This is a genomic window from Paenibacillus sp. FSL K6-2859, from assembly GCF_038008265.1.
GTDB lineage: Bacteria > Bacillota > Bacilli > Paenibacillales > Paenibacillaceae > Paenibacillus_AQ > Paenibacillus_AQ nitricinens.
In genome coordinates this window covers 5,012,538-5,070,208 of record NZ_JBBOYU010000001.1, presented here as the reverse complement: position 1 = coordinate 5,070,208, position 57,671 = coordinate 5,012,538, and the positions used below count along the sequence as shown (strand labels likewise).

Genomic DNA, 57,671 nt, shown 5'->3' with positions numbered 1-57,671 from the left:
GGCAACAGCAGACGTTTACCCGCCTTGCAATAATTCTCTTTTTTATAGAATGGATAAGAGGTGCTGTCCTAATCACGTTCTTACCCACTTATATATTGACGAGCTGGGGGCTTACAACGTCAGTAGTTGGCATTGCGGTCTCCGTACACTATTTAACGGACAGCTTGATCAAAAGCTTCATTGGCTATCTCTTGGATAGATATCCTGGGCGCACCGTGCTTCATGGAGGGTTCTTTCTAGGATTCGTAGGTCTGTTAATGATGGTGACAACGCATAGTCCGTGGATGCTTATTGTAGCCTCTGCTTGCTTGGGGGCTGGATTCTCACCGATCTGGATCCTATGTATGAGCCAGGTATCAGAGGAAAAACGAGCACAACAGATGGGTACGTTGTACGTATACTGGATGGCAGGTCTAGGTCTGGGTCCCGTAATGATGAATTTATTAATGGGTGGTGGACTGTCACTGTCCCTTGCGGTCATTGGATTATTTTTTGTAGCGGGCTGGATCATGGTAGGTCTTGTGAAGATGAACAAGGTCTCGGTGCAGCGTGTGAATATATCCGTAGGCGAGCAGTTTGTATCTCTATGGAACAAAGTGAAGAAAGGGGGATTTCTCGTCCCTGGCATGCTGCTGCAGACTACAGCGGGCGGGATACTGGTCCCTTTTCTAACCAGCTTTGCTATTTCGCATTTAGGTCTGTCCCATTCTCAGCTGTCGATCGTGTTATTTATGGGAGGAGCAGGTGTAGTTCTATTTCTTGTGCCCATGGGAAAATGGTTTGATCAAGTTGGAGGTAAATGGTTCCTTGTGATTGGGTTCGGCGTATTTGCGGTTGCCTTGTTCGGCTTAACTTCTATTAATTCCTTCTCCGCCGCCATTGGACTCTCGCTTCTGCTGGGATGTGCTTATGCTGCTTTACTTCCCTCTTGGAATGCTTTAATGGCCAGTTACATTCCCGAAGATTCCGTAGGGATCAGCTGGGGCTTATTGTTTTCTATAGAAGGTTTAGGGGTGGTTATTGGTCCGCTAATTGGAGGCTGGCTGGGAAGCTCAGGGAATCAATTGCTGCCATTTCAAGTCAGTGCCTGTTTGTTTGGATTGATTAGTGTTGTCTACTTACTATCCCCTGCCCGATTATTTATTCACAGAAACAGAGTAATCGAGAAGCTTCCAAATGTATCGTAGTTAAGATTTATTTAATAGACTCTTCACAACGAATTTAGGAATTGCACCTAAGCTTAATATGCAAGACTAAATAAGTAATGAAGGGAAGGAAAAAGAATGAAGAAGAAATGGTTACTCACAGGAGGGGCAGCAGGGATTAGCGGGGTTATCATGCTGGCTACTGGACTGACGGCGTTTGCGGGAACCTCTGGGTATGAGGATTATAAAGCGGCACTTAAGAATACTGCAGAGAACATGCAGAGTATTACCGTACAAGCTGATGCGATACTTAAAGATAACGGCAGTGTTCTTAGTCAGGCACAAGGAAGCTTGAAAGCAAACTTGGCGAATGAAGCCGTTAGTGGGGCTGTAAAGATTAGCGGGTCACAAGGTTCCCATGTACTTAGCCTCTATAGTCAGCCTGACGGACAGGTCTGGAAGAGTGATGCTTCCGATATCTATTACGTAAAGCAGGATATAAAGGATAAGAAGGATCAGGAATCAGGAACAGAACCCAAGGAAGCCGTTTGGTTAAGTAGCCAAGAAGAGACAATCATGGATGCTTTGATCGGTAATTTGAAGAATGAGTTCACATCTACCACCGATAAAGACGGTGCCAAGCATATCTCGCTGCAGCTTGATAATGCGCAAATTCCGGCAGTGATGCAGGCTTTAGCCCCAGTTCTGTTCAAGAATCTTTCAGAAGAGAAGGATCATGAGTCCGGTAAAGACACTGCTGTAGATTCGAAAGATCCAGAAGATCTTATTCAGCAGAACCTGTTTGATTTTCAAGCCATTGATATGACGAACGGCGTACAGATTCAAAGCATCCGTCTGAATGCGGATATCACTCCAGCCAATGCGCTTCAGCACCAACAGTTAGATCTTACGTTTGTGGGTCAGGATGAGCAAGGAGCTTCCCATACGTTGGCTGCTAGTCTGGATGTTCAACTCTCTGCATTCAATGCGACTACGACAGAGTCTATTGACCTGACAGGTAAACAAGTGCAGCAGGTGAAAGAGGATCATGAACACGGACATCATGATTAACGTTGTTGTGATTAAATAAGTGTGGAACAACTAAAAAGTCTGCAAATAGAAAGTCTCTATGATGTGAATGGTCATAGAGACTTTCTTTGTTTAAGGGTTGTTTTAGCATATACTAGTGCTAGGCAAGCCCCACAATTTGGAGGTGTTTGAATGAAAACTTTAGTTAACGAAAGTGACAACTGAAATGACTTATGAAGAAATCAGCGAACTTATTAGTAATTAATCAATTTAACTTCTACTGAACTCCCCCGACTTCCGGTGCTGCCAACTCATGAATACCAAAGATAATGCAATGATCGTGAGCATAATCCCAAGGACTTGAAATCCCTCAAAGTTAAATTTTTCTCCCATAATTATCCCTATCAACAAGGAAGATAGGATGGTTCCCAGATATCTTGATGTGTTAAATAAGCCCGATGCTACACCGATGATTTCTTTTGGAGAACTTTGGAACAAAGCGGCTTGCAGACCTACATTGTTCAACCCATTGCTAATCCCGAAGGCAGCCAATGCCACACATACACTGATAACCGGTGAAGTCTGATTTAATGTGACAAGCCACACCGATCCCAATGTCATTAGTATTGCGGATACCAGCAATGCTGGCCTGGGGCCAGATCTATCGATCCAGCGTCCTGCTATTGGAGCAGTAATCAACGAGCATAATCCTAGCGTTAGCATGAGAATCCCGGTTTGGAACTCACTGACATGCCGTACCATTAGCAAATAAGATGGAATCCCGAAAAAGAGGGAGTAAAAAAGTACGTTAACGAGCATAAATTCAATATTAACCAAAGTCATCGCCGGATATTTGGCAAAGGTACGCAAAGGAATAAAGGGTGACTCCGCTTTTAACTCATGCCGGACGAATACTCCTAACAAAGCGATTCCTGTTAGTAGGGCAATAACATTTACTAATGCGACATGCCCGGATGATTTGGCTGAGAGCAATCCAACAAGTAAGGCGATCAGTCCCATCGTGAAGAGCAGGATTCCTGTCACATCCATCAAATTAAACCAATTTCGAAAGGATATCCCGCGGGTAACGGTTGTTGACGGTTCGTCCTTAGGGATATTTCTCCAAGATAAAAGAAAGCTCGCCACGACGAATGGAATATTGACGAAAAAGATAGCGGGCCAGTCCCACCAGTGAATGATGACCCCGCCAATAAAGGGTCCAATGGCTGCCGCTCCGGACAGGAATATGGACAAAACAGACAGCGCTGTCGCTTGTTTCTCCGTAATATGAATACGTACAATGGCCATTCCAACGGCTACCATCATGCTTGTTCCAATGGCTTGCACAATCCGGAACACGATGAGCCACCCGAAATTCGGGGATATTGGAGCTAATAAGCCTGCAATGAAGGATACGACAAGGCCAGTAAGAAATATCTTCCTCCGGCCGAATAAATCGCTGGCTTTTCCCATAACAGGTTGAGCGACACTACTTGCAATGTAGAAAGAAAAAATGATCCAGGAAACACCTGTATAGTCAAGCTGGAATACATTTTGCAGCCTTGGAATAGCAACAGAAACCATTGAAGAATTTAAAGGATTCAATAATATCCCCAAACCCACTGAAATCATTAACCACCTGCTGCGAACACTCATTATGAAGCCTCCCATTACTTATTAATTTCATCGTACTTGAATTCGTTTATTCATTCCAACGCATTTCATGTTATGATCTCATTGATTTGAAGGAATGAATGGAGGCATGAAATGGAACTTCTGCAATTGCAATATTTTCTCGCAGTAGCTCGTTTGGAGCATATGACTGAAGCTGCACGAAATCTACATGTTACTCAATCATCCCTAAGTAGAACGATTCAACGTTTGGAAGAGGATCTTGGGGTCCCTTTGTTCGATCGGGTAGGGAGAAAGCTGCGATTGAATGAGTTCGGCAGACGATTCCTTCGCCGTGCTGAAAGAGCTTTATTTGAATTGGAGCAGGGAAAGCAGGAGCTTAGTGATTTATCTCACCCGGAACATAACACGCTTGAATTAGCGGTGACCACCGCGAGCACATTACCCAATATCCTTCGCGAGTTTCGAAAAAAGAGACCTGATATTCAATTTCATGTGCAGATGCTGACCACGCAGGAAATGATCACACTTTTGGATAGAGGAGAGGTGGATTTCTGTTTGTCCTCACCACCTATAGAAGGGGACGATATCGAATGCCAAATCGTATTTATCGATCCAATCCTTGTAGCCGTTCCAAAGGGGCATCGGTTGGCTAATCGAAGTAGCATATCCTTGATAGAGCTGAGAGATGAATGGTTCGTCGGGGTTAAGAGTGGTTATGGAACTCGGGATTTAATAGACTCTGTGTGCCAATCGGTTGGATTTGTGCCTAAATATGTATATGAGGGGGATGAACCTGCAAGGCTTAGTGCGCTTGTGGAAGCTGAAATTGGCTTAGCCTTCATTCCGAGTACGGCAAGGAATTCACGGGAAGATATCAAATATCTCCAAGTTGAGAATCATGAATTGGAAAGAGAGATTGCTTTGATTTGGCACAAGAGCCGGTATATTTCGCAAGCTGCTCTGGAATTTCGTGAGGTAGTTGTAGAATATTTCGGAGCGATATCTAAAGAGCATTAAGATAATTGAGGATGGGTATCGAGAGGTATTGAACTGGATACATAAGAACAATTGCATCCAGCTCAAGGACACATGTTCTAAAGATATATTTTATAATGAGGATGTAGAAGAATCTGGTAGTGTTTAGTTATCTGATGTTGGTTCTTCCATAAACCATGAGATATGGGTGCATCTCTTACAAATAAGGATTGCAGCGTTTTTGTTTGCCCAGTCAAATCCTAGAAATGATGCTCCGCTTGTGTTAAGCAGTTTATAATCCAGATCAAAGGTATCGTTTTGACAACAAGGACAGGTTATTCGCGCGCCAGCAGCACTGTATCTCATTTTTAAAACCTCCTGTGAATTTGTATAGTTCTTTAACGCATCTGAGGTTATTAAGGTTTCATGTACTCGAACTTACTAGTCAATTTGGGGTGAAATTATGAACAGCTGGGAAACAGCTTTGTCAAAGGTATGTGAGCTTTATTTTTCATCGGAAGTGAATTCGAAATTAGAATGGATCTTGGTTGGCTCGGTGGGTTCGGTTTTACAGGGCTGTGAAATGACTCCGGGAGACGTTGATATTTATACTAAAAATAAAGAAGGGATTGCACAATTTGCAGTACTTCTGAAGGAATATTCCCTGATAGACAAATGTGAACTTCCTCATGGGGAGAACTGGTTATCCTCTTTAGAAGAACCTGCATACACTCAGACCTTTTCTTCGGGCTTTTCGTGGACAAAGGGAAGTTGGATTATCAATGGATTCAAAGTGGAAGTCGTTCATATCTCCAACTCAGCGGGAATTCCTGATTCTATGGATGGTGATGGGATATGGGAAGGTGGGCGATTCATTTGGAACCATTGTAAGAATGTAACTATCGGACGGTACACTATTCCTACGGTTCCTCTAGAAATACAACTGGAATCTAATTTAAGACGACAACGGTCCGACAGGACACAAGCGATTATTACTGCATTGCAAAAATATGGCTACGATCAAGAACTAATCGAAAAAGCTCTATCAAAGAAACACTTACCTTATTTTTATTCTCAAATGAATGGAGCTAAGTGATTTATTAATAAAAAAGGAATATACTGGTATAATATGGTTGGTAATCATGGGAAGGGGTTGATTTCTATGTCAGACTTTTTTAATCCAGGACCTAGTTCGAATACGACGGACCCTGGTGGTCATAAAGCAAACCATGATGTCAATGCGCAGAAATATCATACACAAGGCGTTCCTGGATTTTGGAGCGAAGTGACCAATCTTTTAATTGTGGTGGCAATCATTGCAGTTATTTTCTTACTCATATGGATCTTTTAATGGTGTTGTAATGAAAAAAGGACAGCCCTCATTCAACTTGAGGGCTGTCCTTATCATTATTGAGTGGAGTATCCTCCATCGATGACTTTTTCCGAACCTGTAATACCGATGGACATTAAAAAGATGACTCCTGATGAATACAGAAGTCATCGGATTGCTCCTTAATTAGGTGTCCCCTTTTCCAAATAGCTGGTGTCGCCAACTTTTCCTACCGTAAACTTGCCGTTCTCCCATTCGACGATCGTCACGCTGGAATTCGGCAAACCACCTTTGCTCATATCCCAAGCTTTAGGGTCAAGCCCCATGACCAAATCCAAGATGGTGATGCCGTGGGAAACGACAAGGATATTCTTTTTCGACCCTTGATTATCGGCAATGATCTGGTCTACTGCCGCTTTCGTCCGGGCGAAAACCTGAGCCATGTTTTCTCCGTTCACCGAGGTGTAATCAAGTTTCTGGAACGAAGCAACGTTTGTATGCTTCATAATATCTGCTTGATAAGCGCCTTCCAAGTCACCGAAGTTCATTTCTCTCAACCGCTTATCCGTTTTCAGAATCATGTTTCGGCCTTCCAAAATGGTATCGGCCGTATCTACCGCACGTCCGCTCGAGCTGCTGTATGCTGCGCTGAACGGAATGTCATGCAAGCCTCGTGCCAGGTCCTCGGCAACCTCGATACCTTCTTCCGTAAGCGGAGCATCCGAGGAGCCCTGCATCCGTTTTTGTACGTTAAACAGCGTTTCGCCGTGACGAACGAAGTAGAACGTGAGCTTGTTTTGGCCGTTTTCCGCATAGCTCTGATCGCCGACTTTTTGCACCGTGTATTTGCCGTCTTTCCACTGAATCTTCGTTACGCTGGAATTCGGCAAGCCGCCCTTGCTCATATCCCAGGCTTTCGGGTCGAGACCCATGACCAAATCGAGAATGGTGATGCCATGCGAAATAACAAGCACATTCCCGCCTTTTGTTTTATTTGCTTCAACAATTTGATCCAGCGATGCTTTAGCCCGCTCGAACACGCCTTGCATATTCTCGCCGTTCACCGAGGTGTAATCGAGTTTCTGGAACGAAGCAACATTTGTATGCTTCATAACATCTGCTTGATAAGCACCTTCCAAGTCACCGAAATTGATTTCTCTCAACCGCTTGTCTTTGATCAGCTTGAGATTGCGGCCTTCAAGAACAATATCGGCCGTGTCGCTTGCCCGTTCGCTCGTACTGCTGTACGCAGCAACGAACGGAATGTTCTTCAAGCCTCTGCCTAGATTCTCGGCTACTTCAATTCCTTTCTCTGTTAGAGGAGAGTCGGAGAACCCTTGCATACGTTCTTGTACATTGAATATCGTTTCTCCATGCCGTACCAGATAGAAAGTAATCCCTTGATCTTGATCTTCCTTATTAGCAGTATTATCTGCACTTGCACCAACATTGCCTACACTAAATGAACTTAAAACGAAGAAAGCCATCATGACAGTAAAAAACTTAGATAAACTCTTGTTCATATACATATCCCCTTTACTATCTATTTTGAAAGCGTTAACATTGTAATTATATCGAGGGTCTTAAATTCAAAATATCCATTTTTTAAGCAAAATTAAGGCTTATTTTTTCATGTTTCGTTTGAATGTGAGATGTACTTATATATCCAAATTAAAAAAAGCTATTATATAAAAATGAATTTGCGGAGTATAATGCTATTTAGCGTTTTGACCAAAGAAACGGATGAAGAGAGGTGAACGGTGGCTTTGGATTACATTTATGAAAGCATTCAAATGAACAATGATTTGCCAATTAATATATTTCTTCATAATGCGCAATTTGTGGAGGACCACTGGCATGACAGCATTGAGTTACTGTTCGTTCTCAAAGGGAAAGTCGATGTCTATATTGAAAAGAAAAGATTTACTCTACAAGAAGAGGATGTCTTGATCATCAACAGCAATGAAATTCATTCCATTCAATCCCATGAGAATAATTTGGTGCTTGCCTTGCAGATTCCCATTTCATTCATTAAAACTGAATTTGCCGATATCGATCAAGTTAGGTTCCTATGCAAATCCTTTCTATATGGAGAGGAAGAGCAAGAGAAATTTAATGAAATCCGCTCTTTATTAGCCGAAATGATGTGGGTATATAACAAAGAAAATTATAGCTATGAGCTCAAAATAAAGTCGTTACTATTCCAGCTAATTTACGTACTGCTTTGGAAATTCAGAGAGAGTCGCGAAGATAATAGTAGTCGAATTGGTTCCAAGTACACAGAGCGTATGTTAAGTATCGTGAACTACATCCAAGGCAACTATATGAAATCACTTAGTTTGTTCGATATTGCGGAGCAGGAACACTTATCGGTTCCATATTTGTCTAGTTTTTTTCAGAAAAGTATGGGGAAGTCCTTTAGTCAATATGTCAATCAGCTTCGATTGAAGCATGCTGTCAGAGATATTACTTACACGGATCATTCCATTACTCAAATTGCTATGGACCATGGATTTCCGAGTTTGAAATCTTTTCACAAGGTGTTTAAGGAGGTTTATAAAATAACACCGATTCAATACCGTAAGGATTTGCAAAGGTATGAGGAGCATGAGAACCTGTCTTCAAATGATTATGCAACTTACTTGGATTTTGATCGTGAGAATGCGTATGAGGCTTTATTCAAGTATTTGCCTTCACCTGATCAGCAAACAGCCGATAAGACGCTTGATAAAGGTGTAGTCTCAAAAGAAATTAGGGTGCATCTCTCCGGTAAGAGTACGGTGATTAAACCTTATTGGCGAAAAATATGTACGATAAGCAAGGCGAAGGAAATTTTAATGAGTGAAGTGCAAACGCATTTAAAGTTGATTCAGGAAAAGGTCCAGTTTAGTCATATTAGGTTTCATGGGATATTTGATGATGAGATGATGGTTTATCGTGAGGATGCACAAGGCAATCCGATTTTTAATTTCTTCTATGTCGGACAATTAATAGATTTCATACGAAGCATTGGAATTCGCCCTTACATTGAGCTTGGCTTCATGCCTAAAGATTTAGCGAGTAGTGAGTCTTCTTTCTTCTATAAGAAGAGTAATCTGAGTAAACCCAAGGACATAGGGAAGTGGAGAAAGCTCGTGGAGCAATTACTTTTGTTCTGCAAAAACCGTTATGGCGAAGAAGAGATGAAGCATTGGTATTTTGCTTGCTGGAATGAACCTGATTTGCAAGTTTTTTGGCCAGATGCGTTCGAAGATTATGGCGAAATGTATATTCAGACTTATCAAGCTGTTAAAGCTAGCTGCTCTAAATTCCAAATGGGGGGGCCAGATCTTTTTTCAGAAACGGTATATCAAGAGTCTTGGTTAGATCATTATTTAGATTTCTGTATCACAAATCATTGTATTCCCGATGTTATTTCGTTCCACAGTTATCCAGTACGAGAGCAGCGAGTAGTAGATAAACCAATATCTTGGATACATTTAAGTAACGATAATTATTTGAATGAAACGATTCATTTGTTAAAAGATAAACTGAAAGCAAAGCTCTCACAAGTGCCTGATGTTCAAGTAACGGAATGGAATTCAACACCATTTCACCGCGATTTGACGAACGATACCTGTTATAAAGCAGCCTATATTGTGAAGAATGTACTAGAGAATTTAGATGAACTGCAGAGCTTAGCTTACTGGTCCTTGACGGACTTACTGGAGGAGCTGCCACCAGCAGAGGAACCCTTTCATGGTGGATTGGGCTTAGTAACGAGCAATGGAATTCTAAAGCCAGGTTATTATGCTTATGAGCTGTTAGGCAAGCTTGGTGATCGCCTAATGGAGCTTGGCGCTGGATATTGTCTCACAAAATCGTCGCAAGGCTATCAATTGATGGTTTACCATTATTGTCATTTTGATCGATTGTATGGTACGTCTGATTCACTAGGAATTGACGCTTTGAATCGATATCACGTCTTCAGAGACACGAATAATTTAGAGATGAGTTTTGTGATCCAAGGAATACCAAGTGGTGTATACAAGCTTCGTCAAACTACGATAAATCGGGATCACGGCAGCGCTTATGATACATGGCTTGAGATGGGTGCACCAAGTTCACTTGATGCAGAGGAAGTGGCCTATTTGAATCGTAAGGCTGTACCCAATCAAGTGAGGAAGACGATTGATATCCAAAGTTCGCTCGATATTAAATGTAAATTAAACCCTCATGAAGTTCGATTATATGAACTATGGCCTGTGTATGATGTATAGTGCTTTTAAATGAAATCTTAATAGGTTTAAAAGACTATATAAATCAATACACTCAAAAAGGGCTGATCCAAATCCATTTCATGGATTTGGATCAGCCCTTTTTTATGATTTTATTGAAAGCGCTTAATTTACTAATGATAAAAATCATGAAATTTGGTCTATTTTTGATTAAGAAACGGAAAGTGGAATGGATGAAAATTGTCTATAATCACAAATGTAAGGGGTTACATTATGGTTGGTCGAAGCTTCCTTACTATGAAATTTACAGGGGGTACGTGTATGAATAAACAAGTTTCATGGAAAGAAAGAATCAGTTATGGTCTAGGAGATACGGCTTCTAATCTTATTTTCCAGACGGTTACCTTATATTTAATGTTTTACTACACGGATGTATATGGGTTGAATGTCGCAGCTGTAGGAACCTTATTCCTTTTAGCGAGAATTATTGATGCGTTCGACGGACCGGTATTTGGAGTCTTAATTGACCGCACGACTTCGAAATATGGGAAATCCAGACCCTGGTTTCTTTGGTTATCGATTCCGTTCGCGGCAATTGCAATTCTTGCGTTTCTGTCTCCGGATTTCGGGGATACAGGAAAATTGGCTTACGCGTATATTACCTATATTCTACTGAATGTCTTATACGCAGGTATTAACTTGCCCCTCACTTCGATTTTGCCAAGCATGTCAAGTGATTCACAGGAAAGAACGGTAGTGTCATCGGTTCGTATGATTCTGGCGCAAGTAGGAGCTATATTTGTCAGTATTGCGACACTACCTCTTGTTGATGTATTAGGAAAAGGCGATCAAAAACAGGGTTTTATGTTAACGATGATGATCTATGCTGGTGTAGCAGTCGTATTTTTCTTGATTACATTTAAAAATGTAAGGGAACGTGTTCAAGTTGAAGGCAATCGTCCCGTCCCTTTTAAAGAAGGAGTAAAGGCAATTAAAGGGAACACACCTTGGTGGATCCTTTTGGCTACTGGCCTGTTCGTATTTATCGGAGTTACAGCAAAGGGTCCTGCTACTATTTATTACTTTAAATATAACCTAGGTAGAGAAGACTTAATTCCGCTTGTTAATGGCCTTAACGTTCTAATGTTACTTGCGATTATACTAGTTCCTTATTTTAGTAAGAAATTAGGTAAACGGAATGTGGTCTTTACGGGGATGATCATTGGTATTGTGGGGCAAATCATTGTCTATCTAGGTGCACAGATGATGTCTGTTCCGCTTGCATTAACGGGTGTCATAATCAGTAATTTTGGTGGGGGCTTTGCATTTGGTCTACTGTTCGCGATGATTGCTGACACGATTGATTATGGAGAATGGAAATCAGGAGTAAGGGCACCAGGCTTACTATCTGCCGCAAGCAGTTTTGGTGCTAAGTTCGGAATGGGGCTTGGGGGTGCGATTGCAGCTTGGGTTCTAGCGTTAGGGAAATATGTACCGAATCAAGCGCAAGCGCCATCGGCTTTGCTAGCAATTGAATTTAATTTTGTATGGTTACCCTTAATTGCGAATGTCATTGTTATTCTATTATTCCTGTTTTATAAGTTAGATAAAGATGAGCCCCAAATGATTAGTGACTTGAAAGCTCGTAGAGGCCCCGGAATTGGAGCCTAAATAAGAATTATATAATTAAAACTAAGAATTTAACTTGGGAGATGAAGGACATCATGGAAAAATATCTATATGAAAATCTGTTGGCAGAACTAGAGAGACGGACAGAGGTTAAGAATGTCAAAGGTCTAGACATGATGATTAAAAAGCTTCCAGATTCAGATGCTGAGGGAGAAATGGACGCTCGTGTTTTGCAGACAACCATCGAAAGTGCTGAAAAGATGGCTGCGATGGGCAAGCCACCTGAGGGAGAGTTTGATTTAATGGCAATGGTTCAGGGGATGCGTGCAATGATGGGCTCGCCGAATACAGATGTAACAACAACGGATATTCTTACAGAATCGAAAGATATAGAAGGTTCAGAGGGTTCTATCCCAGTTCGGATCTATTCTCCAGCTGAAGGCTCGAAGGTCCCGGCGGTAGTCTTCTTTCACGGTGGTGGTTTCCTGGGAGGTACTTTGGATGTAGTGGAGAATCCGTGTAAAGCAATTGCTGAGAAAGCAAATGCAGTTGTTGTTTCGGTGGATTACCGCCTTGCACCTGAGCATCCGTTTCCTGCAGGATTAAACGATTGCTTTGATGCTGTTCGCTGGGTATATGAGCATGCGGCAGAACTGAATATAAATCCGAATCAAATCGCAGTATGTGGCGATAGCGCAGGTGGGAACTTATCAACGGTATGCGCGATGAAGGATAGAGATCTAGGAACAGGTATGATTAAATTCCAGGCTTTGCTTTATCCGACGGTGAACATGGCTGGGGCAGCAACGGATGATTTCGAATGGAATATCGAAGAGTACACGATTAACAATCATCATGAGCTGATCAAGGGACTACTAATGGGTATGGGGGATATGACGACTATGCTGGACAATATTTATTTACAAGGCAAAATTCCTGCAACAAGCGCCTATACTTCTCCCTTATTAGTAGAGGATTTAAGCGGTATGCCTGACACGTTAATTATTACTGCACAGTATGATTATTTGACACTTGAGTGTGAAGCCTACGCTAGAAAACTACAACGTGCAGGCGTTAATACACAGTATATCCGATATAATGGAATGGACCACGCGTTCATGGATAAAATCGGCGTTTACCCACAAGCAGAGGATTGTATGAATGAAATTGCTAGAGGAATTAAGCGCATTTTCGGATAATAACGTGCATGGTAATATAAAAGATCGCTCTCCTTATCTTGTCTAATCAGCAAGATGAAAGAGGGCGATTTTTATTAAAATTTCACCACTTTCTTATTATTAATACACAGCTTTTTTAGTATGTCATTCTGATGTTATACAGTAGGCAGGGGAATTCGTCTGGAAGCTACAAACCCTTGTTTTTACAGAGAAATTTGAATGTTCAGCAAGCCCTAGGTTTAGTTTTTTTCATGAAGAAAATAAGACTCCAGACACATCTCAAGAGCTGTGTCTCTTTGTCGTACTTGTATAAACAAGCGCTTTCCCAAATCTCATCCCCCAGACGGAGAAAGTATCCATCTGGAGCCAGTTATCTAAATTTAGATTCTAAAATAAAATGAATTTAACAATGGAATCACTCTTTAAAAATCGTACGGGAGAGGATGGTTATAAGGTGGAGAAAATTATAGAGGTACAGGGGATTAGCAAGGTCTATGCGAAAAGAAAGACGAAAGAGAAAATACATGCCGTTCGTAATGTTTCTTTTCATGTAAATCGTGGTGAGGTTCTCGGTTTATTGGGCCCCAATGGGGCTGGGAAAACATCAACAATAAAGATGCTTTGTGGTTTGTTAGAATCGGATGGGGGTTCTATTTCCATTAATGGTTTAGATATATGCAAGAAGAGACTGAAAGCGCTAGAGCATATTAGTGCTGTATTAGAGGGAAACCGGAATTTATATTGGCGTCTTACCGTACGGGAAAATTTAGAATATTTTGCAGGTAACCGGGGGTACTCTCGGAAGCAAATAGTCGATCAAACAGAGAAATTATTAGGGCAATTCAATCTTAAAGAAAAGGAGAATGAGCTGGTTAATGGATTATCCCGGGGGATGCAGCAAAAGCTGGCAATCGCTGTGGCGTTATTAGCTAATACGGATGTCATCTTGCTGGATGAGCCAACGCTCGGTTTGGATGTTGAGGTTAGTTATGAATTACGTAATATTCTAAAAACGATAGTAAGGGAAGAAAGACGTACGATCATTATTAGCTCACATGATATGCCCGTCGTTCAGGAGCTGTGTGACCGTGCCATTATCATTAATAAAGGTGAAGTTGTGATTGATGACAGGGTGGAGAATTTACTTAAGTTATTTGAAACAAGGGCATATTCCATTAAGCTGGGTGAGCAATTAAGCCTAGAACAGGAGAATAAACTGTTGAGTATATTCCCTTTAAGTACTTATAAAGCAAGCTCTCATGAAACGATTGTGGAAGTGAACTTAGAGCATGGGCAGGATATCTACGAGTTGTTTGATCTCCTGAAAGAGGAAGGAACCATGGTGGAAAGTATTGATCGTATTACGATTGATTTTGAACAAGTGTTTATTCAGATTGTGAAAGGAGGTAGAACTCATGAAATGGCTCCATTTATTTAATGCGAATTTTCGTAAGGAATATATTGAGATGAAACGTTATCTACCGAACACGATTGCGTTAGTAGCCACTTTTTATATTATATTTCTGGCTGCATTTTTTGGAATTATGTTCATAGGAGATCCGGCCAGCTTTGATACGAATGTTCAATACTCCATTGTAAGTGTGGTCTTTTGGAGCTTAACGATGATGACGATGAATTTTATTGGTTATTCGGTAATCACAGAAGCGACGCGTGGAACGTTAGAACAGTTATATATGTCTCCCTTGGGCGTGTGGAAAATCATGCTCACGCGGATCATCAGTCAATTGGGCTTACAGTCTGTTATTATGATCCTTTTACTCTTTGGTGCGATGCTGACCTCCGGGCAGTGGTTGAGCTTAAATCCTATGACTACGATCCCAATCATTATAGTTACGATGATAAGTATGGTGGGGGTCAGCTTTATGATTGCTGGTTTGGCTGTTATCGTGAAACAAATTCAAGCATTTTTACAGATTTTCCAATTCGTTTTGATGGGACTTGTATTTGTTCCGATATCTGTCGCACCATTTCTGGCGTTTGCTCCATTCGTCAAAGGCGTGAATATGGTAAGAACAGTGATGATAGAGAATCTTACGCTAACGGAGTTGCCCTTATCAGATTATGGCGTATTACTATTAAATTCGCTAGTGTATTTGATTTTAGGGCTCTTTGTGTTTGATCGGTGCGAGAAAATAGCCATGAAGAAAGGTCTTCTCGGGCAATATTAGCCTACACAAACGTTTATTCTTTAGGTATAGCTAATACTTATAACCTGCCATAACTCATTGGTGTAACGGTATAGGCCATCGGATATGCTATATTAATTTTAATAATTTTTTACGAGGAGATTAATATATGAGCACTCAAACCGAACCTAAACAACGAACCGTTACTCCATTTCGATATGATATTGTTGGCAGCTTCCTGCGCCCTCAAGCGTTGAAAGAGGCTAGATCAAAATTCAAAAACGGCGAAATTACCGCTGAGCAGCTGAAGGAAATTGAAAATAAAGAAATCGTTAAGCTAGTGCAGAAGCAAAAAGAGGTAGGCCTTCAAGCTGTAACTGACGGCGAATTCCGCCGTTCTTGGTGGCACCTCGATTTCTTCTGGGGATTTGATGGTGTAGAGCGGACTATTATTGATCAAGGCTACCAGTTTAACGGCGCGCAGTCGAGACCAGAAACAGCCCGATTGACCGGGAAAATAAGCTACAGCAGCCACCCTTTTGTAGCGCATTATGAATTCTTAAAAGGCGCTGCAGGCGAGGGCGTTGTTGCGCGTCAATCGATTCCTGCAGCTGCGCAATTCCTGTTTGAGCTGGATCGGGCAGAAAATAAGGAAAGCACGAATGAATTATACCCGAATCGTGAAGAGCTAATTTCGGATATTGCCAAAGCATACAAAGCGTCAATTCTTGCCTTTTATGCAGCGGGCTGCCGCAGCATTCAAATCGACGATTGCACGTGGGGAGCTCTGTGCGACGAACAGTTTATAGCATTTATGAATCAGGTTGGTGTGAATGTAGCTGAATATGCGAACGAGCTTGCGAAGTTGAACGAAGAAGTAGTATCCGGTCTGCCGGAAGATCTGGTTGTAACGACACATGTATGCCGAGGCAATTATGTTTCTACTTATGCTGGAGTAGGCGGAGGTTATGAACCTATCGCGCAAACACTTCTGAACATCAATAACTACTCAGGTTACTATCTGGAGTTTGATACGGAACGGGCGGGCGATTTCAAACCTTTGCGCTTCCTAAAAGACAATCAACAGGTCGTGCTTGGTCTGTTCTCTTCCAAATTTGGTGAGCTGGAGAGCAAGGAAGATATCCTGAAGCGTATTGAAGAAGCAAAGCAATATGTTGATCTGGACCGGATTTGCCTGAGCCCGCAATGCGGATTCGCTTCTACGGAAGAAGGTAACCACCTGACAGAGGAGCAGCAATGGCGCAAGCTTGCGTATATTAAAGAGATTGCGGAAGAGATCTGGAATTAAGGATAAGTAAAAAGTTAAAAAAACACCTTAAACCGCACGGATATTCATCCGACTCGGCTTAAGGTTTATTTTGATTTAAAGCGAGTGCATCGATATACTTGGCTAGTTCTATCTATACCAGTGACTAGATTAGGGAAAATCTCCCTAATAAAAGCCGATCATTCCTCTAAATGAATCGAATCAGGGAATTCCTCCCTAAAAATCGGGGGATAACTAAATTCACGACCAAATCAGTTGAATTATAGGGAGGAATTCCCTAATCTATAAAACGCAAAGTACAAAAAAGGGAGCTCTCGTTAAGAGGCTCCCTTTTTTGTACTTATATTATTTTGTATAGTTATCGAAGTAACCTTGAATATAAATCATTGGTGTTCCTTTGTCTCCACTACCAGAAGTCAAATCAGATAATGAACCAATCAGGTCCGTTAATCTACGAGGTGTAGTCCCTTGGGCTTCCATCGCACCAACCAGATCCTCATTTTTATTCTGGATATATTTAGAAATGGCTTGTTTCAGCTCTTCACCACGAAGATGAGAGAAGTTGTTATCGGCCAAATATTTCAATTTCACCTCATTTGGCGTTCCATCAAGTCCTGCAGTATAGGCAGGGGATACAACTGGATCTGCCAGTTCCCATATTTTACCGACCGGATCTTTGAATGCACCATCGCCATAGACCATTACTTCTACAGTTTTACCTGTAATTTCTTTAATTTTTGCTTGGATACCATCTACGATAGGTTGGCAGTTATTAGGGAATAGCTTTACGCTTTCTTCTGTTGCTTTATTAGAGCCAAGCAGACCATAAGCTTCGTTAAAGCCGCTGCCATCGATGGATTGTGTAAGAACATCATCCAGACCAAATACTTTTTCAGCACCATTGCTCATGAGAATTCGTTTGGTTCTGAACCGTGTGTGAATATCACAAGTTAATACATTTTTTGTGTAGCTTAAAATGGTTTTCGGATTGTTGGAGAAGATGACTTCACAAGCCACACCTTCAGCTTCAATTAAGCTTTTATAATATTCGATATAGTCAACACCTGTGAATGGGTGCTTTATATAGCCGAAATGTTCACGGAACTGAGCCTCAGTTAACACATCCGTCCATGGATTGACACCCTTAGCATCTAATTCGTCGATGTCTACAAGATGGTTGCCTACTTCATCCGATGGATAGCTTAACATTAAGACTACTTTTTGTGCCCCTTTGGCAATTCCACGCAAGCAGTTAGCAAACCGGTTACGGCTAAGAATAGGGAAAATAACACCCACAGTCTCTTCACCGAATTTTGCTTTAATATCAGCAGCAATATTATCAATGGTCGCATAGTTTCCTTGTGCCCGAGCCACAATGGATTCTGTTACGGTTACAATGTCGCGATCCTCTATCTTAAAACCCTCGACTGTTGCAGCATTCAATACGGTCTGAACTACGATTTCTTCTATGTTATCCCCATTGTTAATGATGGGTCCGCGAAGTCCGCGCACCACTGTTCCAACTACTCTTTCCAATACAATCTCTCCTCTTATAAGGGTATACTCTCTATATAAGTAATGGTTTTTATCCTATATTACTATACCCTTTTAAGCGATATAAGTGAAATTAATGTTTGTGATATCTAATATAAAAAGGATTTATAGAAGGAGCGCCGTATGAACAAAATGGATCGATTGTTAGCTATAGTGCTTGAACTGCAGCGAAATAAAATGTTACGGGCGGAGGATTTGGCGGCTACGTTTGAAACGAGTGTGAGAACTATCTATCGGGATATTCAGGCACTGAGTGAAGCGGGCGTATCCATAATAGGAGCGCCAGGGCAGGGCTACTCCTTAATCGAGGGGTATTTCCTGCCACCCGTTAGTTTCACGCTGGACGAAGCAGTGACATTGCTTATCGGGACTGACTTTATCGAGCAGTGGTTTGATGCCCACTATAGCAATAAGGCTAGAAGCTCTAAAGCAAAGATAGAAGCTATCCTTCCAGAAGCCATCCGCAGTGAAGCGTCACAGATCCGCAAAAGTTTTCGTTTATTTGCATCCGCAGCAGATATAGCACCAATACAAGAAAAGGCATGTCTGGAAGCCATTCGTCGAGCGATATTGGAGGAGAGGAAAATAAGATTTCGTTATTCCAAAAGAATCGCCGAAGCCGATGGGAACCGTCAAAGTATTCGTACGGTTGCTCCTTACGGACTTGTGCTTCATCAAGGATCATGGGTACTCGTCGCTTGGTGTGAATTGCGTCAAGGCATCCGTCATTTCCGGTTATCCCGAATGAGGGAGCTTATAGATCTGGAAGATAAATTCATACTGCCAGCGGATTTCCAATTGGAGGTATACCAACCTCCTGATGATCGCAACGTTCATGTGCTTATCTTAGTCCATTCGGACATAGCCGATAGGGTAAGGGAATCGAACAATTTCTATATTGAAACTATAGAGGAGCATGCGGAAGGCTTACTGGTTACTTTTCGAGTTCGAGAGCCAGCGGAATTGCTGCAATGGGTGCTGGGCTGGGGAGGCGGCATGGTTGTGCTAGAGCCGGAATCTTTTCGCCATCAAGTTAGAAACGAGCTGGAAATAATGTTAAAACGCTACTGACATAACGCTGTCAGTAGCGTTTTTGTATACTTGGATAATTAATGACTAGAGGAGCTGAAATATGATGATTACAACTAAAGAAGCCTTACAACGTTTTGAAGAAACTGCGACATACTATATTCATGCATTAGAGCGATTCAATCTGGAACAGCTGAAGCAAAAGCCAAGTGAAAACGAGTGGTCCATCGGACAGATGGTTCAACATCTCATTAACTCGGCACTGTATATGCAGCTCCGTAATATTGATCAATGTCTGGCGCCAAGCCAAGATCCCTTAATATCTCATGTAGGGAAAACCGAGGATGGTGCGGCTATATTTGCACAAGGAAGCTTTCCACCCATTCGTATTCAGGTTCCGCCTTCTGCCCAATATACACCGGAGCAGCCGGAGAGCAAAGAACAATTAATTCAAGGGTTACAATCAGTCATCCAAAGAATGAGAGAGGTCGAACCGTCTCTTGAAAAAGCGTCCAAACTTAATACCGTATCTCATCCGCGATTCGGTGGACTATGCGCGGAGGAATGGTTCCTGCTTATTGAAATGCACTATCGTCATCATCTTCTGCAGCTGGAGCGATTAAACAAGGAATTGTTTCGGAAAGTGATGTAAACCAAAAAAAGAGGCCTTTGCTGATCTACAGCAATGGCCTTTCGTCGTAAAAGAAATGATCTTTAATTTCCTGAGCCAAGCGTCGCTTGAACATAATCTTTATATTCACTCGGATTAACACCAAAATGCTTCTTGAAAAGTCTGGTGAAATAAAATTGATCATGTATACCGATTTGCGTGGAAATCTCTTTGACATAAGGGTTGCCCTTTAGAATTAACTCTGCGGCCTTCTCCATTTTTACGGTATTAATGTAATGAATGATACTTTGGCCGACTTCTTCTTTAAAGATTCGGGATAGATAGTTCTCACTTAAGTTGACCTGCTTGGCAATCAGAGATAAGGTCAGCTTTTTCTGATAATTTGCATTGATGTAATCAATGGTTTGTTTAACATCCCTATTATGGGTAGTCACAATCTGTTGTTTTTGATGGGTGAATAATTGAAATAAAAGCTCCATCTGCGTTAGAATCTCAGCACTTCGCTTACTATTTGCAATATTCTCAATAGTTGTTTTCAAAAGCTTTGGATCTTCAACGATAATGTGAGCATCGCATAATGGAAGATAGTGCAGACAATTGACGATGAATGTTTTGGCTTCAGCCGGCTTTATTTGTTTCGATCTGCAGGTCTCAAGGAAATTATGAATGGCTTGATTAACGGCTTCAACGCCGGAGCGTTTCCAGGCCTGTATTAAATTTGTAGAGAACTCATGAACGTTTTCGAAATCGAGCGTATCATTTAAATGGACAATCTCGGGATCAATAATCGTTATATCGTTGTAAAATTGGATTTCCAAGGATTCTTTACATCGCTCTAGCATTACTTTCGCCTCAGCGTATCCTCTAATGGGCTGGGAATAAACAATGGTAGGGGTAATGGAAATATACATTTTGATCAACTGGATGACTCTATGGATAAAGTCGGTACGGATAATTTGCTGATTATCTAAGGTATCAGTGGAGATTAGCAGCAACAATGCATTCGATTCAAGCTGAATAATTTCGAATTGATCTACGGTTTCCAGGATATCTAAGATGATGTTTTCAATGAAGGATACCGAAAGTTGATTTTTCCGTTCGCTAGGGCTGGCGCTATTTTGCTCAAAGGTAATGTAGAACAAATAGCAGCTATTTTCACTAAAAGCGAGTGTTATAGAATCTTGCTGTTCAAGCTGGTTCATATCATAATAGGGGTCGGTAAAATAATCTTTTAAAATCGCATTTTTTACACTCTTTAAATTGTGTTGCAATAGCTGAGATTGTGTCTCTAGCTGCTGCTTGGACTGAAGCTGTTCTTGAATTAGGTGCGTGGATTTCTCCAGCAACTGGATGAGGTCCGCAGTCTTCATACTAATCTTAAGCATGTAATCTACAGCGCCAAGAACTAATGCTTCGCGAACCAACTCATACTCCCCGTGGTTACTTGCCACCAGGATTTTTCCTGCAAACCCTCTGTTATTCAGTTCTTTTATCAGCTGCAAACCATCCATATTAGGCATTTTGAGATCTGTAATGATGATATGGGGATTAAATTTCTCGACAAGGGTTAAAGCTTCAATTCCGTCAGAGGCTGTAGCACAGATCATATATCCAAGCTCTTCCCACGGAATCATGGTTCTGAGCGCGACTTTTACAATAGGTTCATCATCCACCAGCATTACATTATACATTGGATACACTAGTATCACCCCTTATCTTCTTCGTAGGTTTGTTTGGGGATCATCAGGCGGCAACAGGTGCCTTGACCCACTAAGCTTGTGATGAATAGTCCGTAGCTCTCACCATATTGAAGCTTAATGCGATCGGCTACATTAGAAATTCCGATACCGGACAGGGTATCAGCCTTTTCCGATTTTTTCGTGTCAAAGCCTTTTCCGTTATCAATGATTTCTATAACAAGTGTGTATTCATTTTTTGCGTAAACCTTAATGCGAATAAGAACCTTTCCTCCAATATCCGTAACCCCATGGATGATAGCGTTCTCAGCGATCGGCTGCAGAATAAGTTTAGGGATCAGACTATCTAAGACCGATTCATCTAGATCATATTCAACGTCAAATCGATCAGCATAACGTATTTTTTGAATGGCAAAGTAATTGTCCAGATTATTAAGCTCCTGTTTGATGGTTATTTCCTCATCTTGATCGATGATGGTACTTCGCAGTAATTCTGCGAGAGAGGAGATACCATCACTTAGCACCGGAACCTGGTTAATCATTGCGAGCCATCGCAAGGAATTTAGAGTGTTGAATAAAAAATGAGGGTTAATCTGTGATTGTAGCATTTGTAATTCAAGCGAACGCTGCCTCTTTTGATCTTTCTGTTGATCCTCTATCAGTTGCTCAATCCGACTGACCATACTATTAATCCTATTAGCCAGAACACCCATCTCATCGTTACTGTGATCTTCTATACGATTGGATAAATTGCCATAAAAAATTTGATTACAGAAGACAATAATTTGTTTGATAGGCTTCAGGATACTTTTATACAAGACGATGATAATTAGGATACAAAGGACTACAATGATGCTGACAACGATAAGGAGTCCCGTGGTGATTTTACTTGTCTCAGAATTAATATAAGAGAAGGGAACCGTAGAAATCATGTACCAGCCTAATTGATTATTATTGATATAGGAGATCTGATGCATTTTGCCATTGACTAAGCCTTGAAAGGAATGGTTCTTCTGAGCTTCTTGTTCCTTGATTTGCTTAAACAGTTGACCTTTATCATAGGCTGCTCCAAGTGTTGTACCCTTTAGGTTGGAGGACATCACTATTCCTTCTCTATTCATGATAAGCAGATTAGAACCAGTTCCTAAGTCCACACTGGAAAGAATGACTTTTGAGAATAACTCCCCGCCGATAAAAACAAACACATAACCTAATGGAACGCCAATGTCTTCTTGATCAAAAATTTTACGCCCCAGGACAATCGTATGGGAAGCACGATAGCTTTTTACATAATTAAGACTGTCATAAGGGGCATTCAGATCTACCTGTTTCATGATTTCCCCATACTTTGGATTGGGAATGCCATCATAGCCTAATTCATAAATAGGCTCGTTCTTGGAATCTATGATCCGAACGTTCTGAACATATCCCGGATAAATGGTTCTGTACACATTATCCATAGCGTGGTTAATGGTAGCATTGCTAGGAGCGGGTTCATTAGGTGCTGCCGTTAAACGCTCCTGAATAATAGGATTGGTAGAAACAGATCCGGCAAGATATTGATAGTTATTAAGCTCGCTTAACATCGTTCGATTGAGCAGTGTCAAAGCCTGAAAGGTAGATTTACTTAATTTATTGTTAATGGATTTGGAGTAGATAGTATAGGAATAGAAACCTATAAAGATGATGGGAATCACGGAAACGATTAAGAAGATAACGGTTAAGCGATTTTGAATTTTAATTTTTCTTATGATTTGTGGGGGACTAGGAAAATACCGCTTCCCTTTGTTATGACTCAGGTGGATGACCTCCCATTCGATATCCTTTACTTACAAGTTAACATAAAAAGAAGAATGGAATATATATGCATGGGCGAAAAGCAAGAATAATCTATGGAATCGTTAGTATTATCCATTCCTTTAACTGCTAAGTTTACAAGTCATGTGAGTCTGATGAATAAGTATATCTGAAACCTGAATGATAGATGGATAAAATAATACATAGGTACGTTTGTATTGTAAATGTAAATTAAACGTAAACACTTCTATACTTAAGTTATCAGATAAAGCGTTTTCAATATTGAATCTGTGATTGGATTGATAGCAAGAACATCTTAAGGAGGGCGTTTATGAGAAAGACGATGAGTACGTTATTAGCGGTTACGCTGCTAGGTGTAGGGTTGGTTGGCTGTGGGAATAGCACGAATAAACCTGCTGCCTCAAATGATTCGAATGCAACAAAAGCTACAAGTACCGCGCAAGCCACAAGTACAACGAACGCTGAGAATACTTCTAAAGAGGATGCTAAGAAGGAATTTGATAACAAGGAACTGAGTATTGCTGTATTCCAAGGAGGATATGGCGCCGATTATTGGAATGAAATTGTCAGCAAATTCGAGAGTACTTATCCAGGGGTAAAAGTGAATATGACGATCAACCCTAAGGTTGGTGAAGTGATCAGACCACAGATTGTGGCCGGTAATCCTCCTGACTTCCTATCTGTTACGGACACAGAGCAAAGTGGGATTATGTTGTCCCTCATTAAAGAAAAAGGACTCCTAGATATCAGTGATGTATTCGAAAGCAAAGCATTAGATAAAGATGAGACGCTAAAGGATATGATTCTTCCAGGAATGCTGGACAGCACAAGATTTCAGCCGTATCAAGACGGGAAGATCTATCTGGCACCTTTTAACGCTGGACCGATGGGCTTGATTTACAACAAAACATTGTTCGCGGAAAAAGGCTGGAGTGTTCCTGAGACTTGGGATGAGTTCTTTGCTTTAGGCGATGAGCTGAAAAAAGAAGAGAACTTCTTGGTCAATGCAGATGGAACGAAAACGAAAAGAGCGTTGTTCACTTACCAAGGCATCTATCCGGACTATTTGGAAGAAATCCTGTATCCTGCCATTGCTAGTGCGGGTGGTAAAGAAACGTTAGATAAAGTATTTGCTTACGAGGAAGGATCATTTAAGAACGACACGATCAAAAAAGTATTGGATATTTTCTACAAAATATCTAAAGACGGATATCTGATGGATGGTACGGTTGCCCTGAATCATACCCAATCGCAGACCGATATGATGATGGGGAAAGCGTTGTTTATCGTAAACGGCAACTGGATGGAAAATGAAATGAAGGATTCGCCTAGAGAGAATGGCTTTGAATTTGGGATGACCACTGTGCCTGTATTTAATAAAGGGGATCAGAAGTACGTGCTTTCCAGCTATGAGCAATTCTCCATTCCAGCAAAAGCTAAAAATCCAGAGCTGGCTAAAGAATTCTTGAAGTTCCTGTATACGGATGAGTCCGTTAAATTATTCGCGGAAAAAGCTAATGGTGCGTATGCACTTAACGGTGCGAAGGAGCTGTCGAAGCCATACTTGACCAAAGGTGTATATGACATGTTTGAGGCTTATAATGGTTCCATTTCAATTCTGCAAGGCTGGCAATCCTTACCGAAGGGCTCCAAGGTTAGTGTAGTCACTGAAATGTTCAAAAATACGATGACGCCAGTCATGACAGGTCAAATGACCACTGACCAATGGATGGATAATGTTGAAAAAGCTTTTGCACAGATTCGTAAAGAGAAAGCAGCTAGTAAATAATTTATAGCATCTCATGCCAATGCATCCTGTTAAGAATGGATAAGGACATTTATGAACAGGATGCATTTTGCATGAAGAGGAGTGAGAAAGATGTCTGAGATGCAACTAACGGAAGTAGCTCCTAGAAACAGAAAAATAAAGACTAAGTCAACGAAAACTAAAAATCCGAAGCTATTCATAGCCGTATGTACCATTCCAGCGCTACTGTTGACTCTCGTATTTATGATCATTCCAACCTTTCGGGCATTCTTTATGTCTTTTACGGATGCAACCGGGATGAGTGATGAGAACAAGTTTATCTTTCTGGATAACTATAAATATATGTTCCAAGATGAGATGTTCCTCAAAGCGCTTAGTAATACGTTCAAGCTGATGCTGGTCGTGCCGGTGGTTACCTTAGCCTTTGGCTTAGTGCTTGCTTTTCTATTGACGCAGACGAAGCTGAAAGAGCGCGGCTTTTACCGGACAGTATTCTTTTTCCCCAGCATTATCTCTTTGACGGTAGTCGGGATCATATGGTCCTTTGTATTTCATCCGAACATGGGGATCTTGAACAATATTCTCTCAAGTATTGGGCTGGATCAACTGACTATGACTTGGCTTGGGGATAGCAGAACTGCATTATGGTGCGTAGCGGTCACTCTGATCTGGCAGGCGGTTGGTTACTATATGGTGATGTATATCGCTGCTATTGATGGGATTTCTGCGGATGTGTTCGAATCGGCGACCATTGATGGTGCGGGGTATTTCCGGAAGCTTATCAGCATTACGATCCCACTGTTAAAAGAAATCATTGGTATAACCTTCGTGCTGTCCCTGGCGGGTACGATCAATTTAAGCTTTATAGTTGTAACTATCATGACTGGCGGTGGGCCGGCAGGTGGTACTACTGTGTTACTCCATTACATGTACACGCAAGGTTTCCAAAATGCGAACTTTGGATATGCCATGGCGATCGCAATCTTTACGCTTGCTTTTGCCTTTGCCCTTTCTTTTCTGTCCAGACTACTTACAAATCGAGCAGAAGGGTAGGGGAGAAGGGTGAATAGTAATCAACAGAGTCTTATAAAAATGAACATTATCAATTGGATCACTCGGCTGTTTCTGATTGTGGCTACCATTGTTTTGTTATATCCGTTTGTATGGAATCTTTTAGCCTCATTTAAGAGCAACACGGAATTTTTAACCGATCCTTTTGCCTTTCCACAAGCCTTACACTTGGATAATTATGTACGTGCTTTTCAGAAATCTAAGATGGGAAGTTATTTCCTGAATTCTATCTTTCTAGTGGTGCTTTCAACTGCGATTCTAGTTATTTTTGTGGTCCCTATAGCTTATGTATTAACAAGATTTAAGTTTTGGGGTTCCAAAATGATTCTTAATATTTATATGGCCTGTATCTTTCTTCAAGCTTCTTATATTATGGTCCCTTTATTTATTCAAGTGAATTCTTTCGGGATGCTGGACAATCGCGGGATGCTCGGTTTGATCTATGCTGTCCTTCAGTTTCCCTTTGCGATCTTTGTGTTGAGTGGATTTCTACGATCTGTCCCTAGAGATTATGAAGAAGCCGCTAAGATTGACGGTTGCGGGAATACAGGGGTACTCGTCAGAATCATTGCGCCACTGGCTAAGCCAGGAATTGTAACGGTCTGTATGCTGGCAGCGATGGGCTTTTGGAATGAGTATCCACTGGCATTAGTTCTAATTCAGACGGATAGCAAAAAAACATTACCGGTGGGCTTAGCCAATCTGTTTGAGGTTCAAAGGTATGCTACAGATTGGAGCGCACTATTTGCCGCATTGATCTTGGTACTCATTCCAACGATTCTCCTATATGTGGTAGGACAAAAACAATTGCTCCAAGGCATAAGCGCTGGCGGAATTAAGGGCTGAACAACAAAGTCATGGAGGGAATTTGTGTGGATAAAGGAAGATTTACACTACCTGGTGAAACAGGAATGGAAGAGGTCATAGCTGATCTTGTAGAGAGATGGGGCGTAGATGCTGTACGTGACAGTGATGGCACGAGTCTATCGCAGGACATTCTTGATATGGGTCTGCAAATCTATTCAACGCTATGTCTGGTGCGTGAGGACAACGAGTGGGCAAAGCAGCATCCACAGTATAGACAGCAGATTTATCTGATGTCTGCACCATTGATTGTGACATCGAAGGTAAACACCATCGATATTATGGCAGATTTTTTTGCAGATCAATTTGTTCCTAACATAGATGTAGATATTAAAAAATATTGGCAGGTTGTAAACCGGACCACAGGAGAAATAGTACCTTCGGCACATTGGAGTTACGCAGAGGGGATCGTCACGCTTGAGCAGGCGGAACAGTTTCACAAATATACCGTCAGTTTCTTGGCCAATCAGATTTGGGAACCGGTCTCTATGTACAATCACATCACGAATAACTGGACGGAAGAGCATCGCTTACCACTGGATGTTCGTTATCCCGAGGCTCAAGAGCAGGTATTGAAGGTGCTGAAAGATTGGCTAGCAAAGCATCCGAAGACTGATATCGTTCGTTTTACTACCTTCTTTTATAATTTCGACTTGATTTTTAATAAGGAAGGTAAGGAGAAGCAAGTTAATTGGTTTGGCTATCTAAGCTGCGTAAGTCCATTAGCATTAGATCAGTTTGAACAAGCCTATGGATATCGTCTGACTGCGGAAGATTTTGTGGATCAGGGACGATATAACACACCGTTTAAGAATCCGACGCCAAGGTATTTGGACTGGATGGAATTTAATCAGAAATTCATTGCAGGTTATGCCAAACAATGTGTTGATATGGTACATGATTTTGGTAAGAAAGCGATTATGTTCTTTGGGGATCACTGGGCAGGCACAGAGCCTTATGGTAAATATTTTTCCGAGATTGGGCTAGATGCGGTGGTTGGGGCTGCCGGAGATGGGGTTACGACCCGTATGATCGCGGATATTCCGATTAAGGATACTGAAGCCCGTTTCTATCCTTACTTTTTCCCAGATGTATTCTTTGAAGGTGGAGATCCTGTTGGGGAGTCCATGCCGATCTGGATAAAATGTCGCCGGGCACTTATGCGTAAATCGGTTGGAAGAATGGGGTATGGCGGATATCTAAGTCTGGCGTACCAATTCCCTAATTTCATTGATCATGTGACGGAGATCGCGGCTCAGTTTAAAGGCATTCATGCAAATGCTGAAGGGACTCAGCCATATAAAGCTTCGTTTAAAGTGGCGATTCTTAATACTTGGGGCTACATCCGTTCTTGGCAAACACATCAGGTGGCTCACTCTTTATGGAATCAAAGATGTTATTCCTACATAGGGGCACTGGAATCGCTCGCAGGACTGCCTTTCGACATTGAATTTATAAGCTTTGATGATATTCGGCAACACGGGATTGATCCTAGTATCGGTGTGATTATTAATGCAGGTGATGTTCATACTTCTTGGAGCGGTGACGATCACTGGAGCGACCCGAAAGTGGTGGCAACGCTTCGCGAATGGGTGCATCAAGGCGGCGGCTTTATTGGAATTGGTGATCCAACTGCTTATGAGCATCAAGGGGTTCTCTTTCAACTGGCAGATATTTTAGGTGTTCAAAAGGAAATGGGTTTTACAGCAAGCGTTAATAAGCCTAAGGTAACGCCAGTAAAGGAGCATTTCATTACGGAAGATTTGGAAGGCGACATCGATTATGGTGAAGGGATGACCATGATCTATCAAGCAGAGACTGGCGCTGAAATATTGGATGTGCAGGACAAAAGCTGCAATCTTGCTGTGAATTCAGTTGGGGACGGTCGAGGCGTTTATATTGCAGGGCTGCCGTATAGTATCCAGAATACTAGATTATTGAGCCGGGCGATCTTTTGGGCTGCACATCAAGAGGATCAATTGTATTCTTGGTTCTCAGTGAATCCGAATGTAGAGTGTCATGCCTACCCTGAGACTGGGCGCTTTTGTGCAGTGAATAACACAGCGGAGACCCAGAAGACGACGATCCTGATGGAGAATGATATGAGACTGGAGCTGGAATTGAACCGAATGGAAAGTGTGTGGCTGGATATGAATTCTATGAGGGCATACATTTAAGGAGTCCGTCGTAGCTACGGAGAATATTTGGACTTCCGGCCGCTGTTGTCTCCAAATTTCCTGAATTGTACCGCTTCGATAGAGTAATTGAGGAATTTCTCCCTGAAATTCCGGGATTTTTGGTCATTAGACTACTAATCAGGGAAAACCTCCCTAAAGTTTAGCTGATTCGATAGCAATTAAAGGGATCCCCCTTATTATTAGGGAGTTTTTCCCTAATTAGTTTAGAGCCGCCCCCTTCTTCAATTTTTCAGGGAAGGGGGCTTTTGCTTTTTAAGCATAAGCATGAATCCATCAACCGCAATGTTTTTGGCGAGTTCTTCTTACTTGGATTGAGATGTTCTGGGGTTTCCGTATCTAGAGAATCCGGGACAACTTACGATACGCCCGCGGAGAAATCCCCTCATTCGCCGTGAATACCCTGCTGAAATAATGGATATCGGGATAACCGACCTGATCGCCCACCCGTTCAATCGGCCAATCCGTTTCCCGCAGCAGCTTACGCGCTTCCCTATGCCGGATCGAGCGGAGGTATTCCCCGGGGGGCATACCTGCGACCTCACGAAAGAGCTTGGCAAAGTGGTCCTCATGCATATTCATGGATGTGGCCATGGATTTATTGGTCCAGCGTTCTGCTAACCGCTCTTCTATCTCATCGATTAATGCTCTGAGCCGCTCGGTGTGAACCGAAGATTTAGCAGCATCCCGGGAGTTTTGCGTTCGAAGCAGCGAAGTCAGAATGCCGAGTAGTAGCCCTCTACAGACCCACTCATAGCCAGCAGGCCGCATGGTGAATTCATGAACGAGTTGTTCCATGGCATGAACACATTCGGGAGGCGGAGAGTAGATCGGTTCTTGTGACAATGGCATGAAAGGAGCGGTCACGGCTTCAAAGGCGAATTTATCGTCCATTACCTCTTCCTCATTAACTACCATATCTTCCTCATGTGTAATAATGGATTCCCCAAAGAAATCAAAATGGATACCAATAAGCTTGGTATCAGAATCCGACAGGATCGCATTCTGATGATATACCCCAGCTGAGAGAAAGATTAGCTGCCCAGCGTTCAGTACATATTCCACCGTATCCATCTTTGTTAATAATTTGCCCTGGCGAACATAGAGTAACTCGTAGTCATATAGCCTTCTTCTTGGAAAGGTGCAAGGAGGAAGGGTCTGCAATTGTGCATAGTGAATTCCGGGTGACCAATCACGAGAGGGCACCTGTTTTCTAAGTGGATAAGAGGGATCTTTGTCAGACATGGCACTGCCTCCTTGATGTTTAATAGAACATATCGGAATAATGCAAAAAGTCTCTTTTTTTCCTAAATAAATTGAACTTTGAATCTATTATAATATAAATAAATAAAGGATAGAAGTACATCTAAGTCTAGGGAGCCAAAAACGGAAAACAACAAATTTGAGGAGGGCTCAAATGAAAAAGGGAATAAACATCTGGTCGTTTCGCGAAGGAACAGAAATTAAAGAATGTGTACGTCTAGCCAAAGCTGCTGGATTTGAAGGGATCGAGCTGTCCTTGAACGAGTCAGGTGAGCTTGGTCTGCAAACCACTGAGAAGGAGGCGCGTATTCTTCGTGATTCCATTCATGAAACAGGTCTAGAGATCGCAGGATTGGCAACAGGGCTATATTGGTCTTATGCGATGACTAGTGAATCTGAAGCGAATCGAACCAAGGCAATCGACGTATGCAAAAAGCAACTGGAGCTGGCGGCTGCGCTTGGTGTAGATACGATTCTTGTCATCCCTGGCGCTGTTGGTGTGGATTTCATCGAGGGCTGTGAGGTTGTTGATTATGAAAAAGCTTATGATAGAGCACTGGAAGCGATTAGTCATTTAGCCAAGGATGCTGAGCAAGCGGGCGTTTCTATTGGTCTCGAAAATGTGTGGAATAAATTCTTGCTGTCTCCGCTTGAATTACGTACTTTTATTGATACGGTCGGTTCCAGTTATGTAGGTTCCTATCTTGATGTTGGGAATATCGTGCATTCCGGTTATCCAGAGCAATGGATACGGATTCTAGGCCATAGAATCAAGAAGGTGCATTTCAAGGACTACCGTCGGACGGCTGGTGGGCTTCACGGATTTGTTGATCTGCTCGCCGGGGATGTGGATTATCCAGCAGTTATGAAAGCGCTTGAAGATATTGGATACAACAATTATGTTACCGGTGAAATGATACCGTCATACACACATTATACGGAGCAAATTATTTTCAATACTTCTGCAGCTATGGATGCCATTCTCGGACGTACCACTTTCAAAGCTTTAGCGGGGGAGGCTTCACTATGTTAAGAATAGGTTTGATTGGTTTTGGATTTATGGGCCGGATGCATTTTGATAATTATGTTCGCTTAACGGAAGAGGGACATCCCATCGCCCTGAAAGCTATCTGTGATTTGCGAATTGAGGAATTAAAAGACGGTAAGGCGGACGGCAATATGAGTACCGCTCGGGAAGTGTATGATTTAACAGCTTACAGTCTCTATGATGATCTGGAGAAAATGATAGCGAATGAGGAACTGGATATGATCGATATTGCAGTTCCTACTTACCTGCATGCTGAAATGGCTTGTTCGCTGCTGGAACGAGGATATCATGTCTTTTGTGAGAAGCCGATGGCTAGAACTTCAGTAGAAGCGCAGAAAATGGTAGAAGCAGCGGAGCGCAGTGGAAAGAAATTGATGATCGGACAGTGCCTTCGTTTTTGGCCAGGGTATGAGTATTTGAAAGAAGTTGTGGAAACTGAGCAATTTGGTAAAGTGACGGAAGGGTATTTCTACCGTGGTTCAGGGGCTCCTAAAGAGTGGTTTCTGGATGAGAAGCTAAGCGGTGGATGCATTGTGGATATGCATATTCACGATACGGATATGATTAACTATCTGTTCGGCAGACCGGACAAAGTATCGACCTTAGGACGGAACGTTCTGCCGGGAAGTGGCTATGACATAGCGTCTACACACTATTTTTATAAGGACGCAAAAGTGATCAATGCTCAGGTGGACTGGACGCTGGAGGGCGACTTTGGTTTCTACATGGGGTACAGGGTTAACTTCGAGCGAGGAAATGTTGTATTTGATGGTAGTGAAGTCAAGGTGAATCCTAATAATGGAGCAGGCTTTATGGTGGAGCTTTCGCCGGATGCGGGTTACTATAGAGAGCTGGTCTATTTCCTGAATGCGATTATTCAAGATAAGCCTATTGTCATTTGTACGCCGGAAAGTGCAGCCGAATCTTTGGAAATCATAGAGGCGGAAGTACAGTCAGCGAATGCCGAAGGGGAATGGATTATACTTAACTAGCAGGATATAGAGTAAGCATAGGCGTGACTGAAGGAAAGATCATTGTAGATGATTTCTCCAGTCACGTCTTTTTGGCATGCATTCTCGCCTAACCTTTATTGCGCTGGAATTTTGTATTGTCCCTAGCATAGTGTGATACAGAGCCGTCATATCTTCTAAGCCGTACTTGTTTATCGGAGAACTGTTCAACAATTCCTGAGGCTACCTCAGAATACATACCATCAGGATCAAGCTGCAGGGCAGTGATATAAGTTTGGGATAAAGCGGCTATAAAAAAATCAATGTTTTTATTAAGTGTATGTGGCATGGTATTCCCTCCGGTGATATCTTCAACATTATGAATATAAATAATTCTAAGGAACTATTTTACCACGATTTGCGGATGATTTTGAGGAGGAATTACTTGATTTGGGTCAAAAATATGCGAAATTTGGTCTGGTTTGAAAAGAAACCTGCGGACGGATATGATTTATGTAGTGAAAGGATGATCGCCAAATGACAGAACAGCTACAAAGAGCCAAGGAGTTATACACACGATTTCTGGGTCATTTTTTGGATATGCATAAGGCAGGTTTCCTTAAGGAATATAAGAGTTTTGAAATTCCTAGAGAACAAGAGATAGAATGGCTCAATGAAATGGCCTTGGCGTACGCCGGGCAGTTGTCGATCCGAGATTGGGATGCAATTAATGCACTTGACGCTTTATCGAGAAACTATCAAGATAGCTGGATTGTGGAGAGGGTATCTTCTTTTGCCTCGAGGAATATGATGAGTGCGGATAGCCTGGTTAGATTGATCTACACAGAGAAACTGGTTGGAATTATTGGCTCCCATAAACAAGTGATCTCAAAGGAGCTGTTATTTGGGGCCTGCAAAGTTGCTGTACAAATCCTCGAAAATGTAATTTCACAGCCGATGGTCATTGACCCTGGACATGAGCTTAAGGAGCTTGGCCTTAAAGATAAGAGAGCTTTGAACAGTCGTGCAGAGCAAAGCTTAGAACAGGTGAAGGTGCTAATTAATTAACCGTTGGAGGGGAAATATGAGATTACTTGTAGCTCAACCCAATCATGAGCCCCATTTGGAGCAGCTTTTGAAGGAACTAAAAGAACCGGATTCTTTTGACGCGGTGTTGTATCCGGAAGGTTATGTTGCAGATGAAGCCAGTGTGAGGACCTTATGTGAACTAGCCAAAACGTATAACAAGCTGATTATTACAGGATATAGGAACAGTAATAATAAGGATAGAGCGCTAATCATTCATCCTTCCGGGGACATCATTTTGGAACGAGCCAAATCTCCGATGGATAAACAGCTGTATCACCCGTCTATAGTGGAAACGGAAGGTCTCAGGTTTGGTTATTTGCTATGTGTGGAACTGCTGCAAGGATACGTTGGTTTGGAGGGGCAAGCAGAGTCGTTGGATTTCATCGCGCATCCGATTGGGGTAGGCATGTTCAGTGAAGAACAGTTTGCATTATGGATCGAGGAAGCCACTAGAATTGCCGTGAAATATAACACGATGATTATGGGGACAAGCCATGCGGACGGATCTTACCGAAATTGTGGCATCTCGATTCCCATCTCTTATTGGATTGACGCTACCGGAGAACCTATTTATATTTCGAGCAATGATACGAGAAGTCGCATTATTAATCTCAAGACAAGGCAGGTTGATATTCTTAATTTAGGGAGCGGCTGAAGTTGACATACTGTTGTCAAATTGGGTGTGCTACGATTCCATTACAGATTAAATCTGATGATCTATAGAAGAAAAAGAGGGATACACCATGGCTGAACCTTTAAAAGCGATGTACAATGAACAATTTCTGCATCATTTCGGCGAAAAGATTCGCAGTGTACATAGTGTATTTGACACAGATGCGTTTGTGATGTCGGCTATGACGGAACCTTGGGAAACACTCGAACTGAAGGCAAGGATGCGGCGGATTACAGAGACATTGGGAAATCATTTACAGCTTCCTTATGAGGATGCGCTGGCGATTTTGACCGCTATTACTGAGGATTGTGTGGGATTTCCATACTTGATCTTTCCGGATTTTGTAGAGGTATTTGGTCAAGGGGCTGAGCATTGGGAGCTATCTATGCAGGCGCTGGAAAGGTTCACACCAAAGTCGTCAGCAGAGTTTGCAGTTAGACCCTTTCTCTTGCGTGAACCGGAGCGGATGATGGCGCAAATGCTAGTATGGTCCAAACATCCCGATAAGCATGTGCGCCGGTTAGCAAGTGAGGGTTGTCGCCCTCGTCTGCCATGGGGACAGGCGCTCCCGATGTTTAAGCTTGATCCAGCCCCGGTGCTGCCTGTACTTGAGCAGCTTAAGGCGGATTCTTCCCTATATGTGCGCAAGAGCGTAGCCAACAATTTGAACGACATTGCGAAGGATCACCCCGAGGTGGTGCTTGAAACCGCTCGACGCTGGATAGGGACAAATGCCCTCACGGACTGGATTGTGCGGCATGGTTGTCGTTCTTTAATCCGTAAAGCGAATCCGGAGATTATGGCTTTATTCGGATATGCAGAGCAAACAGATGAAGCAACACCCCTAATAACGAGTGCTTCTATCACGATTGATCCTACCCTATTGCGAATTGGAGAAGACTCTGAATTACAATACAAACTTCAAGTTTGTGAAGGAACTCCTGCCCGTGTTCGAATAGAATATGGCATCTATTTCGTGAAGGCTACAGGTCGAACCTCTCGTAAATCTTTCTTACTTTCGGATAAAACAGTACCTGGGGGTACAATTCTGTCAGGTAAACGGACGCATCGTTGGGCGAATTTAACCACTCGTCGTCATTATCCCGGGGAACATCGGATTGTATTGTTGGTTAACGGGCGGGAAGTTGCAGATACGTTGTTGAAACTTGAGGGGGGCAGTAAATGAAAAAAGAAGTATTGATTTTTATTTCTAATGGATATGCGGATTGGGAAGCTGGCTATATAAGTGCCGAACTAAACAAGCCAGAAAGTGAATACAAAGTGAAGACAGTTTCTTTAAATAGCGACAATGTACAATCTATGGGCGGATTTACTGTTATTCCAGATTATCATCTAGACAATATCCCCTCCCAGTTTGAAATGTTAATTTTAATTGGGGGTACGAGCTGGAAAGATAATTCAGCGATTACTCCAGTGATTGAAAGTTGTATACAGAATAGAACTCCTATAGCTGCTATATGCGATGCATCAACCTTTTTGGCAGAACATGGATATTTAGATAACATTCCTCACACTGGAAATTCATTAGATTACTTAAAAGAGTTCGCTCCTAATTATAAAGGACAGGCAAATTTTTTAGAAAAACAGACCGTTTCCAGTGACGATATCATTACTGCAAATGGTACGGCGGCATTGGAATTTACAAGGGAAATCTTGAAGAAGTTAAAGGTAATGCCATTAGAAAAAGTTGATGGATGGTATCACTTTTTTAAAAATGGATTTTATCAGGAATAATAAAAAAATGCTCTCCAGTCTGATAGAACTGGAGAGCATTTTTTTGAAATATAAGAGGTGTAGCTGCTTCCGCTTGAGCGACAACCTTATTGTTTCACTTCTGTAACACCCGTAACTTTTCCTTGATCCGAGGTGTCGAAGGTGGATTGATACTTAGCATCTGTGAAGTAAACATTCCCTTCAACCGTTGCATTTACTAAGCTGAAGCCTTCCGCTTCTACGTACACATCACCAATAAATGTGCCGCCTTGAATACGGGCATTTTTACTTTTGATCGTAAGTTTTGGTGCTGTTAGTTTATAAGAGTTAGTGATATTGTGATCTGCATCTTGTGTGTAGAGAGCGATTTTTCGAGCAGGTTCATCTTTATTCGTGAATTGTCCGTCCAGCACGAGATCCTCGGTGAAGGTTAAGTCTTTCAGCGTAGCAGCAATCCAAGTACCGTCCGCACTGATAGCCTTTTTAAAGGCCTCTTCATTATCTACTACCGACGCTGAGGTTACAGCATCAGTGGTGTTATTAGTGTTGCCAGCGTTATTGGTGTTACCAGGTGTAGTAGTGGCGGTAGGGGTAACGTTGGCATTGTTATTGGTTGAGTTTCCGCATCCGACCAACAGCACAATTGCAAATACTGCGGCTACGCTTGCTATCTTTCTCATCTGTATAACCTCCCTGAGTAATTGTACTGATATCCTACGAGCTTAATATAGACTGATTAGTTAGTATTAATGTGGTGTAAGCACAAACGCTTACCGTCCTTGAGGGACGCTGAAGGCATTTCTGCTTGTGGACACAATAATATTTACCGATCATTCTACAAATGGTAATATAGGCCTGGACATCTCTGGCGTATAGTATGACCTGGAAAATATGAATTATTCGAAGAAATTCACGAAAAATAACATTCTTCTTTTGGTGAAGAAGCATTTTAGATTACAATAAGTTAAGGCGGAAAAGGAGCTATACCAATGGCTAAACAGAAATATTATGTAGTATGGGAAGGCAAGCAACCGGGAGTCTATAGCACTTGGGCAGAATGTCAGGCGCAGACGGATCATTATACCGGAGCTAAATATAAATCTTATGAATCTAAAGCGGCAGCAGATGCGGCTTACAAAGCAGGTTGGAAAGGCAATTGGGGAACTGGGGCATCGGCAACCAGTGCGGCTAAATCTAAGGGGACAAATTCTTTTAAACGAAGCGCTACAGTGGAGACTTCAGCGGAAATCGATTACGACAGTATTTCTGTGGATGTAGGTACGCGTGGCAATCCGGGTCCTGTCGAATATAAAGGCGTGGATACACAAACTGGAGATATTATTTTCTCTTGTGGGCCGATTAAAAAGGGCACTAATAATTTAGGTGAATTTTTAGCGATTGTGCATGCCTTGGCGCTCCTGAAGAAAGAGGGAAGTAATAGAACGGTCTACAGTGACTCTGTGAATGCAATGAAATGGGTAAAGCAGAAGAAGGTGGCTACAACCTTGCCACGCGATGCTTCAACAGAGGAAATATGGGTGCTTATTGATCGGGCAGAACGTTGGTTGCAAACCAATACATATGACAATAAAGTGCTAAAGTGGCAGACCAAAGAGTGGGGCGAAATCAAAGCAGATTATGGTCGGAAATAGTTGCAGTAAGGCTCTGGGTTTCGGCTAGAGGAGGAGAATTGGGGATGTTTGGAAACGATTGGGATGAGATATTACAGGATGAAATGCAAAAGCCCTATTTTCTGGAGCTAATGGCTAAGCTAGATAGTGAATATAAGGAACACATAGTCTATCCGCCAAAAGAATTATTGTTTACAGCGTTAAAGCTTACGCCTTATAGCGCGACACGGGTCGTTATTCTGGGACAGGATCCTTACCATGGAGCGGGACAAGCTCACGGTTTAAGCTTCTCAGTAAATCCGGGGGTGCGTATACCCCCTTCCCTGCGTAATATTTATACGGAGCTAAATGAGGATATCGGTGTTCCGATTCCAAATCATGGTTCTTTAATGGGATGGGCAGAACAGGGAGTGCTTATGCTCAACTCGGTACTAACGGTACGTGAGGGAGAGCCGAATTCTCATAAAGGTCTAGGCTGGGAGACATTCACAGACACCATAATGAAGAAGTTAAATGAAAGAACTACGCCGATGGTTTTTATTTTATGGGGAAGTCATTCGCAAAAAAAAGGCGCCTTCATAGACCAAAGTCGACATGAGGTGATTCAGTCTCCACATCCGAGCCCGCTTTCGTCGTATCGAGGATTTTTCGGTAGTCGACCTTTTTCGAAGGTTAATCAGTTTTTGGAGTCGAAGGGAATGAAAGGGATCGATTGGTTCATTTCGGACTTATAGCTAATGGGATGTTGGGAAGGGGGAGGGAGCTATGAAGCATTGGGTTGGTAAACCGGTTATCATGTACTGCGGCGACGAACCTTACACGATCATGAAAGGCATTCTGCGCAAATGGGATCTTTCCGCTTCTGTAGCGGTCATCGGTCATCAGGAAATTGCTGTGCCATTTCGGGATATTGTGGTCATCAAAGCTTTGGCTCCTAGAGAAAGAGCACTGCCTCCAGTCTTGCATTCTGTGGGTTATGTGATGAGGGAACGGCAGCAATTTGATAATGCAGTATATTTTAAATCGGCTGTAAGTGTCTGGAAAGAAGATCGGCTGATTGCTCTGAATACGACCATCATTTCGCATACCAAAGGTTCAGTTACACTTCAAGATGGACAGAACCTTATGAAAGGCAATCACATATTTGTAGTTCGTTCCTTACGAGGTTAATTTCAGTAATCCTATAAAGAAGCACAAAAAGGTACATCTCTAATCGGAGACGTACCTTTTTTATTAATGGAACTTCATTCCGTCGTAAGTGCTATAGATTCTCATGCTTGAGAGGCTCAGCCTCTTCCTCTCGATCTGCAACAATAATCTCATACACTCGTAAAAAAATTATTTTGGCAATCATATAAACGGGCAGCGCAATAAGCACACCAATAATACCATAAAAATCCCCACCTATAAGAACAAGAAGGACCGTGGTCAGTGGATGCACATCTAATGATTTGCCGTAAATGATCGGTGAGAGTACATTATCTTGGATTTGCTGTGCAATGAATATGACGACCAGCGACCATATGGCCATCGTGGGTGATTCAATGAATCCAACAATAACTACGGGTACTCCCGCAAGGAAAGAACCCACATAAGGAATGAAATTGAGCGGTATTGAAATGATTGCCAGCAATAGCGAATAAGGGAGACCTATGATAAGGAAACCGATATACAACATAATACCGAGTACGACGTTTAGCACCACGCGTGTGACAATGAAACTGCTCAGTGCGCTGTCGATATCCCCGAACATCTCTTTACCTTCCTTGCGGTATTTTCTAGGGATTAAGCCTTGTAGTTTTGGTGATAGCTTATAGTCATCTTTTAGCATGTAATACAGAATGATGGGCAAGGTAGCGATTAGAATAACAATGCTGGAAACTACGCCGATCAAATTAGACATCGAATTGGTCACCCAAGTAATAGCCTCGCTAAGATATTCTGATATACGGGCAGCTATGTCGGAGTCCCCTTGGAAAAACCGTGACAATGTCGGATTATCCTTTAATGCATTGAACTGATCCTGTAGTCCCTCAACGAGATAAGGAGTGTTATCAATAAAGTTCTGAATTTGTTCTTGCAGCGTCGGCCAGACTAAAATCCAGAAGAGGATAAACAATCCGGCAAACAGGAAATAAATGAGCAGGATGGAGAAGGCCCTGTTTAATTTTCTTTTCTCAAGAAGCCTTACTAAAGGTCGTAACAAGTAGTACATGAAACCTGATAGTACCATAGGAACGAGTAATAATCTGATAATGGCAGCCAGTGGTGCGAATAGAAACATTACTTTGGAGCCCAAGTACAAAATAAGTAAAAAAGCGATAATAGCAAGACTTGTCCGAAAATATTTCTGTTGTTGCAATAGGAACATCCCCCAAGTTTAAAATAATAATCTATGTAGTTTAATAACCCTAATTCACATGTCTTGATTCAAAAATGTGGTTTACTCCCCTTTAGGTAGTTCTTGGCATATCCGTGGAGGGTATTCATATGGCTAAGGCTACGCCAAGTAAGAGGTCACAACTCATAACCATAACATCATCATTTCGATTCTTGGGGGCTTCGTAGATTATCTTAACTTCCGTCTAGAAGGTTTCTTTGTGGATAGGGTGAATATTTCTGGCACTTCAATTTCGCCTCCGGTTTCCTTCGTAACTTGTCTCGCCTTGACGAGAGATAAAAAAGCAAAAAATTCCCCTAAAGTGGCCAGTGCGGCAGCAATGATTTCATAATCTTCAGCGCTTAATTCTGCATTTTCCTCACTGGTGCCGTTCCCGTTGTTATTTCCACTACTATTTCCGTTACGCTTAGTGTTGCTGTTACCGCCCATTTTTTTGTTGTTTCTTCCGTTGGCCATTTCTGATCACCCGCTTTTTCCTATATGTAGTATTAATATGTTTTAAACTCCAGTGATGAGATAGGCAATTGGTATGTAATTTTCTAATGGGCCTGTTTCACCTTGGACGTAGGATGAAATCATTCCATTTATTACATTTTCCCGAAGCATCATTTTTAATGTTAAAGCGCTTTACAGATGATGAAAACGCTGTTAAAATCATAAACGAGCACAAATGATCAATAACAGTCATATATAATCAAATAATGGTCATGAAATTCCAAGGATAAGCGCATTTAATAAATGGGACAGCACTGTAAATAAAAAGGAGCGAACCACGATGTTGTTTGAGGAAGAAAGAAAACAAAGAATCGTGCTATTTGTGGAAAAGAATTCAAGAGCTTCGGTACAGGAGTTAAGTCAGGAACTGGGCGTATCGGAGTCTACTGTGCGCCGTGACCTGAAAGAGCTTGAAGAAGCCAAGTTGCTGAAACGAACGCACGGGGGTGCAGTATCCCTGCAGAGCGTTAACTTTGAGGCGGCTTATCCAGATAAGGAAGATCGATTGTTGGATGAGAAGCAGAGGATAGCACGTAAGGCTGTAGAGATGATTCAGGAAGGCGATGCTATTCTGCTGGATGCTGGAACCACAACGCTTCAGATTGCTAAAGAGCTGAGGGCTTTTTCTAATATAAAAGTCATTACGAATTCAATTATGGCGCTTAATGAACTGCGGGATTGTCGCAATATAGAAGTCTCAATTACAGGCGGAATGTTGCGACCGGATACATTGGCTTTTGTAGGACCGATGACTGAGCGCTCTTTAGAGATGGTAAGAGTGGATAAAACATTTCTTGCAACCAACGGATTAGACTTAAGAGAAGGAATCACTACACCTAATATGCTTGAAGCAGCGACCAAGCGTAAGATGATCTCGGTTGCAAAGCAAGTAATTCTTCTGGCTGATCATAGCAAGCTCGGTCAAGTATCCTTCTGTAAGGTTGCCGACGTGACGGAAATGGATCACTGCATTATTGATTCTGGTGCATCTGACAAGTTCATCCGTGAGATTACGCAAATGGGTGTGGATTTCTCGCTGGTATGACCCTAGGTGGAGGCTGTTCTACGGTTAGAAAATGTTTTAATTTGAGTGGTATGGAATCATTGTAAGATCGTTTGGAGAAATTACATTTGCCGCATGTTTAGCCGGTAATCTATGGCTTAGAAAACCAAAATAATTGAGGGATAATTATGATCTATACAGTAACGCTTAATCCTTCCATCGATTACATCGTGGAAGTTGAAGATTTGAGACTAGGTGGCTTGAACCGGATGAAACGTGATTTGAAGCTTCCTGGAGGTAAAGGGATCAACGTATCACGCGTGTTAAATCAGCTTGAGGTTCAGAATAAAGCTATAGGCTTCCTTGGTGGATTCACTGGACGATATATTGAGGAATGGTTGCGGAAAGAGTCGATTTCAAGTGATTTTGTATTTGTTTCTGATGATACCCGAATTAATATCAAGCTTAAGCATGGAGAGGAAACGGAGATTAATGGTGCAGGGCCTGTCATCCGAGATACGGAGGCAGAGGCATTATTACAGAAGATGGCTGTTCTGAATGCAGGCGATGTTGTGATATTGTCCGGAAGTGTTCCTCCTTCACTGGGTGCTGATTTCTATGACAGGTTGATATCTGTATGCAAGCAAAGAGAGGCCGAATTTGTCATTGATACTACAGGTTCAGCGCTGAAAAAGGCACTTCCTCATCAGCCGTTGCTCGTTAAGCCTAATCATCATGAGCTTGCAGAGCTATTCGGCGTTACGATAGAGACTAAGGAAGAAATAATTACTTATGGTCGCAAGCTGCTCGAAGCTGGCGCGAAGCATGTGTTAGTTTCAATGGCTGGTGAAGGTGCCTTGTTCATTACGGAACAGGGGGTATACCACGCCAATGCTCCAAAAGGAGCAGTAAAAAATTCTGTAGGCGCAGGCGATTCTATGATCGCTGGATTCGTTGGCACATTTTCTTTGACTGGAGATTTAATGGAAGCTTTCCGTGCAGGTGTTGCCTCAGGCAGCGCAACAGCTTTCTCTGATGACCTGGCAGATAGAGAATTCATTGAGCAACTGAGACCGCTGATCAACATCTCAGAAGTGTAAGCTAACAGCATTCAAAGTACTCAAGGGAGTTGGAAGAAATGAGAATTACGGATTTGATGATAAAAGAAACAATGATTATGGATTTAAAAGCAACCACTAAAGAAGGAGCAATTGATGAATTGATTGCCAGTCTTGCCGCAAGTGGTCGTATCAATGATCCTGTTCTATTTAAAGAGATGATCCTGAAGCGTGAAGAGCAGTCCAGTACTGGGATTGGTGGCGGTATCGCAATGCCACATGCCAAGACTAAAGCGGTGAATGAAGCGACAGTTGTGTTTGCCAAAAGTGCGACGGGCGTGGAATTCGAATCACTTGATGATGAACCGGCTCGGATCTTCTTTATGATTGCCGCCCCAGAAGGAGCGGGCAACATGCATCTTCGTACATTGGCCTCGCTGTCCAGGCTGTTGATCGATAGTGAGTTCATTGAACAGCTGATGAATACCCGAACTCCAGATGAGGTATCCGCCTTGTTCGATGCGAAGCAGGCCGAAGGGGAAGCCAAGGAGAAAGAGAGCGAAGCTGCTGAAGCTGCCAAGAAGTCAGAACCTGAAAAGCTAATCGTCGGCAACCCAGATTCCCAAGCATTCGTCGTAGCTGTTACTGCTTGTCCTACTGGAATTGCGCATACCTTTATGGCTGAAGATGCGCTCAAGAAGAAGGCTCTGGAAATGGGAGTTAATATCCGTGTAGAGACAAATGGTTCAGAAGGTGCCAAAAACATCTTAACACCCGATGAGATTCGGCGTGCAAGTGGTGTAATTGTGGCAGCAGATAAACAAGTGGAAATGGCTCGTTTTGATGGCAAGCCAGTACTGCAAAGACCGGTTAGTGACGGTATTCGCAAATCGGAAGAGCTCATTCGCAAAGCAATGAACGGCGATGCACCGATTTACCATAATGAAGGTCGTAGTGGTAATGAAGGAGAGTCCAAAGAGAAATCAGGCAGTATCGGCAGTAAAATATACAAGGACTTGATGAATGGTATCTCCCACATGCTGCCGTTTGTAGTCGGCGGTGGTATTCTGCTGGCGATCTCCTTCCTGATTGAACAAGTTGGTGGAGAGAATCACCCTCTATTCCAGCTGCTGCAGACGATTGGTGGCGGTGATGGTGCCTTCCATTTCCTAATTCCGGTTCTTGCTGGATTTATTGCGATTAGTATCGGTGACCGTCCAGCTCTGATGCCAGGTATGGTTGGCGGTTATATGGCCTTGAATTCCAATGCTGGATTCCTCGGCGGTCTGGCTGCAGGTTTCTTGGCTGGTTACGTTGTTATCGGTCTGCGCAAAGTGTTTGCGGGTCTGCCAAAAACGCTCGACGGATTAAAGCCGATTCTGTTATATCCGGTATTTGGTCTATTAATTACCGGTGGATTGATGTATTACCTGTTCGATCCGATCTTTAGCTGGATGAACGTAGGGCTCATTAATTGGCTTAACGATCTTGGAACGGTTAATGCAGTAATTCTGGGTCTGGTTCTTGGTGGAATGATGGCTATTGATATGGGAGGTCCCTTCAATAAAGCGGCTTACACTTTTGCCATCGGGGTATTCACTACCAGTGGAAATACTAACGGATTTATGATGGCGGCTGTAATGGCAGGCGGTATGGTTCCTCCACTTGCAATAGCGCTTGCTACTACCTTCTTCAAGAATAAATTTACAGAATCAGAACGTAAATCAGGGTTAACAAACTATGTATTGGGCTTATCGTTCATTACAGAAGGGGCGATTCCATTCGCCGCTGCCGATCCACTGCGTGTTCTGACTTCTTGTATCTTAGGTTCAGCCGTAGCTGGTGGTCTCACTCAGTTTTGGAATATCAACGTTCCAGCACCGCATGGTGGGATCTTTGTAGCCGCGCTTTCGAGTCATGCGTTGTTGTTCCTACTGGCCGTTCTGATCGGATCTGTTATTTCCGGATTAATGCTCGGATTATGGAAGAAACCTCTTGAGGCAAAGTAATAAAATAAATAATTTGAACTGCTGGGTGCCAGACGCTTCTTCTGGTACTCGGCAGTTTTTTGAAATATAAGAATTTTTATGCATACGCTAAAAACTATTCTTCTATTTTTGCAGAAACGATCATCGTCCCTAAGAAGAAGCCGAAGGCGATTCTTCTTACCTAAACGTTGACCACGATGCCCTCAGCCCTTGCGAGAATAATCTCCTTCATTGAGGTTTATTTTTGTATAATTGAAAATATATATATAACAAGAGGGCAAAGGAGCGAGCGAGATGATACTGCACAAGGGGGAAGTCTTGTTCCGTCAAGGGGACAGCTGCGAATTCTTATATAAGGTGAAAAGTGGGCTGTTCAAGGTAACAAGGCTTCATGAAAATGGGAACATGGTGTTGTTCAACATCTTGTATCCTGGTGAGATGGTTCCCCATCATTCACTCATTTCGCCAAAGGAGGCGCATGGAACAGCGGTTGCTATGATGAAGAGCGAGGTGGAGGCAGTTCCTTCAGCGGAATGGTATCAACAGGTACGGGATGAGCCAGGTCGAGCGATGGAAATCGCTATGTTGCTTCAAGAGAAGGTGCGTTTTATGCAGACTCGGCTAGATCACCTTACGGTTGGAACACCCGCAGAACGTATGGAACTGTTAACCCGCTGGTTCAATGACTACTCTCATGGCGCAGCACTAACAGAGCTTTTGACACAGGAGGAAATTGGGCAATTGATCGGTGTGAGACGCGAAACAGTCAATCGTTTGTTGCGTACCGTGGAGTGATTCCTGCCTATTTTTATAGTGAAGTGTTTAGAGTAGTGGATCTCCGTGGTATAATGTATTCAGAACTTATTAAATTACAGAAAGGATCAGGATACCATGTGTCCCCGAAGGACGATTCCCCAAAGGACGATTTGGAAACGTTATGATCTGTCTTATACTTAGCTTCCCTGTAGAAGGTGCGTGAACCGTTGTTACTCGACGAACCGCCTCTGCGAGGGGAAGGAGTATATATATGCGAAGGAGCAATACCTCCGGTTTTACCCGTCGTAGAGGTTGGTGGGACGTTTAGCCGCCATATACGATAAGGGGAGACCTGTATGAGGAACCACAATTACGGAGTGAATGTACTGCTCCGGTTGACAGTCATTTTGTTTGGAACATTTTTGCTTGCATTTGCTTATTATCACATCAATTTTCAGAACCATTTGTCTGAGGGCGGATTCGTAGGATTATCGCTTCTCGGCAAATACGTATTAGGAATATCACCTTCAATTTCAACTCTGCTTCTAGACGTTCCAGTACTCTTGATTGCATGGATGTTCAAAGGGAAAACGTTCGTATGCAACACCTTTGTTTCTGTAGGAGCTTTTACAATCTTTTACGGACTCATGGAACGTTATTCCGGTTTGGTCATCAACTTGCAGGGCAACTTGGCATTAGCAGCCCTTTTATCTGGCGTACTGACAGGTTTAGGCGCGGGAATTATTCTGCGAAGCGGCGGCGCAAGTGGTGGAGATGATATTTTGTCGCTGCTGATCAGTGAATGGAAGGGAATTAAAGTAGGTACAGTATTCATCATGTTGGATGTAATCGTTCTGGCATTATCACTCTTTTATATGCCTGTTAGAGAAACGATGTATACGGTGATGGCGGTAGTCGTCGCAGGTTATGTGATCACCTTTACTACCTCTTTAGGTAAACCAAAGTTAGTGAAGGCGCCAAAGATTCAGTCTACGCTGCGTAAACCGCATGATGGTACGGTAATGTGAATAAGACTGTATAAACAGCTTATTTCGGGGATATACTATATATAAGGTCAGCCAGAATTTCTGGTTGACTTTTTTTTTGTTGAATAAGTGATCTCGGGGGCGTTGCTTGGACGTTTCGCTCATAACAAAGGTGGCGCACGGGATTAATCCTGTGCGCCACCTTTTTGTTAACTTAAGACTCTCTTATGCTTGTCTTTAAATCGTGAAGAGACATTTGCGACCACTTGTCCCTCTTATTTAGCCCACTGCATTCGTGATAGCTTCGCATTCGTCCGAGCAATGTCCACTATGCTCATTTTCACAGTCCTCACAGCAAATATGCTGTAGATGGCAAGCATCGTTGGCGCAGTTGATGAATTTGTCAGCGGGCTGACCGCAGTGATGGCAACGACCAACAACGATATCATCATCGGTATGATTAATCTGTACGGAGATCCGCTCATCGAAGACATAACATTTTCCATCGAACAGTTGTCCCTGTACCTCAGGGTCTTTACCGTAAGTCACAATCCCACCATCCAGCTGGTACACCTGCTGGAAGCCTTCTTTCATCATAAACCCGCTTAATTTCTCGCAGCGGATTCCGCCTGTACAGTAGGTCAGGATTGGTTTATCTTTTAGCTCGCTCATATTCTCGCGAATCCAGTCCGGGAATTCTTTGAAGCTGTCTACTTCAGGGCGGATGGAACCGCGGAAATGACCCAGATCGAATTCATAGCCGGTACGGCCATCCAGAATTACCACATCATCGCGCTGCATCATTTCATAGAAATCTTTAGGCGCCAGATGCTCTCCGGTGATCACGTTGGGGTCCAGTTCATCCTCGACCCGGAACGTCACGAGTTCCTTTTTATAACGAACGAAGATCTTTTTGAAGGCATGACCATCTGCCTCATCGATCTTGAAGACGATATCGCTGAACATCGGATTTGCGCGCAAATCCTTCATGTATTGCTCGGTTTGGGCAATCGTACCAGACAGTGTCCCGTTAATGCCTTCATCTGAGATGAGAATTCGTCCCTTTACGTCAAGCTCTTTGCAGTAAGCCAAATGCTCCTGAGCGAATTGTTCTGCATCCGGCACTTTTACAAATTTATAGTATAGCAGAATTGCATATTCCGATTGTGGTTTCATTCTTTTCACCTTTATCATTAGAATTAGACTACTAAATAAACGTTTAAGTATAAAAAGTATTGTAACATATTATCAAGCATTGACAAGAGAAACTCTTGATTCAGTAATGGTTAAAACTTGGATATTAATAAGAAAAACAGCGCAATGAATATGTCAGAATCATCATGCATATGGAGACTATTCTGCGAAATGGCGGCGCGAGTGGAGGAGACGATATTTTGTCGCTGCTGATCAGTGGATGTGGGAGTCAAAGAAGGGACTGTATTCATCATGTTGGATGCAGTCGTTTTGGTGTGATCACTCTTTTATATGCCTGTTAAAGAAACAATTTATGCGGTGATGGCAGATGGTGTAAATTGTATTTTTCGGGGATGCTACGATTAAGGTCAGCCAGAATTTTGGTTTACATTTTGCTGGATATAGGCGAATAACATGGTTTGTTATGATTGGCGAAACCGTGAATCACAACGCGTGTATTAATTTTCATTCGAAGAGTCACTTGGTGACATTAATAATAAGGAGGGACTGCGGGATGAGTGCTCACGAGATTGATTTTGTCATTATGGGCTAGGAAATTCAGTGTGTGGAGGTGCAGCTTGACCCCGGAGAGAGTGTAATTGCTGAAGCTGGAAGCTTCATGATGATGGATCAGGAAATTACGATGGAGACGATTTTTGGTGATGGTAGCGGGGGGGGCGCGTGGAAGCGGACTGATGGGTAAGCTGATGGGTGCCGGCAAGCGTCTGCTGACTGGGGAAAGCCTGTTCATGACCGTCTTTACACACAGTGGTTCTTATGTACGAAAAAGTGTCACCTTTGCTGCTCCATATCCAGGCAAAATCATCCCGCTTGATCTTCAGCAATACGCCGGAAAAGTGATCTGTCAAAAACTCATTCCTCTGTGCGGCGAAGGGCGTCTCGATTGGTATTGAATTTCAGCGCAAGCTGGGCACTGGATTTTTTGGTGGTGAAGGCTTTATTATGCAAAAGCTGGAAGGCGACGGTCTTGCATTCGTACACTCTGGCGGCTACGTTATAGAACGCACACTTCAACCGGGAGAGACGCTCAAACTGGACACTGGTTGTCTTGTAGCTATGACGTCATCAGTGGATTATAATATTGAGTTTGTAAAAGGTGTCAAAACCGCGCTATTCGGCGGTAAGGGCCTGTTCTTCGCCACACTGCGCGGACCCGGCAAAGTGTGGGTGCAGTCACTGCCGTTCAGCCGTATGGCTGAACGTATTTTGTCTGCTGCCGGTAACAGCGGACGCAAAGAAGAAGGCAGTGTACTTGGTGGACTGGGCAATCTGCTGGATGGCAGATAAGGTTGTGAGTGATAGTAGAGTGCAGAAATGCCCCGGATTTGAGTGAAATGGCCTTGCTGAGGCGAAAGAGGGGCATAAATGCTCTCGATTTCTGGGAAATGGCCCAAATGGAGCGAAAGAAGGGCAAAAATGCTCTCGATTTGAGTGAAATGGCCCAAATGGAGCGAAAGAAGGGCAAAAATGCTCTCGATTTGCACGGATCGCGCGAATCCAGCCAAAAGAACGGTATAAATCCCGTAGAAATGGCTGGATCGCGTGAATCCAGCCAAAAGAACGGTATAAATCCCGTACAATGGGCCGGATCGCGTGAATCCAGCCAAAAGAACGGTATAAATCCCGTAGAATGGGCCGGATCGCGTGAATCCAGCCAAATGAACGGTATAAATCCCGTAGAATGGGCCAGATTGAGCAAATCCAGCCAAAAGAACGGTATAAATCCCGTAGAAATGGCCGGATCCAGTTCTAATTGCTTCAGCAAGACATTGGTTACTTATGTTCGATATGATATCGCCGGTTGACGTTTTTTTTATCGACTCTGTGATGTCTACCGCTACTGTATCTGCAACTAACTATATAGTGAGACCCGTGAATGATTATGCTCATTCACGGGTCTTTTTTTAGAGGTTGGGATAGTTTAATTCTACCCTTAAATATCTGCCTCACGTTAAGCATGGCGACCAGCCTCGCTTTACGCTGACGATCTGTCGCATAATCCCCCTAACAAATTTGACTAACCCTGTCCACGATGTATATATTATTTGGCAAACCCCTATATTGTTAAGGCTGTGACCGGAGGCATGATATGTTCAAAATATTTATTATAGAAGATGACCGTGGACTGGTAGCTCTGCTACAGGATTATTTACATAAGTTTGGATATGAAACACAGGCTGTGAATGATTTCGAGCGGGTTCGCACTCAGTTTGAGACGTTCGCTCCGCACCTGGTTCTATTAGATGTTAATTTGCCAAAATACGATGGTTATTACTGGTGCCGCCAGATTCGTGGGATTTCCACCTGCCCTATCCTTTTTATATCTGCCCGCGACGGCAAAATGGATCAGGTGATGGCGCTTGAGAACGGAGCCGACGATTATATTACGAAGCCCTTTGATTACGAAATTGCGATGGCCAAAATTAAAAGCCAGTTACGACGCGCTTACGGCACCTATGCGGGAAGCAACAATGAGCGTACCCTAACCGTTGCCGGATTGGCACTGGATGTGGAGCGACTAGTCCTTACTCGGGGAGAAGCCAAGGTGGATTTAAGTCACACGGAAGCCAAGATACTAGATGAGCTGATGCAAAAGTCGGGAACTATCGTTACCCGCGACAGACTGCTCGAAAAAATCTGGGATGATCAAGCCTTTGTGGATGAGAATACGCTTAATGTCTATGTCACCCGTGTACGTAAAAAGCTTGCCGCTCTTGAGATTACGGACGGTCTACAAACCGTTCGAGGTCAAGGCTACCGCTTGATTCCGAATTGGGGGGATGAGGGTTGAAGCTATTTTTAAGGGAGCAGATCCCATTAATTGTGGTCTATCTAGCACAGCTCATCTTGATCACACTAGTCTATCGGCTGGATGGGGGCAGTGGTGTGAGTGTTAGTCTGTACGCTGCTCTTCTCAGCACTTGTCTGCTGCTTGGCTACCTCGCTTACCGGTATATCAGCAATCGTACGTTCTATGAACGATTGGAGACTGTACCTACCTCTCTAGATGAAGCTGGCGGTCCATCACAGGATTCTCCGCTTGCCGTGAGTTTACGAGGACTACTAGGGTCACAATTCCGCCTCTACAAAAATGATTTACACAGCTACCGCCACAAGCTGGAAGAACATATTCACTTTATTAATCAGTGGGTGCATGGAATGAAGACACCGCTGTCTGTGATCCATTTGATGATTCAAGATAAAGACGGACCGCCTTTTACGGCGATAGGTGATGAACTGGATCGTCTGAAAAAAGGACTGGACACTGTACTTTATACGGCTCGGCTAGATACCTTTGAGCATGATTTTTACGTGGAACGTTTGGATTTGGAAACCCTCGTACGTAGCGTGACCTCAGAGCAGAAGCGTCTGTTCATACGTAACCGTATATTTCCCACTATTAAAATAGATGAGCGAATCGCCGTAACTACAGATGAGAAATGGCTAAGTTTTGTACTTACGCAGATTATTACGAATGCAATACGTTATACGACGGAAGTCGGCAAACATGTATATTATCATGGGTACATACAAGAAGACAAGAGAGCAGTACTGGAGATACGAGATGAAGGCGTGGGCATCCCAGCAGGTGATCTGCCGCGTGTGTTTGATCCTTATTTTACAGGTGTCAATGGACGAACCTTTCAAGAATCCACGGGAATGGGTTTATATCTTGTAAAACAGATCTGCGGAAAACTTGGCCAAGAGGTGAGCATTTGCTCAGAAGAAGGCAAGGGCACGACCGTACGGATAGTGTTTAAGGAGTCCTACCTTACAAATATGTAAGGTCATTGTAAGTTAGAAAAATGGCAGCCTGTGTATACACTTTGTATAATGAAGGCAATCCAGTCGAAAGAAGGAGAGGTAACACTTGCCCATTCTAGATGTTCATAATTTATCAAAAATATATGAGGGCAAAGTGTCCACTCAGGCATTGAATCATATCCGCTTTTCTGTTGAAAAAGGGGAGTTTGTTGGCATTATGGGACCTTCGGGGAGTGGAAAAACAACACTGCTCAACACGATCGCCACCATTGACCAGCCGACCTCCGGTCAGATTCTGATCAACGGCCGAGATCCCAATCTGCTTAGCAGACAAGACAAGGCACTCTTTCGCCGCCATGAGCTTGGTTTCGTCTTTCAGCATTTCAATCTGCTGGATACGCTCACTGTTGAGGAGAACATTGTGCTGCCTCTCACGCTTGCTGGTGTCCGTGTAACGGAAATGGAGAGCAGATTGAAAGAAGTAGCAAGTATGCTGGACATCAAGCATCTGCTGCAAAAAAGGACATACGAGATTTCAGGTGGACAGATGCAGCGGACCGCCATCGCCCGGGCGATGATTCATCGTCCTGCACTGATTTTAGCAGATGAGCCTACAGGGAATCTGGATTCCAAGGCTTCAGGTGAAGTCATGAATATGCTGACAGAGGTAAATCAGGAAGAAGGGGCAACTGTGCTGATGGTCACACATGACGCAGTGGCCGCGAGTTTTTGTAACCGAGTCATCTTTATTAAAGACGGACGTTTCTATAGTGAAATGTACAGGGGGAGCAGCAGAGGCGCTTTCTTCCAAAGTATCATTGATATGTTGTCTCTGCTTGGGGGAACTAGCCATGACCTTTCGGCAATTCGCTTATAGGAATGTTACACGTAACAAGCGTAAATATGCGGCTTATTTTGTCGTCAGTGCTTTTTCAGTGATGATCTTTTTCGTGTGCGCTTTGTTTATTTACCATCCGGATATTTCTAAGAGTTTGGTTTATAGTACAGCAGCTCATACAATGATGGCGGCAGAAGCCATTATTTATGTGTTTTGCTCCTTGTTCGTTCTCGTATCGGTTGGATCGTTTCTACAGTCACGTAAGATGGAGTTTGGGATTTTATTGATGCATGGAATGACGAAGCAACAGCTCAACATGATGGTATTTTTGGAAAATATGATGATCGGCACCTCAGCCATTCTGACAGGTACATTACTAGGGTTAATTCTGGGCAAGTTGTTTTTAATGATCGGATCTACTTTTCTGGGTATACCTCTTTTAACGTTTCATCTTCCATGGCAGGCGCTTGTACTAACGATATGTAGCTTTGCGCTGTTATTTATTCTAATCTCGCTAAGCACGTTCTTCTTTATTGGGAATGAGTCACTGATGCGGCTGTTTCAGGGAGAACGAAAAGCAGAAGAGGAACCTAAAGTTTCCTTGGTGTTATCAATCCTGTCTGCTTTATTGCTGTTAACGGGCTATTTTATGGCAGCTACTGCACAAGCGGCTTCGGTTGAAAAGGTGATGTTCCCCGTCGTTATAATTACGGTTGCGGGTACCTATCTCTTTTATACTCAGCTCAGTATTTACACTGTTAAACTGCTTAAGACGATCCGGCGCCTGTATTGGAACCGCACGAATATCATTACTTTATCGGGCTTGTCTTACCGCTGGAAAGAGAATGCCCGAATGTTCTTTATGGTGACGATTGTATCCGCAGTATCTTTTACTTCAGTGGGAGTATTTGCATCGATCCATACGCTTTCCAGAGAGTTGAAATTGGACTATCCCGCAGCAGTTGGTTATGTAGCCAAAGGCCATCAATCGCAGGATCCTTTTGACCAGCATTTGGACGAAATTAAGGAAGAGCTTACAACGCTCGGGTTACCCTATGAGACACTTAATATTCCGATTAAATACGCAGAGGTGGAATCTCAGACCGGGCCAGATCGCACGTTAAGGCTTCCCTTGATTGCTTACAGTGATTATAAGCTTGCTCTGCTTCGTGCAGGGTTTACGACGGATGAGCAACCTCTAAGTGGAGATGAAGGACTGGTGATGATCGGTTCGCAACGAGACCGGAGTCTGCAAGCGGGTAGAGTAAAGCCGATATACACTTTGAAGCAAGGTCTTTCCATTCGAGAAATGGGTTATACCCAGCATGTTCCCATTGCCGAATATCTATTGCCGGAGCTGGATGGAAGGGATGGGGGAGATTTCAGCGGTGTTGTGATTAGCGATGAGCTTTACAAGGCTATTCATCCCGTACAGACCGATTTGTATACAGGATTTTACATGGATGACTTCCCGCGAACAGTAGGTATAGCGGCGGATCTTGCTCATAAAGGGAAACGATCCTATGAAAGTAACTCGCCATACGCGATTGTTGTTAGCGGCACGCTGTTTGAAATACAGAGAACATTGTACAACACGATGCTATTCGCTTCTTTACTGGTGGGTACTGTATTTTTCATAGCGGCAGGCAGCTTCCTTTACTTCCGGCTGTATACAGATCTAGATCATGATCGTCATCAATATTCTACTTTGTCCAAAATGGGACTTACAGATCATGAGCTAAACCGAATTGTAACGATACAATTGTCGTTGTTGTTTTTTGTTCCGGTTGGGATTGCCATTTTGCATAGTGTGTTTGCCTTTATTGCGCTTCAGCGGTTGTTCTACTTATCAATTGCTGTGGAGACCGGGGCGGTGTTATTGGGATATTTGGCTGTCCAGGGACTTTACTTCTTTTTTATTCGCAGCCGTTATTTACGCAACTTGAAGAAGAACTTGATCTGAATAATGGGGGTTACGAAATGCAAGCATGGATTACAGATTTTATGGAGCAGTTTGGTTACTTTGGTATTTTCCTTATGCTCGCTTTTGAAAATATATTTCCACCAATTCCTTCCGAAGTGATCCTTCCTTTTGGCGGATTTATGACAACCACAACGAATTTGACCATTCCTGGGGTAATCATTGCTGCTACGCTTGGCTCACTGCTGGGTGCAGTGATTCTTTATTATATCGGTCGTTTGTTGGATGTAAATCGATTGGAAAAGATCGTTGAACGCTGGGGCGGCCTACTCCGGATTAGCAAAAAGGACATCCACAAGGCTGACGCTTGGTTTGACAAATATGGCTATTGGACCGTATTATTTTGTCGGATGGTTCCATTAGTGCGTAGTTTGATCTCGATCCCAGCAGGGATGTCGGGCATGAAATTTGGAGTGTTTATGATCTTCACAACGATTGGTACGCTGGGATGGAATCTATTGCTGGTGCTTATTGGGGCGGCATTGGGTGAGTCCTGGGAAGACATTGCCATGTATATGGATATGTACTCTAACGTAGTGTACGTGCTTCTTGCAGGTGGAGTAGTGATCCTGGGGTATTTGTTCTTCCGCAAGCGCAGCCGGAAAATGAACACCGAAGGTTGAGCCGAGAAGGACTTATAGATAAAAGTTATGATTAAAAGGAGGAGAACAAATGGAGCTATTAACGATTATTAAAGCTATTATTTTGGGAATTGTTGAAGGATTGACTGAATTTGCTCCGGTATCCTCCACGGGTCATATGATCATTGTTGATGATATGTGGTTAAAATCGACAGAGTTATTTGGGCAATATACGGCCAATACGTTCAAAGTGGTTATACAGCTGGGGTCAATATTAGCAGTTGTAGTTATTTTTAGAAATAGGTTCATTGAATTGTTGGGCTTAAAGCGCTTCAGCCGCAAGCAGTTGGATCCTGTAACCGAGCAACAACCACAGCTTGAAAAAGGCGGCCACCTTAAGCTTACACAGGTGCTTGTAGGCTTAGTGCCAGCAGGCGTGCTGGGGGTTCTGTTTAATGATTATATTGACGAACATTTATTCTCTACATCTACCGTGTTAATCGGTCTAGTAGTCGGTGCTGTATTAATGATTATTGCGGATCTATTCGGACCTAAGAAGATTCAAACGGAGAGTGTCGATCAGATTACATATAAGCAGGCGCTAGGTGTTGGTCTGGTCCAGTGCTTCTCCTTGTGGCCGGGATTTTCACGTTCCGGGTCGACGATTTCTGGTGGTGTTCTTCTGGGTATGAGTCATCGTGCTGCTGCTGATTTCACGTTTATTATGGCTGTTCCAATCATGGCAGGCGCCAGTTTACTCTCACTGATGAAGAACTGGCAATATTTCACCATCGATGCCCTGCCGTTCTTCATTGCCGGCTTTATTAGTGCCTTTGTGTTTGCGTTATTATCGATGCGTTTCTTCTTGAAATTGATCAACCGGATTAAGCTTTTACCATTTGCTATATATCGCATAGTACTTGCTGCAGTAGTATATTTCGTGTTTTTCTAAATCCGTTATAAGGAATCGATATAACCAAAGCCCCCGTCATCTATTGCAGATGACGGGGGCTTTCACGTATGATGACATCAGATTAAGACACTCACTTTATTGATGATAAGGATAAAGTAAAAGTTTCACTTTATTCTTATCATTCTCGCATAAACGCTTACCGTCCTTAAAAAGGACGCCGAAGACGTTTTAGCGATTAAATGATAAGAAAGTATAAGTTTCACACAATACTTTCTTATTATTCTCGCATAAACGCTTACCGTCCTTAAAAGGACACCAAGGGCGTTTTAGCGATTAAATGATAAGAAAGTATAAGTTTCACACAATACTTTCTTATTATTCTCGCATAAACGTCTTACCGTCCTTAAAAGGACGCCAAGGGCGTTTTAGCGATTAAATGATAAGAAAGTATAAGTTTCACACAATACTTTCTTATTATTCTCGCATAAACGTCTTACCGTCCTTAAAAGGACGCCAATGGCGTTTTAGCTTGAAAATAACGGAGACAGGTGCTTGCCGGAATTAGTAATTCGGTAGGCTTAAAAGGGAAGTTCGGTTCGAAGCCGATGCGGTCCCGCCACTGTAACGGAAGAGTCCATAGCAACATATGTCACTGGCAATTTACTACTGCTGGGAAGACTGCTAAGGATGCTGACACCGCTAGCCAGGAGACCTGCCTGTTTCAACAGCACTGCTTCACCTACGGAGGATAGGAAGGTGTTAGACGTTAACCATAGGTATATTATGGGCGTCTTTCCCTTTGACTTTTTTTAGGGAAGGGCGCTCTTTTTTAAAATATAAGAAAGTATAAGTTTTGCACCTATACTTTATGTCTTATATTTCTCGCTAAAATGCTTACCGTCCTTACAAGGACGCCGAAGGCGTTTATGCTTATAGGAATGCAAGTGATATCAAGTCCAAAATAAGAAAATGGAGAAGGGGAGCTGCAAAGTGACGAACAAAGTAAAAGTAAGTAATCTTGGCTATCCAAGAATCGGAAAAAACCGCGAGTGGAAGAAAACGTTGGAAGCCTTCTGGGCGGGGAAAATAAATGAGGAAGAATTCCGTACTGAAATGACAGGCATTCAGCTTCAGCATTTGAAGACTCAGCAGGAGGCAGGAATTGATTTCATTCCGGTAAATGATTTTACATTCTACGATCATGTGCTGGATACAGCTGTTATGTTCGGGATCGTACCTCCACGTTATGCGTATGACGGTGGCGACATTGGACTTGATCTTTATTTTGCGATGGCTAGAGGAAATGCTGAGGCTACCGCTTGTGAGATGACTAAATGGTTCAATACGAACTATCATTACATCGTTCCAGAGATTGGTGCACAAACGCCGCGTCTGACCGAGAACAAACCACTGGAAGCTTATCGTTTTGCCAAGTCCCAAGGGGGAATTGAGGGTAAACCTGTAGTTTTAGGCCTTTATACATTCCTTAAGTTGTCAAAAGGTTTTGCATCTGCGGATATTGCGAAGATTGCTGCTCGGTTTCTTCCGGTTTACATTCAGCTGTTGCAGGAACTGAAGCAAGAAGGAGTAAGCTGGGTACAAATGGATGAACCAGCAATTGTTACAGGAATAAATGAGTCAGAATTATCCTTACTTCACTCGATTTACACAGAAATTGCTGAATCCGTGCCTGGTTTAAATATTATTCTGCAGACTTACTTTGAAGCTGCTGAACCGCTGGAGGCATTGTTCAAACTTCCGGTACAAGGTTTAGGTCTTGATTTTGTCCATGATGGCGGGACGAACCTGGCATCGATTGAACGTCTTGGCTGGCCTGAGGATAAGTGGCTGGGAGCGGGTATTATTGACGGACGCAACATCTGGCGCTCGGATCTGGATGCTAAGCTGCAGCTAATCGAGAAGCTGAGTGTACATGTACCGCTTGATCGTCTTATTCTACAGCCTTCTTGCAGTTTGCTGCATGTTCCGGTTACTGTTCAGGGTGAGGCGAAGCTGAAGACAACCGTCAAGGCTGCATTAGCCTTTGCTGATGAGAAGCTTAGTGAGCTTGGCCTGCTTGCTGCAGCCTTAGAGGGTACAGGA

The 57,671-nt window shown here is 42.8% G+C and carries 52 protein-coding genes, 1 pseudogene and 1 riboswitch (2 of these 54 cut by a window edge); of the genes and pseudogenes, 42 read left to right on the top strand and 11 right to left on the bottom strand.

Annotated features, from left to right (window positions below; all coding sequences use genetic code 11):
- A protein-coding gene (locus tag MHB64_RS22780) for an MFS transporter (RefSeq protein ID WP_094872889.1) crosses the window boundary here: on the top strand, positions 1-1,187 show its 3' portion. The gene continues 25 nt to the left of window position 1, outside the view; the window shows 1,187 of its 1,212 coding nt (coding positions 26-1,212); its start codon lies off the left edge, out of view; its stop codon occupies positions 1,185-1,187.
- Between the two features lie 96 nt (positions 1,188-1,283).
- Positions 1,284-2,216, top strand: coding sequence for a hypothetical protein (locus tag MHB64_RS22775; RefSeq protein ID WP_280786698.1), 933 nt, complete (start codon positions 1,284-1,286; stop codon positions 2,214-2,216).
- A 228-nt stretch (positions 2,217-2,444) separates the two neighbouring features.
- On the opposite strand, the gene MHB64_RS22770 is transcribed toward MHB64_RS22775, so the two are convergent.
- Positions 2,445-3,830 carry an MFS transporter gene (locus tag MHB64_RS22770; RefSeq protein WP_341135426.1) on the bottom strand — a complete coding sequence of 462 codons (1,386 nt, stop codon included), beginning with the start codon at positions 3,828-3,830 and terminating at the stop codon, positions 2,445-2,447.
- A gap of 111 nt (positions 3,831-3,941) precedes the next feature.
- On the opposite strand from MHB64_RS22770, the gene MHB64_RS22765 reads away from it, so the two are divergent.
- The 3 genes from MHB64_RS22765 to MHB64_RS22755 all read left to right on the top strand — a co-directional run bounded on the left by MHB64_RS22765 (position 3,942) and on the right by MHB64_RS22755 (position 6,135).
- On the top strand, positions 3,942-4,826 hold the full coding sequence (locus MHB64_RS22765) for a LysR family transcriptional regulator (protein ID WP_094872883.1): 885 nt from the start codon (positions 3,942-3,944) through the stop codon (positions 4,824-4,826).
- A 421-nt stretch (positions 4,827-5,247) separates the two neighbouring features.
- On the top strand, positions 5,248-5,880 hold the full coding sequence (locus MHB64_RS22760) for a hypothetical protein (RefSeq protein ID WP_341135425.1): 633 nt from the start codon (positions 5,248-5,250) through the stop codon (positions 5,878-5,880).
- A gap of 66 nt (positions 5,881-5,946) precedes the next feature.
- Positions 5,947-6,135 carry a hypothetical protein gene (locus MHB64_RS22755; RefSeq protein ID WP_094872879.1) on the top strand — a complete coding sequence of 63 codons (189 nt, stop codon included), beginning with the start codon at positions 5,947-5,949 and terminating at the stop codon, positions 6,133-6,135.
- 161 nt (positions 6,136-6,296) lie between these two features.
- Here MHB64_RS22755 and MHB64_RS22750 read toward each other — a convergent pair whose 3' ends face one another.
- A complete protein-coding gene (locus MHB64_RS22750; RefSeq protein WP_341135424.1) occupies positions 6,297-7,637 on the bottom strand; it encodes a histidine phosphatase family protein in 1,341 nt (446 codons plus the stop codon).
- A gap of 243 nt (positions 7,638-7,880) precedes the next feature.
- On the opposite strand from MHB64_RS22750, the gene MHB64_RS22745 reads away from it, so the two are divergent.
- From MHB64_RS22745 to MHB64_RS22720, 6 genes are all read left to right on the top strand, one after another.
- Positions 7,881-10,373, top strand: coding sequence for a GH39 family glycosyl hydrolase (locus MHB64_RS22745; RefSeq protein WP_341135423.1), 2,493 nt, complete (start codon positions 7,881-7,883; stop codon positions 10,371-10,373).
- A 279-nt stretch (positions 10,374-10,652) separates the two neighbouring features.
- Positions 10,653-12,002, top strand: a complete 1,350-nt coding sequence (locus MHB64_RS22740; protein ID WP_094872873.1) for an MFS transporter — start codon at positions 10,653-10,655, stop codon at positions 12,000-12,002.
- A 53-nt stretch (positions 12,003-12,055) separates the two neighbouring features.
- Entirely contained in the window at positions 12,056-13,159 is a 1,104-nt protein-coding gene (locus MHB64_RS22735; RefSeq protein WP_094872871.1) for an alpha/beta hydrolase, read from the top strand.
- Positions 13,160-13,592: 433 nt separating this feature from the next.
- The gene (locus MHB64_RS22730) at positions 13,593-14,576 is read left to right on the top strand and encodes an ABC transporter ATP-binding protein (protein WP_094872904.1); all 984 of its coding nucleotides are present in this window, start codon (positions 13,593-13,595) and stop codon (positions 14,574-14,576) included.
- The gene (locus tag MHB64_RS22725) at positions 14,554-15,327 is read left to right on the top strand and encodes an ABC transporter permease (RefSeq protein ID WP_094872868.1); all 774 of its coding nucleotides are present in this window, start codon (positions 14,554-14,556) and stop codon (positions 15,325-15,327) included. Before MHB64_RS22730 ends, MHB64_RS22725 begins: the two co-directional genes overlap by 23 nt.
- A gap of 127 nt (positions 15,328-15,454) precedes the next feature.
- A complete protein-coding gene (locus MHB64_RS22720) occupies positions 15,455-16,594 on the top strand; it encodes a 5-methyltetrahydropteroyltriglutamate--homocysteine S-methyltransferase (protein ID WP_094877933.1) in 1,140 nt (379 codons plus the stop codon).
- A gap of 324 nt (positions 16,595-16,918) precedes the next feature.
- Here MHB64_RS22720 and MHB64_RS22715 read toward each other — a convergent pair whose 3' ends face one another.
- Positions 16,919-18,109 carry a coenzyme F420-0:L-glutamate ligase gene (locus MHB64_RS22715; RefSeq protein ID WP_341135422.1) on the bottom strand — a complete coding sequence of 397 codons (1,191 nt, stop codon included), beginning with the start codon at positions 18,107-18,109 and terminating at the stop codon, positions 16,919-16,921.
- A 141-nt stretch (positions 18,110-18,250) separates the two neighbouring features.
- Here MHB64_RS22715 and MHB64_RS22710 point away from each other — a divergent pair, with 141 nt between their 5' ends.
- Together MHB64_RS22710 and MHB64_RS22705 are read left to right on the top strand one after the other, a co-directional pair.
- A complete protein-coding gene (locus MHB64_RS22710; protein ID WP_341135421.1) occupies positions 18,251-19,198 on the top strand; it encodes a helix-turn-helix transcriptional regulator in 948 nt (315 codons plus the stop codon).
- A 67-nt stretch (positions 19,199-19,265) separates the two neighbouring features.
- On the top strand, positions 19,266-19,808 hold the full coding sequence (locus MHB64_RS22705) for a DinB family protein (RefSeq protein WP_094877938.1): 543 nt from the start codon (positions 19,266-19,268) through the stop codon (positions 19,806-19,808).
- 62 nt (positions 19,809-19,870) lie between these two features.
- Here the strand turns inward: MHB64_RS22705 and MHB64_RS22700 are convergent, their stop codons facing one another.
- Both MHB64_RS22700 and MHB64_RS22695 read right to left on the bottom strand, forming a co-directional pair.
- Positions 19,871-21,478 (bottom strand): response regulator transcription factor, encoded by a 1,608-nt coding sequence (locus MHB64_RS22700; RefSeq protein WP_256989961.1) that lies wholly within the window; start codon positions 21,476-21,478, stop codon positions 19,871-19,873.
- A gap of 14 nt (positions 21,479-21,492) precedes the next feature.
- Entirely contained in the window at positions 21,493-23,070 is a 1,578-nt protein-coding gene (locus MHB64_RS22695) for a sensor histidine kinase (protein WP_341135420.1), read from the bottom strand.
- 542 nt (positions 23,071-23,612) lie between these two features.
- Here MHB64_RS22695 and MHB64_RS22690 point away from each other — a divergent pair.
- The 4 genes from MHB64_RS22690 (at position 23,613) to gnpA (ending at position 29,182) form a co-directional block, all read left to right on the top strand.
- Positions 23,613-25,091 carry a carbohydrate ABC transporter substrate-binding protein gene (locus MHB64_RS22690; RefSeq protein ID WP_094872856.1) on the top strand — a complete coding sequence of 493 codons (1,479 nt, stop codon included), beginning with the start codon at positions 23,613-23,615 and terminating at the stop codon, positions 25,089-25,091.
- Positions 25,092-25,181: 90 nt separating this feature from the next.
- Complete coding sequence (locus MHB64_RS22685; protein WP_218832619.1) at positions 25,182-26,123, top strand: carbohydrate ABC transporter permease; 942 nt, start codon at positions 25,182-25,184, stop codon at positions 26,121-26,123.
- A 39-nt stretch (positions 26,124-26,162) separates the two neighbouring features.
- The gene (locus tag MHB64_RS22680; RefSeq protein WP_094872897.1) at positions 26,163-26,987 is read left to right on the top strand and encodes a carbohydrate ABC transporter permease; all 825 of its coding nucleotides are present in this window, start codon (positions 26,163-26,165) and stop codon (positions 26,985-26,987) included.
- Between the two features lie 26 nt (positions 26,988-27,013).
- Positions 27,014-29,182: a 1,3-beta-galactosyl-N-acetylhexosamine phosphorylase gene (gnpA, locus tag MHB64_RS22675; RefSeq protein ID WP_341135419.1), complete on the top strand. Its 2,169-nt coding sequence runs from the start codon at positions 27,014-27,016 to the stop codon at positions 29,180-29,182.
- A gap of 357 nt (positions 29,183-29,539) precedes the next feature.
- Here the strand turns inward: gnpA and MHB64_RS22670 are convergent, their stop codons facing one another.
- Complete coding sequence (locus tag MHB64_RS22670) at positions 29,540-30,445, bottom strand: AraC family transcriptional regulator (protein WP_094877926.1); 906 nt, start codon at positions 30,443-30,445, stop codon at positions 29,540-29,542.
- A 172-nt stretch (positions 30,446-30,617) separates the two neighbouring features.
- Between MHB64_RS22670 and MHB64_RS22665 the strand changes: the two genes are divergently transcribed.
- Positions 30,618-31,496 (top strand): sugar phosphate isomerase/epimerase family protein, encoded by an 879-nt coding sequence (locus tag MHB64_RS22665; RefSeq protein WP_094877925.1) that lies wholly within the window; start codon positions 30,618-30,620, stop codon positions 31,494-31,496.
- Positions 31,490-32,503 carry a Gfo/Idh/MocA family protein gene (locus MHB64_RS22660; protein WP_094872848.1) on the top strand — a complete coding sequence of 338 codons (1,014 nt, stop codon included), beginning with the start codon at positions 31,490-31,492 and terminating at the stop codon, positions 32,501-32,503. The genes MHB64_RS22665 and MHB64_RS22660 overlap by 7 nt, the downstream gene beginning before the upstream one ends.
- An 88-nt stretch (positions 32,504-32,591) precedes the next feature.
- Here the strand turns inward: MHB64_RS22660 and MHB64_RS22655 are convergent, their stop codons facing one another.
- On the bottom strand, positions 32,592-32,810 hold the full coding sequence (locus MHB64_RS22655; RefSeq protein WP_094872846.1) for a hypothetical protein: 219 nt from the start codon (positions 32,808-32,810) through the stop codon (positions 32,592-32,594).
- Between the two features lie 188 nt (positions 32,811-32,998).
- On the opposite strand from MHB64_RS22655, the gene MHB64_RS22650 reads away from it, so the two are divergent.
- The 4 genes from MHB64_RS22650 to MHB64_RS22635 all read left to right on the top strand — a co-directional run bounded on the left by MHB64_RS22650 (position 32,999) and on the right by MHB64_RS22635 (position 35,978).
- Positions 32,999-33,529, top strand: a complete 531-nt coding sequence (locus tag MHB64_RS22650) for a hypothetical protein (RefSeq protein ID WP_341135418.1) — start codon at positions 32,999-33,001, stop codon at positions 33,527-33,529.
- 16 nt (positions 33,530-33,545) lie between these two features.
- On the top strand, positions 33,546-34,205 hold the full coding sequence (locus MHB64_RS22645) for a hypothetical protein (RefSeq protein WP_280786688.1): 660 nt from the start codon (positions 33,546-33,548) through the stop codon (positions 34,203-34,205).
- Positions 34,206-34,293: 88 nt separating this feature from the next.
- A complete protein-coding gene (locus tag MHB64_RS22640; RefSeq protein ID WP_341135417.1) occupies positions 34,294-35,409 on the top strand; it encodes a DNA alkylation repair protein in 1,116 nt (371 codons plus the stop codon).
- A complete protein-coding gene (locus tag MHB64_RS22635; protein WP_341135416.1) occupies positions 35,406-35,978 on the top strand; it encodes a type 1 glutamine amidotransferase family protein in 573 nt (190 codons plus the stop codon). The genes MHB64_RS22640 and MHB64_RS22635 overlap by 4 nt, the downstream gene beginning before the upstream one ends.
- 86 nt (positions 35,979-36,064) lie before the next feature.
- Here the strand turns inward: MHB64_RS22635 and MHB64_RS22630 are convergent, their stop codons facing one another.
- The gene (locus MHB64_RS22630; protein WP_094872837.1) at positions 36,065-36,637 is read right to left on the bottom strand and encodes a hypothetical protein; all 573 of its coding nucleotides are present in this window, start codon (positions 36,635-36,637) and stop codon (positions 36,065-36,067) included.
- Positions 36,638-36,946: 309 nt separating this feature from the next.
- Between MHB64_RS22630 and rnhA the strand changes: the two genes are divergently transcribed.
- From rnhA to MHB64_RS22615, 3 genes are read left to right on the top strand one after another with little or no spacing between them, the layout of a single operon-like run.
- Positions 36,947-37,609 carry a ribonuclease H gene (gene rnhA, locus MHB64_RS22625; protein WP_094872836.1) on the top strand — a complete coding sequence of 221 codons (663 nt, stop codon included), beginning with the start codon at positions 36,947-36,949 and terminating at the stop codon, positions 37,607-37,609.
- 44 nt (positions 37,610-37,653) lie between these two features.
- Positions 37,654-38,322 (top strand): uracil-DNA glycosylase, encoded by a 669-nt coding sequence (ung, locus tag MHB64_RS22620; RefSeq protein ID WP_341135415.1) that lies wholly within the window; start codon positions 37,654-37,656, stop codon positions 38,320-38,322.
- A 31-nt stretch (positions 38,323-38,353) separates the two neighbouring features.
- Positions 38,354-38,758: a hypothetical protein gene (locus MHB64_RS22615; RefSeq protein ID WP_042190609.1), complete on the top strand. Its 405-nt coding sequence runs from the start codon at positions 38,354-38,356 to the stop codon at positions 38,756-38,758.
- 91 nt (positions 38,759-38,849) lie between these two features.
- On the opposite strand, the gene MHB64_RS22610 is transcribed toward MHB64_RS22615, so the two are convergent.
- Both MHB64_RS22610 and MHB64_RS22605 read right to left on the bottom strand, forming a co-directional pair.
- Positions 38,850-39,959, bottom strand: coding sequence for an AI-2E family transporter (locus tag MHB64_RS22610; protein ID WP_094872833.1), 1,110 nt, complete (start codon positions 39,957-39,959; stop codon positions 38,850-38,852).
- A gap of 198 nt (positions 39,960-40,157) precedes the next feature.
- On the bottom strand, positions 40,158-40,445 hold the full coding sequence (locus MHB64_RS22605; RefSeq protein WP_094872831.1) for a hypothetical protein: 288 nt from the start codon (positions 40,443-40,445) through the stop codon (positions 40,158-40,160).
- 256 nt (positions 40,446-40,701) lie between these two features.
- On the opposite strand from MHB64_RS22605, the gene MHB64_RS22600 reads away from it, so the two are divergent.
- The 5 genes from MHB64_RS22600 (at position 40,702) to MHB64_RS22580 (ending at position 46,317) form a co-directional block, all read left to right on the top strand.
- Positions 40,702-41,529 carry a DeoR/GlpR family DNA-binding transcription regulator gene (locus tag MHB64_RS22600; RefSeq protein ID WP_341136112.1) on the top strand — a complete coding sequence of 276 codons (828 nt, stop codon included), beginning with the start codon at positions 40,702-40,704 and terminating at the stop codon, positions 41,527-41,529.
- A 146-nt stretch (positions 41,530-41,675) separates the two neighbouring features.
- Complete coding sequence (gene pfkB / locus MHB64_RS22595) at positions 41,676-42,587, top strand: 1-phosphofructokinase (RefSeq protein ID WP_341135414.1); 912 nt, start codon at positions 41,676-41,678, stop codon at positions 42,585-42,587.
- A 38-nt stretch (positions 42,588-42,625) separates the two neighbouring features.
- Positions 42,626-44,554: a PTS fructose transporter subunit IIABC gene (locus MHB64_RS22590; RefSeq protein WP_094872826.1), complete on the top strand. Its 1,929-nt coding sequence runs from the start codon at positions 42,626-42,628 to the stop codon at positions 44,552-44,554.
- A gap of 273 nt (positions 44,555-44,827) precedes the next feature.
- The gene (locus MHB64_RS22585) at positions 44,828-45,328 is read left to right on the top strand and encodes a Crp/Fnr family transcriptional regulator (protein WP_094872824.1); all 501 of its coding nucleotides are present in this window, start codon (positions 44,828-44,830) and stop codon (positions 45,326-45,328) included.
- A gap of 317 nt (positions 45,329-45,645) precedes the next feature.
- Positions 45,646-46,317, top strand: coding sequence for a YitT family protein (locus MHB64_RS22580; RefSeq protein WP_094872822.1), 672 nt, complete (start codon positions 45,646-45,648; stop codon positions 46,315-46,317).
- A gap of 237 nt (positions 46,318-46,554) precedes the next feature.
- Here MHB64_RS22580 and trhO read toward each other — a convergent pair whose 3' ends face one another.
- Positions 46,555-47,451, bottom strand: coding sequence for an oxygen-dependent tRNA uridine(34) hydroxylase TrhO (trhO, locus tag MHB64_RS22575; RefSeq protein ID WP_094877918.1), 897 nt, complete (start codon positions 47,449-47,451; stop codon positions 46,555-46,557).
- 170 nt (positions 47,452-47,621) lie between these two features.
- Here trhO and MHB64_RS22570 point away from each other — a divergent pair, with 170 nt between their 5' ends.
- The 11 genes and pseudogenes from MHB64_RS22570 to metE form a co-directional block, all read left to right on the top strand.
- Positions 47,622-47,771, top strand: a complete 150-nt coding sequence (locus MHB64_RS22570) for a hypothetical protein (protein ID WP_341135413.1) — start codon at positions 47,622-47,624, stop codon at positions 47,769-47,771.
- 263 nt (positions 47,772-48,034) lie between these two features.
- Positions 48,035-48,172, top strand: coding sequence for an AIM24 family protein (locus MHB64_RS33935; RefSeq protein WP_445671619.1), 138 nt, complete (start codon positions 48,035-48,037; stop codon positions 48,170-48,172).
- A pseudogene (locus tag MHB64_RS22565) lies at positions 48,132-48,777 on the top strand (AIM24 family protein). The gene MHB64_RS33935 and the pseudogene MHB64_RS22565 overlap by 41 nt, the downstream one beginning before the upstream one ends.
- Before the next feature lie 107 nt (positions 48,778-48,884).
- Positions 48,885-49,295, top strand: a complete 411-nt coding sequence (locus tag MHB64_RS22560; RefSeq protein WP_341135412.1) for a hypothetical protein — start codon at positions 48,885-48,887, stop codon at positions 49,293-49,295.
- Positions 49,296-49,579: 284 nt separating this feature from the next.
- Positions 49,580-50,281: a response regulator transcription factor gene (locus tag MHB64_RS22555; protein WP_094874631.1), complete on the top strand. Its 702-nt coding sequence runs from the start codon at positions 49,580-49,582 to the stop codon at positions 50,279-50,281.
- Positions 50,278-51,276 (top strand): sensor histidine kinase, encoded by a 999-nt coding sequence (locus tag MHB64_RS22550; protein WP_341135411.1) that lies wholly within the window; start codon positions 50,278-50,280, stop codon positions 51,274-51,276. Before MHB64_RS22555 ends, MHB64_RS22550 begins: the two co-directional genes overlap by 4 nt.
- 85 nt (positions 51,277-51,361) lie before the next feature.
- Positions 51,362-52,132 (top strand): ABC transporter ATP-binding protein, encoded by a 771-nt coding sequence (locus MHB64_RS22545; protein ID WP_094878936.1) that lies wholly within the window; start codon positions 51,362-51,364, stop codon positions 52,130-52,132.
- Entirely contained in the window at positions 52,107-54,056 is a 1,950-nt protein-coding gene (locus MHB64_RS22540; RefSeq protein WP_094878937.1) for an FtsX-like permease family protein, read from the top strand. Before MHB64_RS22545 ends, MHB64_RS22540 begins: the two co-directional genes overlap by 26 nt.
- A gap of 17 nt (positions 54,057-54,073) precedes the next feature.
- The gene (locus MHB64_RS22535; protein ID WP_042190577.1) at positions 54,074-54,697 is read left to right on the top strand and encodes a DedA family protein; all 624 of its coding nucleotides are present in this window, start codon (positions 54,074-54,076) and stop codon (positions 54,695-54,697) included.
- A 49-nt stretch (positions 54,698-54,746) separates the two neighbouring features.
- Positions 54,747-55,607, top strand: coding sequence for an undecaprenyl-diphosphate phosphatase (locus MHB64_RS22530; RefSeq protein WP_042190575.1), 861 nt, complete (start codon positions 54,747-54,749; stop codon positions 55,605-55,607).
- Between the two features lie 490 nt (positions 55,608-56,097).
- Positions 56,098-56,302, top strand: a riboswitch (cobalamin riboswitch).
- A gap of 256 nt (positions 56,303-56,558) precedes the next feature.
- A protein-coding gene (gene metE, locus MHB64_RS22525; protein WP_341135410.1) for a 5-methyltetrahydropteroyltriglutamate--homocysteine S-methyltransferase crosses the window boundary here: on the top strand, positions 56,559-57,671 show its beginning. Its footprint extends 1,188 nt past the window's final position; only the first 1,113 of its 2,301 coding nucleotides appear in the window; the start codon lies at positions 56,559-56,561; its stop codon lies off the right edge, out of view.

Bases quoted from the DNA above. Each gene is read 5' to 3' on its own strand.
- trhO (WP_094877918.1), bottom strand. From the start codon at position 47,451: ATGAAACCACAATCGGAATATGCAATTCTGCTATACTATAAATTTGTA.
- MHB64_RS22560 (WP_341135412.1), top strand. From the start codon at position 48,885: ATGGAGCGAAAGAAGGGCAAAAATGCTCTCGATTTGAGTGAAATGGCC.
- MHB64_RS22570 (WP_341135413.1), top strand. From the start codon at position 47,622: ATGGAGACTATTCTGCGAAATGGCGGCGCGAGTGGAGGAGACGATATT.
- MHB64_RS22680 (WP_094872897.1), top strand. From the start codon at position 26,163: ATGAACATTATCAATTGGATCACTCGGCTGTTTCTGATTGTGGCTACC.
- MHB64_RS22670 (WP_094877926.1), bottom strand. From the start codon at position 30,445: ATGTCTGACAAAGATCCCTCTTATCCACTTAGAAAACAGGTGCCCTCT.
- MHB64_RS22585 (WP_094872824.1), top strand. From the start codon at position 44,828: ATGATACTGCACAAGGGGGAAGTCTTGTTCCGTCAAGGGGACAGCTGC.
- MHB64_RS22700 (WP_256989961.1), bottom strand. From the start codon at position 21,478: ATGTATAATGTAATGCTGGTGGATGATGAACCTATTGTAAAAGTCGCG.
- MHB64_RS22755 (WP_094872879.1), top strand. From the start codon at position 5,947: ATGTCAGACTTTTTTAATCCAGGACCTAGTTCGAATACGACGGACCCT.
- MHB64_RS22665 (WP_094877925.1), top strand. From the start codon at position 30,618: ATGAAAAAGGGAATAAACATCTGGTCGTTTCGCGAAGGAACAGAAATT.
- MHB64_RS22530 (WP_042190575.1), top strand. From the start codon at position 54,747: ATGGAGCTATTAACGATTATTAAAGCTATTATTTTGGGAATTGTTGAA.
- MHB64_RS22640 (WP_341135417.1), top strand. From the start codon at position 34,294: ATGGCTGAACCTTTAAAAGCGATGTACAATGAACAATTTCTGCATCAT.
- MHB64_RS22695 (WP_341135420.1), bottom strand. From the start codon at position 23,070: ATGTTAAGCGAGCTTAATAACTATCAATATCTTGCCGGATCTGTTTCT.
- MHB64_RS22655 (WP_094872846.1), bottom strand. From the start codon at position 32,810: ATGCCACATACACTTAATAAAAACATTGATTTTTTTATAGCCGCTTTA.
- MHB64_RS22690 (WP_094872856.1), top strand. From the start codon at position 23,613: ATGAGAAAGACGATGAGTACGTTATTAGCGGTTACGCTGCTAGGTGTA.
- MHB64_RS22685 (WP_218832619.1), top strand. From the start codon at position 25,182: ATGTCTGAGATGCAACTAACGGAAGTAGCTCCTAGAAACAGAAAAATA.
- ung (WP_341135415.1), top strand. From the start codon at position 37,654: ATGTTTGGAAACGATTGGGATGAGATATTACAGGATGAAATGCAAAAG.
- pfkB (WP_341135414.1), top strand. From the start codon at position 41,676: ATGATCTATACAGTAACGCTTAATCCTTCCATCGATTACATCGTGGAA.
- MHB64_RS22605 (WP_094872831.1), bottom strand. From the start codon at position 40,445: ATGGCCAACGGAAGAAACAACAAAAAAATGGGCGGTAACAGCAACACT.
- MHB64_RS22660 (WP_094872848.1), top strand. From the start codon at position 31,490: ATGTTAAGAATAGGTTTGATTGGTTTTGGATTTATGGGCCGGATGCAT.
- rnhA (WP_094872836.1), top strand. From the start codon at position 36,947: ATGGCTAAACAGAAATATTATGTAGTATGGGAAGGCAAGCAACCGGGA.
- MHB64_RS22720 (WP_094877933.1), top strand. From the start codon at position 15,455: ATGAGCACTCAAACCGAACCTAAACAACGAACCGTTACTCCATTTCGA.
- MHB64_RS22710 (WP_341135421.1), top strand. From the start codon at position 18,251: ATGAACAAAATGGATCGATTGTTAGCTATAGTGCTTGAACTGCAGCGA.
- MHB64_RS22590 (WP_094872826.1), top strand. From the start codon at position 42,626: ATGAGAATTACGGATTTGATGATAAAAGAAACAATGATTATGGATTTA.
- MHB64_RS22770 (WP_341135426.1), bottom strand. From the start codon at position 3,830: ATGAGTGTTCGCAGCAGGTGGTTAATGATTTCAGTGGGTTTGGGGATA.
- MHB64_RS22540 (WP_094878937.1), top strand. From the start codon at position 52,107: ATGACCTTTCGGCAATTCGCTTATAGGAATGTTACACGTAACAAGCGT.
- MHB64_RS22555 (WP_094874631.1), top strand. From the start codon at position 49,580: ATGTTCAAAATATTTATTATAGAAGATGACCGTGGACTGGTAGCTCTG.
- MHB64_RS22775 (WP_280786698.1), top strand. From the start codon at position 1,284: ATGAAGAAGAAATGGTTACTCACAGGAGGGGCAGCAGGGATTAGCGGG.
- MHB64_RS22615 (WP_042190609.1), top strand. From the start codon at position 38,354: ATGAAGCATTGGGTTGGTAAACCGGTTATCATGTACTGCGGCGACGAA.
- MHB64_RS22535 (WP_042190577.1), top strand. From the start codon at position 54,074: ATGCAAGCATGGATTACAGATTTTATGGAGCAGTTTGGTTACTTTGGT.
- MHB64_RS22740 (WP_094872873.1), top strand. From the start codon at position 10,653: ATGAATAAACAAGTTTCATGGAAAGAAAGAATCAGTTATGGTCTAGGA.
- MHB64_RS22630 (WP_094872837.1), bottom strand. From the start codon at position 36,637: ATGAGAAAGATAGCAAGCGTAGCCGCAGTATTTGCAATTGTGCTGTTG.
- MHB64_RS22645 (WP_280786688.1), top strand. From the start codon at position 33,546: ATGAGATTACTTGTAGCTCAACCCAATCATGAGCCCCATTTGGAGCAG.
- MHB64_RS22735 (WP_094872871.1), top strand. From the start codon at position 12,056: ATGGAAAAATATCTATATGAAAATCTGTTGGCAGAACTAGAGAGACGG.
- MHB64_RS22635 (WP_341135416.1), top strand. From the start codon at position 35,406: ATGAAAAAAGAAGTATTGATTTTTATTTCTAATGGATATGCGGATTGG.
- MHB64_RS22610 (WP_094872833.1), bottom strand. From the start codon at position 39,959: ATGTTCCTATTGCAACAACAGAAATATTTTCGGACAAGTCTTGCTATT.
- MHB64_RS22580 (WP_094872822.1), top strand. From the start codon at position 45,646: ATGAGGAACCACAATTACGGAGTGAATGTACTGCTCCGGTTGACAGTC.
- MHB64_RS22760 (WP_341135425.1), top strand. From the start codon at position 5,248: ATGAACAGCTGGGAAACAGCTTTGTCAAAGGTATGTGAGCTTTATTTT.
- MHB64_RS22765 (WP_094872883.1), top strand. From the start codon at position 3,942: ATGGAACTTCTGCAATTGCAATATTTTCTCGCAGTAGCTCGTTTGGAG.
- MHB64_RS22650 (WP_341135418.1), top strand. From the start codon at position 32,999: ATGACAGAACAGCTACAAAGAGCCAAGGAGTTATACACACGATTTCTG.
- MHB64_RS22750 (WP_341135424.1), bottom strand. From the start codon at position 7,637: ATGAACAAGAGTTTATCTAAGTTTTTTACTGTCATGATGGCTTTCTTC.
- MHB64_RS22725 (WP_094872868.1), top strand. From the start codon at position 14,554: ATGAAATGGCTCCATTTATTTAATGCGAATTTTCGTAAGGAATATATT.